Origin of the sequence: Pseudonocardia yunnanensis (genome assembly GCF_039534065.1) — a bacterium.
Taxonomy (GTDB): domain Bacteria; phylum Actinomycetota; class Actinomycetes; order Mycobacteriales; family Pseudonocardiaceae; genus Pseudonocardia; species Pseudonocardia yunnanensis.
Genome location: NZ_BAAAUS010000011.1, coordinates 1 through 56,339, shown reverse-complemented (window position 1 = coordinate 56,339; position 56,339 = coordinate 1). Strand labels below are relative to the sequence as shown.

Below are 56,339 nucleotides of genomic sequence, written 5' to 3'. Positions count from 1 at the left end.
TCGCGCTGCCCGCGATGGTCGAGCGGATGGACTTCGCCCCAGCGGCCCGCTGGCTCGACACGTTCGACGTTGCGAGGCGTGCGACTACGCCTGAGGTAGACGCGGTAGTCCTGCGCGTCGCGTTCGCATTGGAGGAGTGCCGGCGCGGGGTGGAGCTGTTCGCTCGCCGCGACGACACCTGGCTCGACGCCCTCGGCCGCATCGACGACGGCGAGCCGCTCACCCTGCTGACGTGGTGCCTGTGGCATGCAGGCCGGCTGGCCGAGGCCGCCGAGGTGGTCACGCGGCTGCCCGAGGGCCGCTCACGGGACGTCGCGCTGACCATGCTGGCGCTGAGCCACGATGACTCGCCGCTGCCCTTCCCGGGGTACTCGTCCGCTCCTTCCGGGCTGCTGGACGGCCTCCTGATGCGGATCGCCTACATGCGGGGCCGGCTGGAGGGGTTGGACGAGCCCGGGTCGTACGGCCCGTGGCGGACGGTGATGGGTGCGCCCTGGGTGGTCGCTGCGCAGCGGGCGGTCGGCCGGATCGAGCAGGCGGTCTCGCTGTACGAGGAGCGGCGCGGCGCGGAGCGCCCGCTATGGCTGCACACATTCGACGCCGTGGACCTCATGGTGGACCTCGGGCGCGCGGACGACGCGTGGAAGTGCCTGGAGCGCGGGCGCATGCTCACCGACCGCAGCGGCTCGCAGATCTACCAGGTCCTCATACGGATCACCGAGGCCAAGCTCTGCCTGCAGCTGCACCAGGATCCGGAGGCTGCGGATCGGGCGCTGCACGAGGCCGATCTTCGCGGCGCCCTGCAGCATGCCTTCCTGCGCGACCTCGGTCGCATGTGGAAGGGGTTGACCCTGCTCAGCCAGGACCGCAACGACGAGGCCCGCACGACGCTGGCAGCGGCGGTGGCGGGCATGAGGACCGGCGACCGCCGGCTCGAGCTCGCGACCACCTTGGCCTACCTGGCAGAAGCGGAATGGAGGCTCGGCGACGAGGACGCCTCGGCCCGCAGCACCGATCTCGCGCTGACGGTGGCCACGGACGTCGGGGCGCGGCACGTGCTGCTCGCCGCGCTGGCCGACGTGCCCGGAGTGGCCGTTCGGGCCGCCGACTGCGAGCCGGTGCGGATGGCCCGCTGGCACGAGATGACCTCACTGCTCGCACGCGAGGGCCCTGTGCGGGTCTCCGGGGGCGCGCCGCGGCTGGTTCTGGAGCAGTTCGGCGAGCCGGTGCTCACCGTCGACGATCGACGGGTGCAGCCCCGGCTGTCCAAGAGCATGGAGCTGCTCTCGTATCTGATCGCGCAGACCGGGCGGACGGCCACTCGACAGGAGCTGCTCGACGTGCTGTTCGGTGGGCGCAACGACTCCGCGGGCCGCAGCTACCTGAGGCAGGCCCTTTACCGGCTACGCGAGGTCCTACCGCCCGAGCTCGGGCCGGTGCAGGAGGACGACCGGTACAGCATCGCCGGCTCGAACGTCGTGGTCGGCAGCGCGGAGGCCGTCCTGAACTCGCTCGCGCAGGCTGACCGGCAGGACGGCGAGACCCGGATGCGCACGCTGAACCGCGCGCTCGCGCAGGCCGAACGTGGTCCCTTCCTCGCCACCCTGTCCAGCCCCTGGATCGACGCGCGACGCGCGGAGATCGATGATCGGATCACCGGCGCGCGCCTCGACGCCGCACGGCTGGCTTTCCGGCTCGACCGGTACAGGGAGGCCCGAGGTCACGTCAACGACGTCCTGCGCCGCGACCCCTACCGTGAGCAAGCCTGGCAACTCGTCCTGTCGCTGGCTCAGGCCAGTGGCAACGACGACGCCGTGCTCGCTCTCTACCAGCAGTACGTCGCGACGATGCGCGAGCTGGGGATGCCCCCGTCGGCCGAGGTGCATCGGCTGGTCACGCGCCTGCGGCAGTAGGGCTGTTTCCCCTCCGCTAACGGTCCGGGCGGACGCTGGGCACTACGTCCCGACATCCTCGGAGGTCAGCATGCGTCCGGAGCGACCGTCCACGCACCCCACCCAGACCTACCGGTCGGCCATCTCCCGCTTCACCACCGGCGTCGCCATCATCACCACGGCCACCCCGAGTGGGTACGCCGGCATGACCGCGAGCGCGGTGACCTCGCTGTCGCTCGATCCGCTCCAGCTGATCGTCTGCGTCGGGAACCGGCTGCCCACCCGCTCGGCGATCGTCGAGTCCGGGCGGTTCGTGGTCAACGTCCTCGGCGCCGGCCACGAGGACGTGGCCCTGCGGTTTGCGAGCCCCCTGCCCGACAAGTTCGCAGGGGTTGCGCTGCGCGAGGACCACGACATGCCGGTGCTCAGCGAGGCGATCGCACATTTCGTGTGCCGGGTCGATGCCGCGCTCCCCGGCGGGGACCACACGATCCTCATCGGCGACGTCGAGGCCTGCGACTTCGTCGAGGACGCCGCGCCGCTGGTCTACTTCGGGAGTCGGTTCGGGCAGCTGTGCGACCCGGAGCGGCACGCGCAGCTGCACTACGACTGGCAGCTCGCCCTCGCGATGTGACACCCGACGGTCTGCGGCGTGTCGTCGTCCGGACTCGGCTGCGGCCACCGGTCCTCCAACCCGACCACGTGCGCCGCCACCGGCTGCTCGCCCGGCTCACGGCGGCCCGGGAGCCGATCGTGCTGCTCCGCGCCCCCACCGGTGCCGGCAAGACCGTACTGCTCGCCCAGTGGGTGGGGGGCCTGCCCGACCGGAGCTGGTGCTGGGTGAGCCTGAGCCGCTACGACAACCACCCGGCCGGGGTGTGGTCGGCCCTCCTCGAGGCGTTGCGGCCGCACTACACGGCCACGGGGCCGTATCCACCGTCTCGGCTGGAGGACCGGGCCACCCTGCTCGGCGAGGTCGTTCCGGACCTGGTCAACGGCCTGATCGGGGCCGGGCCACTGACCGTGATCGTCGACGACCTCGGCGGCGTCGACGATCCGCTGGCGCTGGAGGCCCTGGACAGTCTCGCCCGCGAGTTGCCCGACGAAGTCCGGCTGGCGCTCGCCACCGCGAGGCCGCTGACCTTGCCATCGCTGCCCGCGCTGCAGGCGGCAGGGCGGGTCGCCGAGCTCGACGAGGCCGAGCTGCGGTTCACCCTCGCCGAGGCGGGCACGCTGCTTACTGCACTGGCGGACCGCTCGCTCGGCGAGAAGACCGTCCGGACAGTGCACGAGGCCACCGACGGGCTCGCCGTCGCACTGCGGCTGACGGGCGTGGCCGTCCGCGAGGCGCCGCAGGAGCCCGTCGGGCCGGCGCCGGTGCCGGCCGTGGTCGAGTACCTCCGGGCGGGGTTCCTCGAGCGGGTCACTTCCCGGCAGCGCCGGTTCCTGCTGCACACCTCCGTCCTCGACGTGCTGACCCCCGACGCGTGCGCCGCTGTGAACGGCGGCCGCGACGGGCACGTGCTGGAGGAGTTGGCTCGGGTCTCGTTCCTGGTGCGGCGGTCCCCGACGCAGGTGGCGACCTATCGCTACCACCCGGTGCTGCGGGCCGCGCTCGCCACGGTGCTCGATGTCGAGGAACCGGGGGCCGCGGTGCTCCTGCACGCTCGCGCCGCCGCCTGGTTCACCGCGCAGGGCCGACTCGAGCCGGTGCTTCGACATGCTGCTGCGGCGCACGACCCGGGACTCGCCGGGCACGCGGTGCTGGCCCGCTGGGCGGCCGCCGCGAGCGGCGAGGTGCTGGGCTGGCTGGATGGTCTCGTCCGGGACCCGCGGACAGCCGGTCCGGCGCTGCGCCGCGTGGGGGCCGCAGCGGCGCTGGCTCGCGGCGCCGGCTCGGGCGCGGCGCGCTGGCGGATGGGGCCCTGCCCGGACGGCACGGAAATGGGGGGCGCTGACGCCGCGCTCGGTGCGATGGAGGCCCTGCATGGGGGGCGGCTGGCGGAGGCCTACCGGCTCGGGTCGATCGCGACGGCCACCGGGGACGCTGACGGGCCGTGGTGGCCCGGGCTCGGCTCGCTGGCCCGCGGTACGGCTCTGATGTGGAGCGGCCGGCTCGACGAGGCCAGGGCCGCATTGCGGGCCGCGGCCGACATCGCGAGCGCGACGGGATACCGGTACGTGCTGGGCCGGGTGCAGGAGGCGCTCGCTGCCTGCGCCTTCCTCGCCGGGGCCGATGACGACGAGATCCGGCGAGCGGTCGGCGAGGCGCTGAGCGGCGCGCGAGGGGACGCCCTGGCGCCCCTCGCACGCTGCCTGCTCGCACTGACCGGTGCATACCGGGGCGACGTCGATGGGCTCGACGACGCGATCACCGCGGCGCGTGCGCTCGACGACGGCGAGCCGCACGCCGCCGCCGCGGCCTGGTGCATCGTGGCCAACCTGGCGCTGCTGAGCGGCGACGGGGCCAGGGCGGCCCACGCAGGGGATCTGGCACGGGCTGCCCTGGCCGACTGCGAGCCGGGCTCGCTGCTCGAAGCGCTGCTTCCCGCAGCCCCGAGGCCCGCTGTAGACGTGCGGGACCGGGGTATGTCCACCCGCGAGCGCGCGGTCCTGCGCGCACTGGGCGGCTCACTCAGCCTCCGGCAGATCGCCGCCGAGCTGAACCTGTCGCACAACACGATCAAGACGCATGTCCGGACGATCTTCCGCAAACTCGGTGTCCACGACCGGGGAGCGGCGGTCGCCGCCGCGCGGGAGCTGGGGCTGCTTCCTCCGAGGGGATTCCGGCGGGGGTGCTCCCGGCCTCGTCGCTGAGAGCACCCCCGACCCGTTCGGTCAGGCGGGAGTGGCCGCGTCCTGCCGTCGTGCGTAGCCGGCCTGCCCGGTGTAGCCAGTCTCGGCCCCGACCGACTGTGGTGGCTCGATTCCGCAGACCTGCCGGGCCAGGTCCGCGGCCGGGCCCGACGGCGACAGCTCTGCCCGCTTCATGGTCAGCATCCGGATCGCGAGCAGCGGGGTGCCGTTGAAGTTCTCGAAGGTGCTGATCCGGTCGCCCCAGTCCGAGAGGAAGAGGTCACGGATCACGCGGCTGATCTTGAGCCGGTCGTGCGGCCGGCCGACTGGGCCGGTCTGCAGCGGCTCCAGCCACCGGCGCAGCTCGGGGCGCCCCCACTGGCCCTCGGTCGGGAAGATCAGCGACGCCCGGCCGGCGAGGTCGATGACCTCCGAAACCATCCGCGGCACATTCTCCAGGTAGTAGGCGCGCCCGAAGTCGAAGAGCAAGACGTTTGGCTTGTACAGCCCGCCCGGCGTCATGAAGCCCTCGTCCTCGCTGGCGATCAGGTGCGCGCGGATGGTCTGGTGGAAGCCGACGAGCTGAGCGAGGCGGGTCTGCACCGGCGGGAGCTGGTACGTCCCGATGTGCTCGGTGATCAGCATGGCCAGGCCCATCATCAGCTCCGCGCGCACGGACTGGCGGATCAGCGCCTGGTAGTGCAGCCAGTCGAAGACCCGCTGCGGGTACAGCGCGGCGTGCTCCGGGTTTCCCACGTGGAAGATCCGGTGCCACGCGATGAACACGTCGTCGAAGAGGATGACGTTATCCAGTTCGTCTCCGGACGCGGCCAGCGGGTGGTTCTCCTCCTCACCGTCTCGGACGGTGCTCTCCCGACAGACCAGGGTGACGCCGGGCGTGTTCACCGGCACCGCGCCGAAGATGACCTGCTCACCCGGAATGCCCGGGCGGTAGAAGACACCGATGTGGATGAAGTCCGCAAACGCGGTACCGGTGCCGATCGCCTTCACGCCCCGCACGACGATGCCCTCGTCGTTGGTCTCCACGACGTGCAGCGCGGGCGACTCGGCGTGAGCGGACTCGCGCGAGCGGTCCGTCTGCGGGTCGACGAACGCGGGAGCCGCGTTGTAGTCGTTGTCCTGCGCCAACTCCCAGAACTCCCGGATGCCCACGGTGAGGTCCCTGCCTCCGGTCCCGCGCGACTGGTCGCTCCATGGCTGCGGGTCGTCGATATAGGTGACCAGTACGTAGTTGTTGACGTCAGGGGTGCGGGGCGCCGAGCCCGCATCGAGCTCCCGCAGCACGGTCTCCATGTACCGGCGCTTGCGGATCAGCTCCTCCTTCGTCCGGTGCCGAAACCACATCATGGAGCGCCGCTCGCCGTCGCCATCGACGAAGGTCATGACGTCCTGCAGGTCGGGCCGGTGGTGCAGGTCGTAGAACTGGGCGACGCGCTGCGCGTACGCCCGGGTCTTGGGGTGAGTCGCGACGTTGTCGATCCGCTCGTCCCCCACCCACACCACACGTCCGTCATCCAAGGCCGCCAGGTACTGCTCTCCGGTGCGCAGCATGATCGCCACTCCTCATAGCCGGGTTCGCTGACCCGACCGAGCGTGTAGCCGGGCGGGGTGAGACGGGTCCCCCGTCGCAGGGTGAAAACCACTAACACCCGCATTCCCCCTGCTTTCACAGCGGCCTTCCTAGCGTTGGGCGCAGTTCAGAAGCGAGGAGGTTCGCCCATGCTCGATCTCGACGACACCACCATCACGGATGCCGTACTGAGCTCCATCTCGGAATCGGCCGACGCACGATCACGGGAGGTCGTCTCCGCACTTGTACGTCACATCCACGACTTCGTCCGCGAGGTCGGCCTCCGCGAGCACGAGTGGGCCGCGGCGGTCGACTTCCTGACCCGGACCGGCCGGCTGTGCACCCCGGAACGGCAGGAGTTCATCCTGCTCTCCGACGTCCTGGGCGTCACCATGCTCGTCGATGCGATCAACAACCGGCGCACCCGTGGTGGTTCGGAGAACAGCGTGCTCGGGCCCTTCTTCCGCGAGGATCGGCCGCGCCTCGACGCCGGCGCGGACCTCTCCGCCGGCCAGGCCGGCACGCGGATGCAAGTGCGGGCCCGGGTCGTCGATGACGCGGGCCGGCCCGTGCCCGACGCCCAGGTCGATGTCTGGCACAGCGACTCCGTGGGCCATTACGACTCCGATGTACCCGGGCTGGATGGCCCGGCGATGCGCGGGCTGCTGCGGACCGATGCTGACGGCCGATTCTCCTTCTGGTCCATCGCCCCGGGCCCGTACCCGATCCCCGGAGATGGAACCGTCGGCGAGCTGATGCGGGTACTCGATCGACCGCTGATGCGCCCAGCCCACGTGCATGTGCGGATCGCCGCACCCGGCTTCGGCACCGTCACGACTATGCTCTTCCGTGACGACGATCCACACCTCGAGGCCGATCCGGTGTTCGGAACCAAGCGGTCGCTTCTCGCCCGGTTCGAAAAGCACGAGGACCGCGACGGCCCGTTCGAGCTCGTGGAACACATCTTCGTGCTGGAACCCGCGGGCGCCGGGGAGCACTAGAGCCTGTCCCGGAGGACCGTCTATAACCGGTTCTCGCGCTGATCACGCAACGGCACCCTCACCGTGCTGGTGGCGGGGCAGGGGTGATCGCCGAGGCAACCAAGATCAGCCGACCGACAACAGGCAGCCGGCCGGATTGCTCATGTCCACCGTCGCCCTTGACCCGGGCAGCGAAGCCAGCGGAAGTGCAGGAGTGGCAGGTCGCCCGTGTCGTGGCCGCGTCCAACGCGCTCGGCATACCCACCGAGGAGTTCGCACGGCACCCGGCCCTGCTCGGCATGGCGTCGGCCCGCAGCGTCATCCCGTCGCTCGACGATGCGCCGCAGATGCGGGTGGACGGCCGCCGTCGGCTCCGCAGCCTGTCCGCGTAGAGATCTCTCCCGGCGCGGGGTCTGCGTCGTGTAGACCACGTTCGCCCATCGTGGCGTCCGCGTCCATGTCGACCGTCACCGAAGACCCCCTCCTCGGTGGCCGTGGCGACATCCCCGGTGTGCAGGTAGCCCTCCTCGTCCAGGGCGATCGCAGTGGCCTCCGGGTTGTTGAGGCCGACTAGCGCCGCGTTTTGTCACGTCCGCGCAGAGGTTCCCCGGGACTCAGATGTCGTCCTGCGGTTCCTCGTAGGGGATGCGGCTCAGGTGCACGATCTCGCCCAGCGTCCCCCACTGGTCGCCGCCGAGCTTGGTCAGCGGACGCAGCCGCTCGGCGTCGGGGCGGCCGCCGACGAGGTACTCCTCGTGCACCGCGGCCAGGAAGACCCGGCCGAACACCAGGGTGGAGTTGCCCATGCGCAGCGTGGTGTGCGAACGGCACTCCAGCACGACGGGAGAGGCGGCCACCCGCGGCGGCCGCACATGACGGCTGGCCTCGCGTTCGATTCCCGCGGTGCCGAACTCGCTCACGGCCCGGGGGAAGTCGATGGCGGTGTCACGGATTTGGCGCAGCAGCGGCTCGGGAGAGAAGTTGACGACGAACTCCCCGGTGTCCTCGACGTTGCGCAAGGAGTCCTTGCGGCCGATCGAGGTGAACTGCACGATCGGCGGATCGGTGCTGGCGATGCTGAAGAACGAGTGCGGGGCGAGGTTCTCCACCGCCCCGTCGGGCGTGACGCTGGAGACCCACGCGATCGGACGCGGAACGACGACCGAGGTCAGGAACCGGTAGAAAGCGTCCCCGCCCATGGACTCGGGGTCGAAGTCGACACGCATGCCGTCCAGTATTCAGTGGGAGGACCGAGTGGCGCCCGAGCTCGTCGACCGAGCTGGCGGGGCTGGCCCCATTCCGCACGACCTGCTCATCGACGGCTGCGTACGCCGCTTCTTGCGGGGCGGCACACCCGTCGACCCGCGGTTACGCCCGATCGACCGCCATCGGGGTGGACGGGTCGCTCGGCCAGCAGCAGCAACGCACCGCCGGTCGCCAGCCGAATCCGACCCTGGACCCGAAACGATCACCGGTGCGAACCGCGCTCGCCCGTAGTACCCGCACGACCATCGCCCAACCGCCAACCGCGTCGGCGCAGGTTGCGGTGAAGGAAGCCAGCGGCGCCAAGGTGTCGTGTTCGGCGCCAGTGATCCACTGCTCGAGGTCCTCGCCGCAAAGCCCGGTCATCATCGTGGCGAACCGGCGGACGTGGTTGGTGAGTCGGCCCAGCTCGGCGTCTCGCTCCCGGATCAAGCGGAGCTGGTCGGTCTGGTCGTGTCCGAGCCGATCGGGGTGGGAGAGTGGAGGAGGGCGATCTGCGCCGATCTACTCCCCACCCATCGAGCACGCCGCCGTAACGCGGTTCGAGGAGCTCGGTTCGATCCCAGTATCGCCGACCAGTTCACGCCGTTCCTGGCGTTCCCATCGGAGATCAGGAAGATCATCAACATCACGAACGCGGTCGAGAGCCTGAACTCGAGATTCCGCCAGGCCACCCGCCGGCGCGGGCACTTCCCCAACGAACAGGCCGCACTGCCGCGCCGGCGTGATCGCCGGCCTTGCCGCGGAAGCCGACGAGCAGAAGCCGCGTGGCGAGGGTCTCGTGGTGGTCGGGGCCCAGCAGCCGCACACGGTGATTCACGGCCGCAACCCCGAACGTGGCAGCGGCACTGTCAGCGCCATCGAGGTCGACGGAGGCAATGCCCACTTCGTCCCAGCGAACCTCGCCGATCCCGCTGACGTGCGCCGACTGTCGGCGGCCGCCCGGGAAGTCGCCAGCCACGTCAACCACGCGGGCATATACGACTTCGGGCAGACAGGGTCGCCCAGGTCGTTGGTAACGCGTGACGCCGCAGTCGGCTGCCCACCAGCGGGACCCCACGAAACGAGGTGAAGCGCAGAGGCCCAGCGCCGCCCATGGGCAACCGAGCGATCACGGGCAAGCTGATCTGGCGCGAGCACGGCGGCGCGTCCCTACGGGCCGGGAGGCGCGTGAGTGCTAGCTGACATTGCAGACGACGCGCGGACATTTAATCGAAAGGCCCGAATCGTAAGCCTCGGCGCGGCGGGTGTCGCTCCCGACAGGCACAGCTGCGGCTGCTCGCCAGAACCAGTGCGCGGTGTGCGCCACCGAGGTGACCGGGGATGGTGGGCGAGCACGGCCCACCGAAAGCCACGAGCTGGTGAAGAAGATGAGCCGGCCACGTGCTCCCCGGGCTCGGCAGCACTACATCAGATCAGGCAAACCGCTGGGCAAGTAGGTCCGCGGTGGATTCGCCTCGCTGCCGAAATAACGCCCAGAGCGCACCGACCTGCCAGCAATCGTCTTCAGAGGGCTCGGTTTCGACCGCGGGCGAGGGGTAGCTTCGAGCCCCGATGCCCGCGCAGGGCGAATTGAGGTGGTGGACGTGACAGCGCAGGATCCGGTGCGACCCTCGGTAGCCGAGATGGCGAGGAAACGTCCCCGCGGCAACATCGACAGGCCGTCGCTGCCCATCGCGCCTGCCCAGCGGTCAGCTGCGATCTTTGGCCCTCTAGCCATGAACCGGCGGCGACTTCAACGACCGCACACTTGGCTACCTCCGCAACCTTGGTCTGGCCGCCCGAATCTGGCCGATGCCGGCGGGGGATCCAGAGCGCCCTCGCCTCCCGACGAGGACGCCTCCTATGGCGGTGGGCGCGCATGCTCCTGGCTCTTGCACCGCGAGACCAAGACCGTGCCTCGACCGAGCTTGCGCGGCGCCGACTTCAAGAAAATCAGTTTGAACAGATCTTCTCAGATTTGGATCCTGAACGGAGATCGCAGGACCTACCGCAGAGGACGATCATGACGGAACCAGATAAAAAGCCAGACAATGAGAGATCGAGTCACAGGAAGCGTAAGCAACCGGCCGCCGCAGATTCGGAAGAGGACACGAGCCTCTCCTTGCGGGCACGACGCATGATCGACGTCTTGGCGAAAGCCTATCCGGACGCGCGCTGGGAGCTCAACTTCACCACCCCACTCGAGCTGACTGTCGCCACCATCCTGTCCGCGCGGGCAACGGACAGCCGAGTGAATGAAGTGACCCCGGCGCTGTTCTCCCGATACCACACCGCTGCCGATTATGCTCACGCCGACCGCGCGGAATTGGAAGGTCTGATCCACCCTACGGGCTTCTTCCACAACAAGGCCAGCTCGTTGATGGGCCTGGGCGCCGCGATCGAAGAGAGGTTCGACGGGAAGGTACCGAACACGCTGGACGCGCTGGTCACGCTGCCTGGGGTCGGACGCAAGACGGCGAATGTCATCCTCGGAAACGCCTTCGGCGTCCCGGGGATCACGGTGGACACCCACTTCGGCCGAGTCGTGCGCCGCTGGAGGTGGACCGCCGAAGAGGATCCAGCCAAGGTCGAGCAGGCCATCGGCCACCTGGTTCCAAGCGAACAATGGACCACGCTATCCAACAGAGCGATTGTGCACGGCCGACGTATCTGCCATTCCCGCAAGCCCGCATGCGGGGTGTGCCCACTGCGTGACGACTGCCCATCCTTCGGAGCAGGACCGACCGACGCCGATCGTGCCGCCCGGTTGGTGACAGGCTCCGAGAGGGCGCACTTGTTGGCCTTGAGCGGGATCGTCGCTGATCCGCTTGAAGGCTGAGCGGGTGTGCATCCCCGGCGGGGCGTCACAACGCCACGTCCAGCGAATTGGAGCGCCTGCCGCAAGAGCCAAGCCCACAGCTCCGGCACGCCGTCCGGAACGATCTTGTTGATCGTCTCGACCCTCAACACGCCCAGCGTGCTTCTGCGCCCGGGGCCTGCCAGATCGGGGCGAGACTGCGATCCGCAAAACTAGGACTGCCGAGTGCAGCGCCTGAGCACCGCCAACTCCGCGTTGGTCGCAAGCTACACAAAACCGTCACCTCTTGATGGGCCGTCAACGACCAGTAATCAACGAATCGGATGATCGGCGCTCAAGCTGGCTAGCGGATATCAGACTTCAAGTCCAGCTATTACTGGACTAAGAAGTCCGGGCTGGTTAGCCTCTTGTGGACTGCGGCGTCCCGCTGCGCTCCAGACCGGACCGCGAGCCGGCGGGGACTGAGCCGACGCATACCAACGTGAATACGCCGTGGCCGAACGACAGGCGTCGCGGCGGGCCTCGCCACCGGTGTGCCCTATCGGCGTCGATAGCCCATCAGGACTCCGTGGCGAGTCCACTGCAGTGCCGCGACTTCCGGGGGACCGGAGCCGGATCCACCTCCACAGGAAGGAAGGAACACATGACCGAGGCGACCCTTGACCTGATTGTCCAGCAGGAGCGGGCGGAACGGTTCCGTGCACTGCACGAGCATCCGCCGCTGGTGCTGGCCAATGTGTGGGACGCGCGCACATGATCGCCACTGCCGGGGCCACTGCGATTGCCACGTCGAGTGGTGCCTTGTCCTGGTCGGCCGGCGTTCCGGACGGAAACCGCCTGAGTGTCGAGGACGTACTTGCGGCGGTACGCAGGATCGTGGCCGCGGTGGATCTGCCGGTCTCGGGCGATGTGGAGGGCGGTTACGCCGCTACGCCTGACGGGGTGCGGGCGAAAATCACCCGGTTCCTGCAGGCCGGCATCGTCGGGGTGAACATCGAGCACTCCAGCTCTCCCGACGGCGTGCTGTTCGACATTCCGGCTCAGACCGCCCGAATCGCGGCAGCACGCGCCGCGGCCGATGACTTCAGTGTCCGTTGTTCATCAACGAGCGTACCGACGTGTTCCTGCTCGCGATCGGCGCTGGATCCGGTCGCCTTGACGAAACGATCTCTCGCGCTCGGGCTTACCGGGATGCCGGCGCCGACGGGATCTTCGCCCCAGGCCCGCTCGACACCGACGCGCTCCAGCGGGTGGGCACTATGACCGGGCTAGCGGTTAGGGCGATGTGGCTCCCAGGGCCCCGAGCATCACCGACCTGACCGAGGTCGGCGTCACCCGCTTCTCCGTCAGAACCGCCCTCGCCCAGATCGCCTAGACCCAGACGCACTGTCGGCGAAATGCTGCCGCGTTGATCGTGCCGTGCCAGCGGGTTCCGCTGGGGTCTCCCGGTCAAGCGCTCGCTCTGGCTCGAGAATCCTCCGTCCGTCATGGACAACATGAACAAAGTGCCATACGCGGTCATAGTATTCGGCATCACGGGCGAGGTTCAGATCGACATCCGGAACCATCACCTCAGCTCGAGTGTCGATACCCTACGGACACTCAACACTGAATACCCGTCAACCGGTAGAGCAGATGCCCACAGGCCATGACGACATGAGCGACCCTGACGCCCACCGTGGCAAGTGTGAACAGCGCCACAGCGAAGTGCATGACCATCGCCCAGCACTATTGTGGCCGATTTCGGCCCGCCAGGTGTCTTCCCTGGTCAGACAGCGTTTGTAGCCACCCGCGGAAGCTGGCCGTCGTTTGACTGCAGCGTTCATCGCTAATACTTCGACGGCCGTCGAAGCTGGGCGAACCTAGAGTCAGTGGCGACCGATTAAACGTGCCTCTGTGTCTGGCTCTTCTCAAGCCAGGATGCCTATCGAGCCGCGGCGACCGGGGGCGGGCACGTGGCTGTAAGGCGGCTATACGGCCCGATTGGCGAGAGGCGTGAGCGGGGAACACGCTCGATATCAAATCAGCAGAATCCGCCACATCACGTGAAAGCGGACTCGACCTGACCCACCACGAGGAGACCGAAATGTTTTCCGTACTATTCGAAGTGCATCCCAAGCCCGATCAGTGGGATGCCTACCTCGGCTACGCCAAGATGTTGCGACCCGAATTAGAGCAGATCGACGGATTCGTGGACAACATCCGGTATCGCAGCCTAACCCGCGAGGGCTGGATCCTCTCGCTGTCGAATTGGCGGGACGAGAAGGCCGTCGTTCGCTGGCGCAGGCTCGAGAGCCACCATCGAATCCAGGAGAAGGGGCGCACCGAAGTTCTGCTCGACTACCACTTGAGGGTGGGCCAGATCACCCAGGACACTCGGCTACCCGCCGGTCTGGAACTGCGCGAACAGCGCTTGGACGAGACCGAGGTCGGCGAGGGCACCGCGGTGACACTCATCGATGCTCCGGCGGGCTACACCCCAGAATCCGAACCCGACCGGCTCGCTCGCGCGTTGGGACTCGACCTCGCTACCCATCTGCCACTGTCGTGGGACGTCTTTGACGCCGTGCTGAGTCCGGGCGATCTCATCCTGCTGGCGTCGTGGCCTGACGATTCCGCCGCGGAGACCTTCGAGAAAAGCCTCACGTCATCCGAACAGCTGCGCCTTCGTCGGGTGCGGATCATTCGCGACTACGGCATGTATGACCGACGGGAAGCACCTCAATACTACCCCGACGTTCCTCGAGTTGAGTCCACCGATAGCTGATGTCCCGGTGCGGTCTGTCGGCGATGCCGACCACTGTGGCCCCGCGGTGCGAATCTCACGAGTAGCGCCGGGCTGCCGGGAGAGCCCTCGAATACTTCCCCTACAACATAAGAGGAGGCGGATCACGCCATGCAGCGCAATCGAAGCACGCCGGACGGCACCCAGTGGATCAACGGCACCCCGGAAGTACTCGTTTTCGACGTCAACGAGACATTGATCGACTTCGAGTCGATCTCACCCCTGTTCGAGAAGGTTTTCGGCGACCGACGGGTGCTTCGCGAATGGCTGGCCAACCTCATCATGTACTCGATGACGGTCACCCTGTCAGGTCTCTACAAGGACTACTTCTCCCTCGGCCAGGGGCTGCTCCGCATGGCTGGAGAGATCCATGGCGTTGAGGTCACAGCATCCGACATCGACGAGATCAAGCAGGGCATGCTCACCATGCCAGCGCATCCTGACGTCGAACCGGGACTCCGGCTGCTGCAGAACGCCGGCTTTCGCATGGTTACGTTGACGAACTCTCCGCCGAATCCCAACGGAAAGAGCCCACTCGAGCAGGCCGGTCTCGCTCCGTACTTCGAGCGTCAGTTCCACATCGAGAGCACCCGCTCCTACAAGCCGGCCCCGCTGGTGTACAACCTTGTCGCCCAGGAGCTGGAGGTAGCGCCGTCGAATTGCATGATGATCGCCACCCACGTGTGGGACACCGTGGGAGCACAGTCCACCGGATTCACCGGCGGCCTCCTCACCCGGCCGGGTAATGCCCCTCTGCCCCTTGGTGGCCTTCCGCAACCCCACATCGTGGCGCCGGACCTTCCAGGACTGGCCTCGGAGCTCATCACGCGGTGCCGGTCGTGAGGCAGGACGAGAGTGGGCACAGCCGATTTCAAGCTACGACGAAACCGACGGACGGTAACGGCGCGGCTCGAACACGGATATCTGACCCCATAAGATAAATGAGACAGGGCAACCTTTGCCTTGTGTAGCCAAGAATGAGTATCGTTATGGCTCGTTTGAACATCCCCACCCGCGACGAAGCCCCGGAGGCCACCCATGGTGTCCTTGACGCCATCGGCAAGCGCGGCGGCAGCATAGTTTGCCAAACGAGTGACCGAGACACGAGGGAAGGTCACCGACGCCGATCTTGCTGCCGTGTGCGACGCCGGCTACGCCGAGCCTCAGATTGCCGAGATCATAGCCCTTTCGGTCCAGTTTCTGTTGACCAACTTCATCAACAACGTCGCCGAGACCGAAATCGACTTTCCCGAGCCCGAGACCACGGTCGCCTGATGACCAACCGACTGATTCACAATCCCCGAAAAACCATGAATGGGCACGTCAAGGTATAAGTGACCGTATCTATGAAGGGAAAACCAATGAGCGAGGTTCAACTCATCGCGCGCCACACGATGTCGGTCGGCAAGGAGAACGAGGTGCTCCCGCTACTACCTAAGCTTGCCGCCGCCGCTCTCACCGAGCCCGGATGCCTAGCTTTCGAGATATACCGCCGCCTCGACGACGAACGCAGTTACGTCCTTCTCGAGCGCTACGCCTCACGGGAAGCGCTCGACGCCCATCGTGAGACCGAGCACTTCAAGGAACTCGTACTCGGAGAGATCGTCCCGCGGCTAGAAGACCGCGTACTGGAGACTTTCGACGTCAACGACTGATCAGGGACGCCGCTGTTACCCAATTTCCCTGCGACCAAAGCTCGACCATGCTGGAGCTACTCGACTCAGGTGTCCATCCGCCCATGTTCAGAAGATCTTTCCGGCACGGACCGGGAGCTGAAATTTCACGAAAGGATGACGTGCATGTCTCACCACTTCGACACCGCTATCGCCAAGGACGACTCGCGTCTAAATATCTTGGACATGTACTTGTTCAAGGGCGCATCGACCGACAGTACGGCTATGATCATGACGACGAACCCCGACGCGCAAATATTTGCCCCGGATACACTTCACCCTGAGGGCTTGTACGCGTTCCGGTTCGATCGCGATGGTGACGCGCGCGAGGATGTCGTCTTCAAATTCATCTATGACGACCCGCGTCATCGTCGCGGAGACAGCGCTGAAAGCACGTATTCCCAGCACTTCAAGGTCATCCGGGCGGAAGGCGACGAGATCGGAGGCGATGCCGGGGATCTACTCGTAGAAGGCGAAGTCGGCGAAGAGGTCTCCTCTGACGGGATTCGTGCGTACGTCGGCGTGGCCGCAGAACTCTGGGCAGCAGATGCATTTGGCTTCTTCACGCTGGTGAACGGTCTCTTCAACGAGAATCGCTTCGCCGATGAGGCATTCCGGCACAAGCAGAATCTCTTCAAGAACCGCAACGTGATGGCGACCGTGCTCGAAGTCCCAAACTCGCTTTTGGGGAACGGTATTATCCGCAGCTGGGCGACCGTGTCACTCTACGGGCACGCTCCGGAGACGCAGGTCTACCGTTGGGGCCTGCCATTATTCACCCACCTCTTCCTGTCGAATCCCGAGCTTCCGGATCTTGCCGATCGTTACCACACGTCCGTCCCCTCGCAGGACGTGGAGAACTTTGGCGCGGCGGTTACTGAGCTCGTGTCGAAACTGACCGCCAGCGCTGGGGCGTCCGAAGGTTCTGGCGAATACGCTAGGCAGATTTCCTCTCGCATCTGTCCGGCGTTGTTGCCGTACGAGATTGGAACAGTAGCGGAATTTGGTGGTGCGGTTTTCAATGGCCGTCCTCTGCACGTGGATGCCTTCGACGTCATGCTGACCTTGGCGGCCAATACTCCGATCGCTGATGGGGTGGCACCCGATGTCGACAGGGTGCGTAGCAACTTTCCTTACTGCGGTAGTCCCTACGCCAAGGCTGAACAGGCCGGTCTCAGGCCAGTCCGTGAGCTCATCGGTCTCACCTATTAGGCGCGGTCTTGCGTACCGCACCGGGCACGCCATCTTTCGCGACGGCGGAATCACCGCGGCGTGACAGTCCTGACATCGGGAGAGCGACAGGTGAACGTTCCGGACACGCTCAGCGCGTCCTACATTGCCGTCCGTTGGCCGCGGCTGTATCACATGACTGAGGCAGGCTCGTGGTCATCGGTCAAGCGTCATGGTCTGCTCTCGACCACCGCACTCCTCGACCTGTTCGAGGTGAGCGGGCCTGACCGCGACCGGATCGAGGCGTCGCGTCGTGGCCACCCTGTCGTCATCGAGCATCCCGAACACGGGCGTGCCGTCATCCACGACAACAGGCCGATAAACGTCAATGTGCTGCGACGGGCCCTGGTCGGGATGTCAGAGCCGGAGTGGTACCGCACACTCAACCGCCGTGTCTTCTTCTGGCTCACCGAGAAGCGCCTCGACACCCTGTGCGCGGCCCCGTCCAACCGGGGACGGCTACACGACATCCTGATCTTCGACACGTCGGCGGTGCTCGAGGCGTACGCCTCGGACGTCGAGCTCACGCACCTGAACGCCGGCGCCGTGCGGACGACGCTTCACCCGCGCGGCGCCGAGACGTTCCGGTCGATCGCGGACTACCCCTGGTCGCAGCGAAGCCGGATCGCCCGCTCGGAGCCGATAGTTGAGCTCACCCTTCCGCGCTCGCTCCCCGACCCAGCCGATTTCGTCGTCGAGGTGCAGACGCGTTGACTGTGGAACCGAGTCCCCTGGAGAGTTCGCCGGACCAGTTCGGCAGCGCCGTGCACCCCGTGAGGATGCGGGCTCGGTTACATCGATTGGTACAAGTTCAGGTGCAAGGGGGCTGCGATGTGTGAGCTGCCGTTAGGATTGACCGCACTCGTCACGGGGGCGGCCGGGGGCGGCCGTCTCGTCGGGATGCAGTTGCCCCAGATCCTGGTCAGAGGGCTGGCCCCGCGATTGTGCGAGGACGGGACGCCACCGTGAACGTCAGCGCATTCGGCGCTTCGATGGCCGATCGCGGCGGCGGCATCTCCGGCACTTCAAAGGCCGGCCCCGAGCTGTTGATGTTGATGTGGGCTGACGAGGGCAGGCCATCTTTCGTGCGGCCTGCCGTCGCCGCCCGCAAGACGAGCCAGTTGTTCGCCCGGCCGCGGGCCGGAGCATTACGGTGAGCAGCCAACGCGATGGCAGGGCTCCTACGACCGGGACGTTCGCACATGAGTATGAAAGCCTGGCGGAGCTTGATCCCATCTTCGCAAGCTTGATCGATATCCATGGTCACCCGAACCCGTTCGAATGGCATGATGGCGGCCGCACCGGTTCGAGCCTCTTCGCCGCGTTGGTGCTGCACATTGTGAGCCAGCGCGTCTCGGCCACGGCCGCCTTCAGAGTGTTCGACCGCATCGCTGTGGCAGGCGGTGGCAACCCATCACCTGACAGCCTCCTCGCACTCGGGCTGGACGGCCTGCGCAATGCTGGTCTCTCCTGGGCGAAGGCGTCCTACCTGGAAGACCTGGCAACGCGGCAGAGGGCGGGGCTGCTCGACGTGGAACGCATGGCGGCGCGGAGCGACAGCGACGTGATCACCACGCTCACGGCCGTCCGGGGGATCGGCCTGTGGACGGCCCAGATGTTCCTCATGCGCCAGCTTCACCGACCCGACGTCTTACCTGCCGGCGATACCGGCATCAGACGCGCGGTTCAGCTCTGCTGGGGTCTCGGAACGTTTCCGACCATCGACGATGTCGCGCGGCGAGCAACTGCGTGGACACCGCGGCGCAGCTTCGCCGCGGGCCTGCTGTGGCGGTCCCTCTGCCCGCCAGGCGTGGCGTCGGATCAGAAAGAACGAGCCTTGCTCCGAGAATCCGGCAGAGCGGAAGCCACGGCGGACTGATCCAATCACTCGCAGATGGAAACGATCGGTAGGTTCGGCCGCTTGGGCGGGCGTCGTGCAGCATGGACCTGACCTTGGGTAATGAGCATGTCGGCATTCGCGCCGAGCTGTTTGTGCGATGCGCACGGTGTCGTGTTCACGACAGCCTCCAAGGTACGTCGAGTTCGGTTGGCATGAGTGAATGTCAGGTGGGTTGCTAACGGGGACACATGGCTGGTCACAGGTCGGCAGGGAGCCAGCGCTCGACAGCACGTGGGGCTGCCCGGGTGAGTCCCGATTGGCGGCGTCGCCACCGGGCTCGATCCCACACAGGCCACCCCCGGTGACAGGCCCTGAGGTGTGACGAGCGCAAACAGCGGTCTGGAACACTGGGTTATTGCATCGTGTGGACTATTAGGTCCAGTGCCAGGGCCCGAAATGGACACTATGTCCAAATATGCGCTCGGTCTTGCTGTGCCATGTCGCCCCTGCGCCACGGTTGACGCCTCGGCGGCCAGCGCACTGACCTGCTCGCCCTCCGCGTAGCTACGGCTGAGGAACCGCGACGCAATCGTGAGGGCGCCGTTCAAAGTGCAGGCACTCCTTATGGACTGGTAAGTTCATATTCGTGAGTACGTTCATGGCCCGCGCACAAGATCAGGCTTGGAGTTGGCTCGCCCGGCGACGCCCAGGCGGTCTGGATGAGTGGTGGAGGGGTCGCACAACCAGGGCAAATCCACCTGGACGTGCCCACATCCTCCTCGCCGCCCGAACAAATCATCCTGTTCGCGCGTTCGGTTCGGTTGGGGATGAACCATGACGAATATGCCGCCCACCGACACAAGACGCGTCGTCGGATGCAATTCGGAAGGTGATACTGATATCGCCGCGGTGGGCGCGCTGGTAGCTGATCCCGGACGCTGCCGGATCCTCCTCGCCCTGGATGACGGGCGTGCGTTGCCCGCCAGTCGACTGGCCGCTGAAGCCGGAGTGAGCCCAGCCACGGCCAGCAGTCACCTTGGCAAGTTGACCACCGGAGGGCTTCTGACCGTCGAGGCTCGAGGCCGGCATCGCTACTATCGGCTTAAGGGTCCAGCTGTCGGTGCCCTGATCGAGGCAATGCAGCAGCTCGCCCCGTTTACACCGGTGCGGTCGCTGCGGCAGGCCAATCGTTCGCAAGCACTACGGCGTGCACGCACGTGTTACGACCATCTCGCAGGCCGTCTCGGAGTCGAGCTGATGGCTGCCTTGATTCGACACGGGCATCTGACAGGCGGCGATGGCAAGTTCGACCCTGACGGCGGCGGCCAGGACAAGCACACCGGATACGGGCGCGATGTGGACTACGCCGTCACCGACAGTGGCGCCCGGTTCTTCGGCGAGTTCGGGGCGCGGATTCCTTCGGGCCGGCCGCTTGTGCGCTACTGCGTCGACTGGAGCGAGCAACGACACCACCTGGCGGGTGGATTGGGACGGGGTCTCCTCGATCGGTTCGTCGAATTGAGATGGGTTCGGAGGGCCGAGGCTGACCGAGCCGTCCAGCTCACCGACGCCGGGTATGTCGGACTGCACGAGACGTTCGGCGTGCTCATGGAGCCATGACGTGTGACGAGGTGCCATCCTGATCGCGGTCGACGCGAAGCGCTCACCAACGCCACCATGCACGCTCAAGCTTCGGGCACGGCGGGGTCCTCCGTCGGGAGTGTTCCTAGCCGAATGACTCACGACCATCGATGCGGCAGTCAAGCCGACAACCTTCGCCAACTGCTCAACCTACGCCAACGCCTACGTCATCCCGATCATCGGCCGACGGTCGCTCCAAGACATCGACACCGCGACAGTGAACGCGCTCTACCGCCACCTCCTCACTTCCGGACGCTCCCGCGCTGACACCAACACCGCGATGTATCAGCAGTGGAGACAGGCCAACTCATCCGTGGACATCCGTCGCCGACGATGAACGTGCGCAACGGTTGTCACGCAGTTAGTCACTCACGTGGACGCCACGCCAGGCTGACCGCCTGGCCCACCTGCGCGCCGGTTCGGAAGCGCGAACTGCCGGTGCGGACGACCGACGGCGAGATCGTGGTGACGGTACCCAGCGTGGAAGGCCACGAGGTCCTGGCGACGGGATCGGAGCGCGCTCCGACCGGTGAGCGCAACGGCTCACCGACCGGCGGACCCCAGCGCGCTTCGGCCTACCCGACGTAAGGGAGCGTGTCTGCTGAGATCGGTGCCTTCGGAAAGTACCGCCGCGGAAACCGTTGGAGTCCTCGTTGCTGCCGCGCTGCCAGAGGGCGTGTGCGTCGGCGAAAGATCGCGGGTCCAGTAGCCGTGTTGATTTGCTCATGCCAGAACAGCTCTCGTCCCCGGTCGCATGTAGCGACTTGCGCATCGGCATCGTGCGCAGGGCTGTGGTCAGGGGCATCCCACACTCGATCAGCCCTCGCATATAGAGATAGCACGACTTCGTCCATGCCGGACTGCCACTGCTACCGCATCTTGACGATCTGCGTCGGGTGTACGTCCCTTACGCGGTTCTTTTTCCTGTGGCCGTCATGGCCGCTCTCGTCGGCCCAGATGTCCGATATTCCGAGCCGGGCGTACCTCGGGTCGGACAGCATCGCGCGGGCCGCGAGCAGCGGCTGCGCGCGCAGGTACGCACCCGGCGCGGTTCCCGACACGTGGTGCCGCCGGGCCAGCTGCTCGACCCGCAGTCGGACAGGTGGTCACGCACGTGCGTCCGCATGATCTCGAGCGACACATCCGCGGAGCCGTCCCCGCCCGGCACGGAGGGGGTGTCGTCCCGCAGCGCCACGGCGAGCAGATCGAACGCGGCACGTCCGGCGTCGAGCCGCCTCAGTGGGCGGTCCAACCGCCGTCCATGGCCAGGACGGCACCGGTGATGAATCCCGCATCGTCGCCCGCGAGGTAGGTGACCAACGATGCCGGCTCGTCAGGAGTCGCGGTCCGCCTGAGCGCGTGGGAGGCACGGAACTTCTCGTCGAGCTCCGGGGCGAACTCCCGACCCGCCCACACCATCGGGGTCTCGACGGTGCCGAGGGCGATCGCGTTGACCCGGATATTCTGCGCCGCCAGCTCCAACGCGGCGGCCCGGGTCAACCCGACCACCCCATGCTTTGCGGCTACGTACGAACTCATGCCTTCGCCGGAGCCCACCATGCCCAGGACCGAGGCGTTGTTGATGATCGCTCCACCGCCTCGGCGGAGCATCGCCGGCGCCTCACGGCGGATGGAGACGAAGACGCTGGTCAGAGTGTCCTCGATGGCCGCGCGCCACGCATCCGTTGCCTGCTCCACGATCGGCGCGGCGAAACCGAAGCTCCCCGCATTGTTGAAGGCGATGTCCAGGCCACCGAACTGCTCTTCCGCTACGCGGACTACCTTGGCAACGTCGTCCTCGACCAAGATGTCGGTGGGGATGCCGAGCGCCGTGCCATCCGCAGCCTCGATCTCCCCGACAACGCGCTGCAGCTCCTTTTCCCGCCGCGCGGCGAGCACGACACGCGCACCCTGCCGAGCGAGCGCCTTAGCCGTGGCCTCGCCGATCCCCGAGCTCGCGCCTGTGACCAGTGCGACCTTTCCATCCAGCCGCAAGGTCACATGCCCACCGCGACGCCCACGACGACCACACACCATGCCAGATTCCTCACCGAGCCTCGGCTATCCAGAACGCTTGCGGATCCGGTTGGGCCAGCCCCACCATCGAGGCCTCCAGGACCTATCAATCCCATAACCCGGGGACGTCGTCTCCCTCCCTAGAATCGACCCACGCCGCCTCGTCTGCACGCAGATGAACCGACCGTGGTCGTCATCGTGATACGTCGCGTCGCCGTGAACAAGACCAGTGTCCTGCTCTGCAGGACACCAGCCGAGGCGTCCAGGACCTCTTTGAAACACCGTAGAACATGACCAGCGCGTTGACCGCTTCCTTCCATCCGGTGGTCCGCCCGGTCACGTTGGTGCGGGTGGCGATCGGGCGACTAAGTGCGGGCCCGGCTGCAGCGCTTCGACGCGCTCGTCGCGGCTGCGTTATGTTTGGCGGTATGAGTGCTACCGATATCATCCCCGCCAATCTCATCCATCTCCTCGAGGCGCCTAACTACGCGTTTCTCGGCACGATTCGCCCGGACGACACCGTCCAGGTGAACCCGATGTGGTTCGACTTCGACGGCGAGACACTGCGCTTCACGCACACCACGTACCGTGCCAAGTACCGCAACCTGCAGCACAACCCGTCGATGAGCCTTGCAATCCTCAACGACGAGAACGTGTTCAACTACATCGAGGTTCGCGGGAAGCTGATCGAGGTGATCCCTGACCCGGCCGGCGACTTCTACGTCCACCTGGGCAAGCGGTACGGCAACGCCGAGCAGCAGGCGCCGAAGGACAGCGCCGACCGCGTGGTCCTGGTGATGAGCATCGAGCATTACACCACGCAGTAGGCACCAGACGAGGCGCGTGCTCGCCCACCGGCGCGAGACGATGAGTTTCCGGCGCGTGATTAAGCACCACTGGCACGGCTCACCCACAACCGAAAGAGAGATCGAGCCGAGCCCCATGGTGGAAGTCATCATCTCGCTCGACGGCTACGCGGCCGCGCACGGCTGGCACGGCCTCTGGGGCATGGTGGAACCAGAGTCCTGGCCTCGCTCGGCGAGGACGCCGACGACTTCGACATCGCCGTCGACTAGGAAGGTGTCTGAGCGATCATGGAGGCCAGGTGACATTCCTGCCACCCGCGCGCGGCGCACTCACGACTCCTACATCACGGCGCGACCAGGCTGATTGCCGCGTTCAACGTCGCCAATGGCACCGTCATCGGACAACTGCCCCGCAGCCACCGCGCCATCGAGTTCCACAAGTTCCTGACCACCATCGACAAGCCGTCCCCACCGACCTCGACATCAACAGTGGTCTGCGACAACTACGCCTCCCACAACAACGCGCAAATCAAAATCTGGCTCGCCCGCGCTTCCGACATCCAGACCTGGATCGGCACCTGGAACACCAATACGCTGCCCTGCACCTGGACCAATACCGCCGAAAAGATCCTCGCCACCCTCGCCGACTACCTCCACAGGATCAGGAACGCAGACACGAATCAGAGCAGCGATTAACCATCGAACTTCCGGCGCAGGACACCGGCGCCGCGGCACAAAACGTTGGCGCGGTGATCGTGTCGCGCTGATGGTGCCCGTCGCGGTTGGGAGGCTGCCGGTGGAGGTGGTGCTGGTGGTGCGTCGGCCTGATGTGTTCGTGCAGCCGTTGGAGCCCGAGCAGGCCCAGCGACTGGTCAAGATCGCGAGGACGGCGCGTGACCGGTCCGGCTCCGCCAGGCGGGGATCGTGCTGGCCTCGATGCAAGGCCGCACCGCGGCCCAGATCGCGCAGATGTTCGATCCACCGTGATGATCACGCAGACACGCCGGCCCACCTCAAACACGCTCTAAGGCGTGACTGTGCCCGACATGGCGACCAGCACCGTTGGACGCTCTGCTTGCCGGCGGCAATATGGCCGGTCACACTCAGTGACTGTGATCCGGATCTACCACGAGGAGGCTGGCAGCCTTGTTGGACTCTAGCTGGGAGATGAAGCCTCAGGTTTTGCGCTGCTTACCGGGGGTGCTCGGCCGTTTCGAACCGATCCGCATGCGTTCCGACAACCCGCGCTCAGCGAGGATCCGCCCGAAGTGCACGTCCGTCGACGACCTCGCAGCACGCCCCATAGATTCGCAGAGCTGATTTCATCGATAAGTCCGGCGAATGGGGGTGAAGTGCACGGTGATCCGCGGGTTTCGGGCCAGCCAGGCTTTCACTGCGGGGTGTTTGAGGGTCGCGTAGTTGTCCCGACGACGAGGTGCAGCTCGCCCCGAAGGACCTACAGGTCGTCGGCTTGTAGGTCGTGGCGGACTCGGCGGAAGGTGGCTGGGTGCCGCCAGACGGGCCGACCGCGCACGATGTCAGGTGCTGCGTCGACGGCGAGTTCCACGACGACTGTTGGTTCACCCGCGTGTATTCGACGGGGGCGGCGTCTCTGAACCTCGCCGGGGGCAGCATGGAGGGCCAGGGGTGCTGCTCGTCCGCGGTGCGCAGCAGGGCGCCGATGGCTGGTCGGGCGGCGCGTGGGAGCGGGCCGGTGCGCCCGGCCACCCGCAGGCGTCCGGCGTTGTCGCGGCGGCCGAGGACCAGCGCGACTGGTGTGGTGAGCGGGCCCAGTACGCCGCCGACGACGGCCTCTGCGCTGGTCCTGGTCTTGACCTTTCGCCAGGCGCGCCGGGCCGGTAGGTAGCCGTGGTCGAGGCGCTTCGCGACAACACCTTCGATCCCGGCGTCGAGGTGCCCGGTGAGCCATGCGCGGGCGGCCTGGCCGTCGGTGGTCATGGGGACGACGGCGAGCGGCGGGGCGGCGTCATCGAGCAGCTGCAGGAGTAGCGCGCGGCGGATCCGGTAGGGGTGGGTGCGCAGGTCGGTGCCGCCTGCGGCGAGGACGTCGAACATGACGAACGTGGCGGGCATCTCGGTGGCGGCGTGGCGTGTGGCGGTGAGGCGGCGCTGCAGCGCCATGAAGTCCAGTCCAGCAGTCCGGCACACGACGAGTTCGCCGTCGAGCACGACGTGGCCGGCGAACTGGTCGGCGATGGCGGAGACGATCTCAGGGAAGTACCGGGTGAGGGGTCGGTTCTGGCGGGAATGCAGCCGCACGCGCCGCCGGTCCGCGGTGGCGATCGCCCGGAACCCGTCGAACTTGGGCTCGAACGCCCACGGGCCTGCTGTGGGCAGGTCCGGCGCGCGTACGAGGTACTTGCGTGTGCCGCGACGGCATACCGTCTGCTGCTCCGGAGCGGGCCGATCACGGCCTGAATCGGGCAGGGGTTCGAATGGGCAGCTACGCAGTGACGGGTTCGGCGTCGGGGATCGGCGGCGCGGTGACCGAGCGGCTCCGTGCCGCCGGGCACTCCGTGATCGAGGTGGATCTGCGCGACGCCGACGTCGTCGCCGACCTCGGGACACCGGAAGGCCGCGCGGCCGCGGCCACCGGCGTGCTGAAGCGCTCCGGTGGCGTGCTCGACGGCGCCGTCCTCGCCGCCGGGATCGGCCCCTCCCCCGGACCCGACCGCCCGCGGAAGATCGCGCAGGTCAACCAGCTGGGCACGGTCGAGCTGCTGACCGCCCTGCGACCGGCGCTGGCGGCGAGTGGCGATGCCCGGGCCGTGGTGTTCGGCAGCAACTCGGCGACCGTCACCCCTGGAGTGCCGCGGCGGGTGCTCCGCGCCCTGCGCGCGGGTGAGATCGACCGCGCGGTGCGGACGCTGCGCCTGTTCGGGCCGGTCGCCCCGAACATCGCCTACGCGGCGTCGAAGATCGCGGTGACCGACTGGGCGCGCCGAGCGGCCGTGACCCCGGCGTGGGCCGGCGCCGGGATCCGGCTCAACGTGCTCGCCCCGGGACCGGTGCAGACCCCGCTGCTCGACGGGGACCTCGCGAACCCGGTCGCGGCGAGGGCGTTCCGCGCGTTCCCCGTCCCGGTCGGTGGCGTGGGCGATCCCGGGCACCTCGCCGACTGGGTGATGATGATGCTCTCGCCTGCGGCGGCGTTCCTGTGTGGCAGCGTCATCGTCGTCGACGGCGGCTCCGAAGCGTGGCTCCGCCCCGGCGAGTGGCCCCGGCCCGTCGCCCTCCGGCAGGTGCCCCGCTACCTGTCGCGCTACCGCGCCTTCACCCGGTCCTCCCGGTAGCCCGCTGTCACAAGCCCTGCTGACGCTGCTGCGGCGCCGCACCCCCGCAGCGCGACCTAGCGACTTCTGTACCGATCGGAACAGAAGTCGCGGCCCGAGGTTCTCCCCGATCGACGGTGGCCGCCACGACGAGAGCGTGGAAGGGCATCGCCAGTCATAAACACACGAGTACAGCCCCGACACGGGGCGACAAGGAGGTCATCATGTCCGACTCCGACGTGCGCGAGGTCTTCGAGCGCTACATCGACGCGCTCAACGATCATGATTTCGACCGCATGACCGAGTTCATCCACGACGAGCTCGTCGAGAACGGCCGACCGGTCACGCGGGACGACGTCATCGCCGAGCTCAAGGGGCACGGCGCTGCGGTGCCGGACTTCACCTGGCGGGTCCAGGACATCGCCATCGACGGTGACCGCGTGGCAGCCCGCCTGTTCAACAAGGGCACGCACACGAAGGAGTGGCTCGGCGTCGCCCCCACCGGCGCCACGCTGGAGTTCGCCGAGTACGCCTTCCACAAGGTCCGCGACGGACGCTTCTACGAGATGAACTACCTGATCGACGCCCAGGCAGTGCAGCGACAGCTGGGCGCCTGACGTCCGGGGTCGGCCCTCGTCGGCATCTCAGGACATCAACTCGAGGAGGACATCTTGGAGAACACGACATCTCTGCAGGGCCGCGTCGCTCTCGTCACCGGCGCCGGTCGGGAACGAGGTATCGGCGCTGCGGCTGCGGAGCACCTGGCCCGTGCCGGCGCCTCGGTGGTGGTGAGCGATCTCGTACCGGCCGGGGCGACCGTCGAGGACGCCACCCGGTCGGTCGTGGAGAGCATCCCGGTCCGACGGCTCGGCACGCCGGACGACGTCGCCACCGCGATCGCCTGGCTCGCGCAGCCGGGCTCCTACGTGTCCGGCGCGGTCGTGCCGGTCACCGGAGCCATGGTCGCCGGACTCAACTGAGCCGGGCCTGGTCCTGCTGTCCGACTACGGAGGAGATATGGCGAAGATCGTCCCGGGCCGGGTCGCGCACCAGTACGACGGGGAGCTGGTGGTGTTCCACATCGGCATGACGTTCAACCGGTGGTGGCGTCCAGACCTCTGGATCCCGGTCCTGTTGGCCATGCGGCCGATGCTGCGCGAGCTCTCCGAAGATCCGGACTCCGGGCTGCTCGGCTACGAGCTGCTGTTCAACAGCCGCGGGCCGTACGTCGCGCAGTACTGGTCCTCGATCGACAAGCTCTACGACTACGCATCCGCTGGCTCGCTGAGTCACCGGCCGGCCTGGACGAGGTTCAACGCGATGGCGAGGAAGAACCCCGGCGCGGTCGGGATCTGGCACGAGACCTTCATGGTCGAGCGGGCCGAGAGCATGTACGTCGGGACGCCGGCCATGGGACTGCCCGGGGCAACGAAGATCATGCCCGTTGAGAAGCGACACCACCGCGCCCGCGCGCGCATGGCGGATGGCGCCACCAGCCTGCCCGCGAGCCCGGCGGATCGGAGCCATCCGACCGCCGGGAGGACGGACTGATCACGGGCTCCTCTGCTCGCGCGACGGTGGCCGCCGAACTGCTCATGATCAGCGAAAACGGGACCTGACCGTGCACATGTGCACGGTCAGGTCCCGATCCTGGCGATCACGTGAGGACCCCCCGAGCGGCGGGCGCTCACCGCACGGACAGGGAACGGAACCACAGCAGGGCGCGCGCGTTCTGCCGACCCGGCCACCCGTATCCGTGGCACGTCACTGGAGCCGTCGCGCTCGTAGGACGGTGTCGTGGGTGTGGTGGGTGCCCGCGGGGGTGGAGGTCGTGCGCGGGCGGGTTCCGTTGACCTGGATCGCCCAGGTGTTGTCGAGGAGCCTGGCGATGTCGTCCGGCTGGTAGTAGTCGCCCGGGTCGAAGCCGGGGCGTGGGGACAGGTCGGCGAGATCGTGCGTGGCGAAGAGCAGGGTGCCACCGGGCGCGACGGCGGCCAGCAGGCCGCGCAGCGCGGCGTGCTCCGGCTGGCGTGGGAGGGGGAAGTAGTGGACGGAGACCAGGTCGAACGCTCCGCTCGGTGCTGTGCTGATCACGTCGGCAGGTGTCCACGTCACGCGGTCGGCGAGGTCCGCGCTGGTGCTGGCGGCCCGGGTCAGGGCGGTGGGTGAGATGTCCACCGCCGTGACCTGCCAGCCGCGGCGGGCCAGCCAGCGCGCGTCGGCGCCTTCGCCGCATCCGACGTCGAGTGCCCGTCCTGCCGGCAGGCCGGAGACCTCGGTGACCAGCACTGCGTTGGGGTTGCTGCTGAAGACCTGGTCGCGGCTGCGGTACATCTCGTCCCAGATCGGGGTGTCCATGGCGTCCTCCTTCTCGGCGGTGGTGTGTCAGGCGGCCAGGCCCGGGGCGTTGTCGTTGTTCGTGGTTGTCAGGTCACCGCCCGGCCGGATGATCAGGCCGCACAGGACGGCGCCGGCGGCGAAGACACCTGCGGTGACCCAGGAGGAGACGCGGTTGCCGTGGATGGTCGCCTGCGTGGCCAGGTCCGGAGTTCCGGCTCGGCCGGCGAGGTAGCCGGCTGCGCCGCTGACGGCGATGGTGTTGAGCAGGGCGGTGCCGATGGCCGCTCCGAGTTGCTGACCGGCGTTGACCATGGCCGAGGCCGACCCGAGCTGGCTCGGGGCCGCCCCGTAGGTCGGGGCGCGGCAGCCTCGTGACGACTTCCGCGTCCCGAACCCGTCGGCCCGGTCAGCGGCCGTGGCGGCGGTCGCCCATCACCTGTTCGCACAGGCGGGCTTCGGACTCGGCGGAGAACGGATCACGTCCGGCCTGGACCGCGGCGTCGGTCTCCTCGATGATCAGGGCCACGTTGATCGCGCCGGCGGCGAGCGCGCCGGCGTTCGCCCGACCACCACCACGTCGTACCGGCCATCGGCGCCGGGGGCATCTCCACCACTCATCGTGACCACCTCCGCGACCAACCTGCGCCCGACCAGCGCGCAATGACACGGATCTTTGCGAAAACTGCAAAGACGGGTTCACCATGGGTGCATGAGCGACGAGCTCGACGCCGTGTTGGCCGCGGTCGGGCCACGGCTGCGCGAGTGGCGCCGCCGCAGCGGAGCCACCCTCACCGCCCTGTCGGAGACCACCGGCATCCCGATCAGCACCCTGTCCCGGCTGGAGACCGGGCACCGCAGACCGGGCCTGGAACTGCTGCTCCCCCTGGCCCGGGCCTACAAGGTGCCGATCGATGAGCTCGTCGGCGCCCCCGCCAGCGGTGACCCTCGCGTGTACCCACGCCCGTTCAGCCACAAGGGCATGACCGTCATCCCGCTGACCCGCAACCCCGGCGGGCTGCAGGTGAACAAGCAGATCCTCCCAGCCGGCTCGACCGACCAGCTCGAACCCGATCCACGCTCGCACGAGGGCTACCACTGGCTCTACGTCCTCGACGGACGGCTGCGGGTGGTGCTCGGCGACCAGGACTTCGTCCTGACCGCCGGCGAGGTCGTCGAGTTCGACACCCACCTCCCCCACTGGTACGGCAACGCCGACGCACGCTCCGTGGAGTTCCTGAGCATCCTCGGCCCCCAGGGCGAACGCTTCCACATCAGAGCGCGCTACCGGCGCGACTGACGCTGACGCGATCCGACACCGACGGCCAGGAATGGTCGAATCCGAGACCACGCGCGTGGTGCGGATCGCCCAGCACGGAGGGCCGGAAGTCCTGGAGCTGGCGGAGGTGCCCGTGCCCACCCCCCAGGCAGGGGAGCTGCTGATCCGCGTCAGCGCTGAACAACACCGACCTGTGGACCCGCGAGGGCGCCTACGGCCGCCCGGACGACCCGGAGGCGCTGTCGGGCCGGCGAGGCCCGATCGACTTCCCGCGCATCCGCGTACCGGCCCAGGCCGAGCTTGGCGAGCAGCCCGGAGGTGAGGCCGGCAATAGCGTCGAAGGTGTAGGCGAACTCGTCGACGAGGGTGGGGCGGAGTGACCGAAGCCGACATGGTCCGGCGCGATGACGTGGTGTTCGTCGGCGAGCAGCGGAATGAGGTGGCGGAACATGAACGAGCTGGTCGGGGAGCCGTGCAGGAGGACGATGGCCGGGGCCTCAGCCGGTCCCGCCTCGCGGTAGAAGATCTCGTGGCCGTCGACGGTGGCCGTTCGGTGGTGCGTCGGGCTCATGTGGTGTCCCTTCGGGAGTCCATCGGTCGCGCTTCGGCTCGCAGGAGTTGCTGGACCCGGCGGAAGACGTCGACCTGGGCGGGGTTGTAGAGCTCCCGCATCGCAGCCGCCGCGATTCGGGTGGCCGAACGGACCCCGCGCGGGGCGTCGGCGGGCGGGTCCACCAGCTCCGGGTGCTCGGCGCGGATCCGGCCGATGTGCGGCGCCATGCGCTCGGCGAGGTCTTGGCGCGCGCCCTCGCCGGCGTCGGCGGGGAGGGTGTCGAACTCACCGTCGGTCGGGTCCGGGGGCTCGTTGCGCAGCATCTCGGCGTAGGCGTCGAGGTGCCCTGGCCCCAGGACCCGGGTCATGATGAGGATGAGCGACCGGTCGGCCTCCGACAGCTCCGCCGCGCCCGCCGTCGCGAGGGCGGTGGGCAAATCGGCCGGCGCGTGGTGCCGCAGGATCAGGCCGAGTTCCACGCGCGCCCGCGTCAACCGCTCGATGGTGGCGCCCAGCTCGGCATCCAGGGTGCGCAGGGCCTCGGCGGGGTGGTCGTCCTCGCCCAGCTCGGCGATCCGGGCCAGCGAGAACCCGAGGTCGACCAAACGCTTGATGCGCAGCAGCCGCAGGAGGTGGGTGACGCCGTACTGCTTGTAGCCGTTGGAGTGCCGATCCGGCTCCGCCAGCAGGCCGACCTCGTGGTAGTGCCGGACCGCCCGCAGGCTGGTCCCGGCGAGGTCGGCGATCTCCCGCGTGCTCCAGGCCATGGCTCCAGCCCACACCGTGCCCCCGCGGCATGGTCAAGCGCGCGATCCCGGCGGCCTCCTACGCACCCGGGTCCACCGTCCGGAAACGCTGGCCCTGGGGCCGACGATGCTCAGGAACTCGACCAGGCCGTGGTCGGCCCGGCCGAACCGGTGCGGCACGCGGGTGTCGAACTCGATGACCTCACCTGGGCCGAGGACCAGTTCCTCCGCGCCGAGGACGATCCGCATCCGCCCGGCCAGCATGCGTCCCAGCAGATCGGCGCAGCGCTCGGCACCGCGTCGCTCAGCGCCGTGGCGATCGGCCGGACACCGTCAGGCCGACGGCAGCAGGCGCTTGCTGCTGCGCCGCCAGGCCCAGACGACGACCAGCGCGGCCAGGATGGTCAGCGGCCAGCCCATCGCGACGCGGGCGACGCCCAGCCAGCCGGTCTCGTCGCTGACGTAGAGCCACTGCTGCACGCCGAACCGGGCGCCGGACACCGCTGCCGCGGCGAGCGTGGCGACGTCGTGGGCGCGCAACACGCGGCGGTCGGCCCGCCAGTCGTGCGTGCCGCCGTGCACGAGGTTCCACACGACGCCGCTCAGCGGGCGGCGGGCCAGCACCGAGCCGAGCGCGACGACGAACGCCACCAGGTACGCCCAGATGCCGACGACGAAGAAGTCCCGCGCCGACCCGGTCAGGGCGACGATGCCGATGGCAAGGGCGAGCCCGAGCAGCCCGCCGGCCGCGAGGCTGAACCGCTCCCCGCGCAGGAGCCGGTAGCCGGTGATCGCCAGCCCGACGGCGACCGACGCGGTGATCGTCGCGGTCAGGGGCAGGAAGGCGTTGGCCGCCACGAAGACGACGACGGGGACGGCGGAGTAGACGAACCCCATCGGGCCACCCGTCTGCTCCAGCAGCGTCGGCTGCGGTGCGGGGGCGGGTGCCGGGCCGCCGGGCTCCTCCCCGGCCGGGCCGCGGCGGGGGTCGGTGGCAGTCATGTGTCCTCCTGGGTCGCGTGGTGTGCGCTCCCAGGGAAGGCCGTGCCGTCGCGGCACACTCAAGCCGCTGTGGTCTGAACCACGTGGGTTGACCCTGCCGCGACGGCACGGTGTCCCCTTCCGGACGACGACCACCGAAGGAGTGCCTGTGTTCCCCGTCCGCTCGACGGTCGCCGCCGCCCGGGTGGCGGCGTCGCTGGTCCTCGTCGGCGCGTGCGCCGCACCCGCGGCGCAGATCGGGAGTCCGCCGCCGTCCGGGCTGGCCGAGTTCTACGGCCAGCAGGTCGTCTTCGAGCCGTGCGCGCCCTACGCGACGTCGGCGATCGACGAGCGGCTCTACGCGAACAGCCGCTTCGACTGCGCCCGCGTGCACGTGCCGCTCGACTACGCCGACCCGGATGGCCCGCGCGGGGAGGTCGCCCTGCTGCGGGCCGAGGCGCGCGGGGAGAAGATCGGGTCGCTGCTGGTCAACCCGGGCGGTCCCGGCGGCTCGGGGATGAACTTCGTCGCCACGCTCGGGCCGGTGTGGGACAACGGCCCGGTCGGCGAGCGGTTCGATGTGATCGGGTTCGACCCGCGCGGCGTCGGCGCGTCCACCCCGCGCGTCGAGTGCTTCACCGACGCCGAGACCGACGCGGGCGAGCCCCCCGCGGCCTACCTCTTCGACGTCCCGGACGAGCAGGCCGCCGCCGAGGTGGCCCGGCGGTGCACCGAGCGCACCGGCGGGGTGGACGCGCTCACCAGCGTCGGCAGCGCCGATGTCGTGCGGGACATGGACGTGCTGCGCGGCGTGCTGGGCGACGAGAAGCTGTCCTACCTCGGCTACAGCTACGGCAGCGAACTGGGTGGCATGTACGCCGACGTGTTCGGCCGGAACCTGCGGGCGATGGTGATCGACGGCGCGGTCGACCCCGAGAGGAGCGAGGCCGACTTCCGGCTGACCCAGTTCGTGGCCTTCCAGAGGGCGTTCGACGAGCTCGCCGTCTCGTGCGCGGCCGACGCGGCCTGCCCGTTGGGCACCGACCCGGCCCGCGCGACCGCGGCGTTCCAGGACCTCGTCCGCCCCCTGCAGGACCGGCCCGCACCGACGGCCGGCGGCCGCGCGCTGACCTACCCGGACGCGATCCAGGCCGTGCAGACGGCGCTCTTCGCCGAAAACCAGCGGCCGATGATCCTCCACGGGCTCGCAGAGCTGTCCGCCGGACGGGGCGACATCCTGCTCGGGATGCGGGACGCCGCCCTCGGGCGCGGCCCGGACGGCCGGTACGGGGGCGGGCTGAACATCGACGCGAACCTCGCGATCCGGTGCATGGACAACCCACGACGCAGCCCCGAGGTGAACACCGAACTGGCCCGCCAGGCGCGCGCCGCCGCCCCGTTCCTCGACCCCGGCCGCTCGCCCGCGCCGGCGCACTACGAGTGCGCGGCCTGGCCGGAGCCGCCGAGCCGGGACCTGCCCTGGCTCGACGGCGACGTCGACGTGCCCCCCACCCTGACGGTCTCGGTCACCGGCGACCCGGGCACCCCGCACCAGGGCGGCATCACCCTGGCCCGCCTGCTCGGCGGGAGCCTGCTCACCGTCGAGGGCGCCCAGCACGGCGTCGCGCTGTTCGGCCAGAGCACCTGCGTCGACCAGACCGTCACCGAGTACCTGATCGACCTGCGCACCCCGCCCGCCGGCGCCCGCTGCACCCTGTAGAGGAGATCATGTTCAAGAAGTACCGGCGGCGCTGGCAGCTGTCGAAGGCCAAGCCCGGCGACGGCAGCCGGCTACAACGGTTCCGCTTCTGGCACCTGCTGTCCCGCTCCCTGTTCGCCCTGGAGCTGCCCGACGAGTCCGGACGTCCGCGCCGCTACGAGGTCGATGTCCACCACCTCCGGGACAGCTCGTCGGCCAAGCGCCCCGCCGCGCTCTACCGCGACGGCGTCCAGGTGCTGGCAGCCAACCTGCCGGTGACCTTCCCGGTGCCCGGCGGCGTCATCGAGGTCGCCGTCAGCCAGTACGGCGTCAAGCGCATGCACCACGTCACCGACGACGGCCGCGAGCGGGTGCTGCGTCCGGATCCGCGCTCCCTGGAGGGGCGGCGAGCGCGGTTCGAGCAGCGATTCCCCCGCACCAGCGCGGCCGTCGCCGCGATCGGGTTCGTCGTGCTGCTGGTGGGGCTCGCGGGCACGCTGTCGGCGGTCGCGGAGCAGATCACCCGCATCGAGGCCGTCGCCCAGCACGTCGGCACGTTCACCTCGCCGATCCGCCTGCCCCTCTGGGCGACCACCGCGCTCGCCGTCGCCGGGGCGCTCGCCGCCACCGATCGCGCGCTGCGGCTCAAGAGCACCTGGATGGCGGACTGACCGCCGAACCCGACACCCGCACCCGGAAGGGGCCGTTCCATGCCTTCATCTGATCCCAGCCACCAACACGAGGCGCTGATCTCCGCGACCGTGAGCCTGACAGCGCAGCCCGCTCCGTCCGCGGTCGACACCTCGCGGCCGTTCGGCGCCCACCTGCGGATGAGCTGGTGGAAGCCGCTCGTCCTCGTCCTGACGGTGCCGCTCGTCCTCGTGGTCCTCCAGGTGCTGGCCTACCAGCTCGTCGGCGTCATCGAGGGCAGCGACGACCCGCTGTCCCCCGAGCTGACGCCGCTGAAGTCCCTGGCCGTCAACTTGGCCACCGGCGCGACCGGCCTGGTCGCGGTCCTGCTGCTGGTGTGGATGACCCGGGTGCCGTGGCGCGCGCTGTTCAGCTCGCGGCGGGCGTTCGACCGGCGGCGCCTGGCCCACTACTCGATCGGCGCAGCGCTGATGGTGGGGGCCGGAGCGGGAGTGGTGGGCGCCGTCGCACCGGCGTCCACCGGCTGGGAGACCTTCGCGATCAGCGGTACGACGATCGCCTTCCTGACGATCACCCTGCTCACCACCCCCATCCAGGCCGCCGGCGAGGAACTGATCTACCGCAGCGTCATGCTGCCCGCGGCCGCGAGCTGGGTGCGCCCGGTCCGGCCGGCGCTGGCCGTCGGGCTCGTGGTCTCCGCCCTGGGCTTCGCCGTGGTCCACGGCTCGACCGACCCCTGGCTGGCCGGCTACTTCACGGTGGTCGCCGTCAGCACCGGGCTGATGGCGATCCTCAGCGGCGGCATGGAGGCGCCGATCGCCTTCCACGTCGTCAACAACGTCCTTTTCGGCGTGATCAGCAACGTCATGTCCGGTGGGGGGACCACCACCATCGACCGCGCCACCGACACCGGCGACGCGTCCCTGCTGATCCTCGTCGCCGTCAACGTCGGCATGGTCGCCCTCGTCGCGACGTACGAACGACGCCGCCGACGCCACACCAGCGAGGTTCCCGCCCACCGACCGGACGGGACCTCATAAGACCCCGCCGACGCTGATCGCCGTCGAGACCTCTTCGGCGCGCCCGCCCGGAGTCGCGCCCTGCTGTCCTCGGACGGCACGACCCTCGCCTACCTCGCACCATCGCGGGGCCGCTCAACGTGTTCCTCCGTGACCTGGCACGCTCGAGCGCTTCCTCGCCCGGCACCTGGGCGGACGGGGCATTCACGACTCCCTGATCAGCCGCCCGATGCTGAGCGGCAGGACACGGGTCGGGGTTGAGCATGCCGCAGCGGCACGGTGTCGACTGGGGACATGACCAAGGTTGTCGAGCACAAGATCGTCAAGTTCTCGCTCGGCTGGAAGGGGTTCGACCACGACGAGATGGAGCGCCAGCTCAACGACCTGGGCCGCCAGGGGTGGGAGGCCGTGAGCAGCCTGCAGCCCAGCGTCGGCACGGCGACCACCGACATCCTGGTGCTCCTCAAGCGAGCCCGGTGACGGGCGCCATCACCCGCCCGATCCGACGGCGGCGAGCCAATGGCCACCATCACCTGTGCCAGGAGGCATGCCGTGTCCACTCCCATCCGAAACACCCGCCGGAAGGCCGCGATCCAGCACTCACCGCAGCGCCGACGCCGGTGGCCGAGCGGGCCCTGGCCGTACCGGTTCGACGTGGTCGTCAACAAGCGTGGTCGGCCGGGCGACGGGACATGAAGTGTGCCGTCAGGGCAGGGATGCAGGCAGATGCCGAACTCGGGGTCGGCGAACGGGCATCCGACGGCGCATCCGCAGTACCGCGGCATGACACGCCCGCTGTCGGCCGGTCAGGGAAGCCGCAGTTCCCGCAGCTGTCGACGGGAGGTGATGCTCAGCTTGCGGAAGATGCTGCGCAGGTGGGCCTCAATGGTGCGCGGACTCAGGAACAGCTGCGCGCCGACCTCCCGGGAGGTCGCCCCGGTGGCCACCAGCCGCGCGATCGTCAGCTCCTGCGCGGTGAGTGCATCCGACGGCTGGGCGGACCGGCTGCGTGGGTGCTCGCCGGTGGCGCGTAGTTCCCGGGCGGCGCGCGCGGCGAACGCTTCCGCGCCGATGTCCGACAGCAGCTGATGGGCGGTGCGGAGCTGCTGGCGGGCGCCCTGGCGGCGGCCCTCGCGGCGTAGCCACTCGCCATAGACGAGATGAGCGCGGGCCAGATGGGTAGTCATGCGGCAATCTCGGAGCCGCTCGATCGCCTCGCGGTAGTGCGCCTCGGCGGCCGGGCCGGTGCTGACCAGCGCCCGTGAGCGCGCTGCCAGCCCGAGCCCCCACGGGGTGCCGCTGGCGAGGGCCCGTGAGCTGAGCTGGTTCAGCGCATCGGTCGCGCGCTCCGGCTGGCCGGTACGGCATGCCGCTTCAATGAGTTCGGAGTGGGCCAAGTTGCTGTGGGTCAGCTCGTCGGACTCGAAAGCCCGCGTCGCAGCGGCCTGAGCCGCTGGGTAGTCGCCCAGACCGTTGTGCAGCACCGCCATGGCGTACTGCGCCAGGAAGTCCTCGGTGCCGCGCCCACGTCCGACTGCTTCCCGGACGATGGTCGCGTGGATCTCGGTGGTCTCGTCCGAGCGGCCGCGCCAGGCAGCCAGGATGAGCTGGGCGTGGAGCAAGGGCACAGTTCTGGTCGCGGCCGCGATCGCGGTCTGCTCAGCGGCCCGGGAGAACTCACCGGAGAGCACCAGCATGACGGACTGGACGAGGAGTGCTGCTGGGAGCGTGGCCAGCGCGCCGGCCTCACGGGCCAGCCGGACATGACAGGCGGCCAGCGCGTGACCCATCTCGTCGTCGAAGACCGACATCGCGGTTCGGCTGGCCAGCCACAGCCAGCGGCGGTTGTCGCTGTCGTTCACGGCATGAGCGTCTCGCTCGTGGCGGGCGAAGGCTTCCAACGCCCGCCGCAACCCGGGCACGCCTGCCGCGTAGCCCTGCGTGAACGTCGTCACCAGCCCGTCGAGCAACAGATCCGCCGGCCTCGGCGACTCCGGTGGTGCGGGCGCGGCCCGGGCGGCTTCGGCCACGGCTCGCACGCCGCCGCCGGGGCCGAGGCCGCCGGTGACGATCGCCGCATCGAGCGCGTCCAGGTAGGTCTCGCGGGACAGCGCCGGGTCCAGCGAGGCGAGGCTCCTGGCGGCGTCCAGCAGCATCCGCGGCCCCTCGCCGCCTCTCGCCAGGTGGAACGCGATCTGGGCGCGCAGCAGGTCGAGGCGGGCCTGCTGCAGGGCGTCCAGCGGCCCGGTCGCCGCGATCGTCAGCAGCTCGCCGGCGGCCTCGGACGCACCGGCCTCGTGCTTGGCGTGCGCAGCCTCCAGAGCCCGTCCCGCCCGGACGGCTGGCTCGGGGGTCAGCTCGGCCGCGCGCTGGAGGAACGCCGCCGCGGCGGCCAACCCGCCGCGGGCGCGGGCCCGTCCGGCCGAACGCTCCAGCTCCGCGGCGGCCTCCTCGTCGGTGCCCACCACCGCCTGCGCGCGGTGCCAGGCGCGCCGGTCAGGGTCGACCTGCGGGTCGGTGACGGTGGCCAGCGCGCCGTGCGCTCGGCGCTGGTCGGGCGGTGTGGCCGCCCGGTAGACCGCCGAGCGCACCAGCGGGTGCCGGAACCGCACCCGGGTGTCGAGCTCCAACAGCCCGGCGGCCTCCGCGGGCGCGGCCGCCTCGCGGGCGATCCCCAGCTCCGCGGCCGCGCGCCACAGCAGCGCCGCATCGCCGGTCGGCTCGGCCGCGGCGACCACCAGCAGCAGCTGCGTATCGGGCGGCAGGCTGCCCGCGCGGCGCCGGAAACCGTCCTCGACCCGGCGCGGAACGCTCACCACGTCGGGCAGCTCGAACCCGCCCGCCAGCTGCACCGCCTGCGCACCCCGGGGTAGCTCCAGCAGCGCCAGCGGATTGCCGCGCGCCTCGGCCACGATCCGGTCGCGCACCACGTCGTCCAGCGGTGCCCGGACCGCGGTGGCCAGCAGCGTCCGGGCGTCGGACTCCCCCAGCCCCGCCAGGCGCAGCTCCGGCAACCCGCTGAACGCCTCGATGGCGGTCACACCGGGGTCGCGCAGCGCGAACACCATCACCACTCGCTCGGCCGCCAGCCGCCGGGCCACGAACGCCAGGACCTGCGCAGACGCCTGGTCGAGCCATTGCGCATCATCCACCACACACAGCAACGGCCCGTCCTCGGCCACCTCGGCCAGCAGGCTCAGCACGGCCAGCCCCACCAGGAACCGGTCCGGCGCAGCACCCTCGCGCATCCCGAACGCCACCCCGAGAGCGGCCTGCTGCGGCTCGGGCAGCTCCGCCGCCCGGCGCAGCAACGGGGCGCACAACTGGTGCAGGCCCGCGAAGGCGAACTCCGCCTCGGCCTCCACTCCGGCCGCGTCCTCGACCCCGAACCCGGCCGCCACAGCGGTCTCACGCACGTGCTGTAACAGGGCGGTCTTGCCGATGCCGGCCTCCCCGCGCACCACCAGCACGCCGCTGTCGCCGCCCTGGGCCCGGGCCAGCAGCTGCTCGAGCGCCGCGTGCTCAGCGCGCCGTCCCACGAGCATCGCCTGGTCCTCCCCTGGCGCCGGCACGGGGGCGATCACGGTGATTGTCACCGACGCGAAGCTCGCGGGCGACACCGGGTCGTCGAGATGCCGGCCTCCCCGTGCCGGGGTCGGCGACGGGATAAGGGACTTCCACCGACGCGGACAGGGCGCCGTCCTCGCGAGTCTGACACCCGACAGCAGAGCGACCGGGGAGCGAGCAACCGCCATGATCAGCATCGAGCCCGTCACCGTCGTCGTGCGAACCGGCGGGGCCGGTCGGTACGCCGACTGGCCGATCGCCCCCGAGCTGCTGCGACGAGGAGTGCCACCCGCAACGGCAGCACCGCGAGCGGGTCGCGAAGGCGATCTGCGCCGCCTGCCCGGTCCGCCCTGCACCGTCCACGCCCTGGCCCACCGGGAGCTCCACGGCGTGTGGGGCGGGCTGTCGGAGGCCGACCGCCGGCCCCGGCTCGCGCACCCCTGACGGCCGACGACACATGGAGGGAACAGCTGTGGCCTGGAGTACCCGCGAACTCGCCGACCTCGCCGGCACCACCGTGCGAGCGGTGCGGCACTACCACGACGTCGGTCTACTGGAGGTGCCACGGCGCCGCGCCAACGGCTACAAGCAGTACGGCGTCGCGCACCTCGTCCGGGTCCTGCGGATCAAGCGCCTCGCCGACCTCGGATTCACCCTGCCGCAGATCGCCGAACTGGGCGACGCGGACCAGCACCCGCGGGAAGCACTCCGCGGGCTCGACGCCCACCTCGCCCGAACCCTCGACCGGCTGCAGGACGTGCGCACCGAGGTCCGACACATCCTCCAGCAGGCCGCTCCCACCGACCTCCCGCCCGCGCTGGCCGCGAGGATCCGGGACGCCGACCTGTCCGACGCCGACCGCACCCTGCTGATCGTGATGACCAGGGTGCTGGACCTCTCGGTGGTCATCGACTTCGTCGACACGTTGCTCGCTCTCCCACCGAGCGCGGCGGCGACCGCGTTCGACCAGCTCCCCGCCGACGCCGACGACGCGACCCGCCACGAGCTCGCGATCAGGCTGCTCCCCCGGAGCCGGACCCTGCGCGTGATGCTCCCCCGCCTGCGGAGTGCGACCACCGGGCTGAGCGTCGCCGCCGCCCGGACCGTCGACGAGGCCGTACGCGACCTCTACAACCCCGCGCAGTTCGATGTCCTGCGCCGGGTCGGGCTCCTGCTCCGCTCGCGTCCCGACCTGATCCCGACTCCACAGGTCGGTGTCACGCCGAGCCGAGATCGGGTCACGCCCGCCACGCCGCTCGGGTTGACCGTGCCGCAACGGCACGGTGTGCACTCCAGCGTGATCACCGCAGTGCCCCCGTCGAGCACCCCCGGAAGGCCATGAACCAGCACCGCATCACCCGTCGCAGCGTGCTCACCGCGACCCTGGGCGCGGCCCTGACAGGTTGCGGGATCGGCGCGACGCCCACGACCTCGCCCGCTCCCGCGCGGACCGCGTGGGTCGACGGCGTGCTGGTGGCCGCGACCGTTACGGCGTGGGTGCTGTGCCGCGGCTGGCTCACCTGGCGCCGATCACCCGCGGCCACCCGGTGATCGGGCGGCGTGGCGGCGGCGTCGGTCGACGACCCGCGCAGGACGCCACGCGGCCCGTCGAAAACATCAACAGCAGAGAAAGAGGAGCAAGAAATGACCGTCACGCTGGTGCATCCCGAGCGGGTCAACCGGGTCGACGTCCACCATCAGGTCGCCGTCGCGCAGGGCTCGCGCATCGTGTACCTGGCCGGGCAGGTGTCCTGGGACACCGAGGGCAACCTGGTGGGCCGGGACGACGTCGCCGCGCAGGCCGAGAAGTGCTACCTCAACATCGCCGCCGCGCTCGACGCGGTCGGGGCGAAGGCGGCCGACCTGGCCAAGGTCACCATCTACATCGTCGATCTCGACGACGTGAAGGCCGAGCAGTTCGTCGTCGGGCGCGAGCGGGCGGCCGCGACGCTGGGCGTGGAGTTCCAGCAGCCGAGCACTTGGATCGGGGTCACCTCGCTGGCCGCGCCAGGCTATCTGGTCGAGGTCGACGCGGTGGCCGTGCTGACCTGACAGGCGCAGCACGGCCCCGCAGGCTTCGGCTCCCGCCGTCGGCCAGGACGCTCAGTCCTGGCGACGGCGGCCGTCTCGCCGACTGCTAGGCCGACCACATCACCGATCAGAATGTGCCGGGTGTCGGCGTCCATGATCACCTCGACGGCGAACCCGAGGACGCCCACGGCGGACAGGAACGCCGCGGCCTTCAGGAGCTGCCGTGTCACGACCAGGGGCGGAGCGCCGACGCCAGGCGCCGTCACGACGTCGGCGTCGCTGCCCGACCACTCGGCCACCAGGTCGGCACCGAGCGACACCAGCCCGATGACGACGAACGTCATGAACAGCAGTGCGCCGAACGCGACGACCTCGACCGCGATCCGGACGGTGGCGCGCCGGACGTCGACGGGTCGAGCGTGCGCCGCAGCCGCAATCCGACGACGAGCACCGCCGCGTTGCAGGTGGCAAGGGCGAGCAGGATCACCCGGGCGCCGTCGAGCCGCCCGACGTAGCGCCAGGTCTCCGAGGTGACGCGGACGGTCGCGTTCCTGCGCGACCAGCCAACGGACCACCTCCTGCACGCCGTCGAGGCGTTCCCACACCTCGAGAGGTACGGGCTGCTCAGTTCGTTCGCGTCAACACGCCACGGCGAAGCCGTCTCCGCAGTCCACGCACTGATCGACGTATGGTTCGCCTCCGCCGACGGCGACAGCGACCGGCTGATCCACACCTACGATCGGTGCCTCGGCGTCGCCCGGTGGGCCTTCGCCCCAGACAACTGGCAGGACCGCGAGCAGTTCCTCCGGCTGCTGCTGCGCCAGGCCACAGCCGACCGACACAACCTGCCAGACGCCCTACTCGACCGGATGGCCATGTGGTACGCCGAACTCATTCAGATCGGCGAGCTCCCCGAGGACGTCGCAGGACGGCTACAGATCTGGGCCTAGCACGTCATTCGCAGACTCGACGGAGCATGACATCTTCGCGGGTCGCAGATGGAAACCGACGCATGTACAGCCGGAGAAATGCGCTGAACGCCTGGCGGTCGGCGACGACGACCGAGGAGAAGTTTGTCCGCGACTTCGTAAGGCTTGGGACAAGGTCATAGGAATGGACCGCTACGACCTGCGGTAGCCGTTCGGTCTGACGTCATCCGACTAAATCGGATCCAAGATCCGCCGGAGAAACTGCCGGGTGCGGGCCTCGGCCGGGTCGCCCAGCACCTGGGCGGGTGGTCCGGACTCCAGCACCACCCCGCCGTCGATGAACAGCACCTGATCGGCCACCTGCTGGGCGAAGCGGATCTCGTGGGTGACGATCACCATCGTCCAGCCATCGGCGGCCAGGTCCTTGATGACCCGGAGCACATCGCCGACGAGCTCCGGGTCCAGCGCCGAGGTCGGCTCGTCGAAGAGCATCAAAGTGGGCTTGAGCGCCAAGGCGCGGGCGATCCCGACGCGCTGCTGCTGGCCGCCGGAGAGCTGATACGGGTACTCGTCGGCCTTCTCCCCGAGCCCGACCTGCTCCAGCAGGGCCATCGCGTCCCGGATCGCCTCGGCCTTCGGCCACTTCTGCACGACCACCGGACCCTCGATGACGTTCTGCAGCACCGTCCGGTGCGGGAACAGGTTGTGCGCCTGGAACACCATCCCGCTCTGGGCGCGGAAGCGGGTCAGCGTCGCGCGGTCGACGGGCCGGGCGAAATCGACCGAGACTCCACCGATGCCGATCACGCCGGCGTCGGCCCGGTCCAGGGCGTTGAGTGTGCGCAACACCGTGGTCTTGCCCGACCCCGACGGCCCGATCACCGCGGTGACGGTGCCGGCCGGGACGGTGAACGTGATGTCACGTAGTACCTGCAGGTCGCCGAACGACTTGCGCAGACCCCGCACGGTCAGCAGATCGGTCATCTAGCCACGTACCTCTCCAGTCGTGCCTCCACCCGGTTCTGCGCGAACGACAGGACGACGCAGATGACCCAGTAATAGACCGCGGCGACCCCGTAGAGCGCGAAGAAGTCGAACGTGGGCGCCGCCGCAAGCTGGGCGACCCGCAGCAGCTCGGTCACCAGGATGGTGGAGGCCAGTGAGGTGTCCTTGACCAGCGAGATGAGGGTGTTGGACAGCGGTGGCACGGCGGTGCGCGCCGCCTGCGGCAGGATCACTCGCCGCAGCGTTGTCACGTACCCCATGCCGATGGTCTGCCCCGCCTCCCACTGCCCCTTCGGAATGCTCAGGATCGCCGCCCGGATCACCTCGGCCGCGTAGCCGCCGACGTTCAGGCTGAACGCGACCACCGCCGCCGGGAACGGGTCGATCACCACCCCGAACTGCGGCAGCGCGTAGAACACGATGAAGAGCTGCACCAGCAGCGGCGTGCCGCGGATGACGGAGATGTAGCCGCGCGCGAGCGCCGAGAGCGGCCCTGTCTTCGAGATGCGGGCCAGCGCCACGAACAGCGCGACGACCAGGCCGAGCGCGAAGCTGATCACCGTCAGCGGGATGGTCTGGGTGACGGTGGCGACCAGCATCGGCCACAGGTTGCGCCAGATCAGCTCCCAGGTCGAGGAGTCCACCTAGTTGCCGCTCACGTCCGAACCGAAGTACTTCTCCGAGATCCGCCTGAGCGTGCCGTCCGCCCGCAGCTCGGCCAGCGCCCGGTTGACCTCCTCGATGAGTCCGCTGCCCTGGCGCGCCGCGAACGCCTGCTCGCTGGTGTCGCCGGTGGTCCCGGCGACCTTCACGCCGGTGTCGCCAGTGGTCTGCTGGTACTCCCCCACCGCGAGGGTGTCGTTCACGGTGGCGTCGACGCGACCGTCCTTGAGCAGCTGGACGGCCTGCACGAAGCCCTCGACGGCCTCCACGTCCGCCCCGGCCCCGCGCGCGACGTCGGCCCAGTTGCTGGTGGCGGACTGCGCGGTGGTCCGGCCCCGCAGGTCGGCGAGGCCGGTGATGTCGGTGTTGTCGGCGCGGGTGACGATCACCCCCTCGGACACGGTGTAGGGCTCGGACAGGTCGTACCGGGCCCGGCGTTCGTCGTTGATCGTCACCTGGTTCGCGACCAGGTCGAAGCGCTGCGCCTCCAGCCCGGCGAAGATCGCGTCCCACGGGGTCGGCACGAACTCGACGGTGCGCCCGAGCCGGGCGCCGACGGCTTGGACGACCTCGATGTCGTAGCCGGTGAGCTGACCATCGGGACCCTGGTAGCTGAACGGGCTGTAGGTGCCCTCGGTCCCGACCCGCAGCGTGGTGGTGCTGCCGGAACCCCCGCTGCATCCGGCGAGCACGACGGCGGACAGCAGCGCGGCCGCTGCGACGAGGAACGTGCGACGCACGGACTTCTCCTTCGGATGACGGACGGCAGCGCGCTGCCGAGGCACGTGCGCAGCGCACAACCCGACCGGTCGGGGCAAGTGGTGTGGCTATCGAGGTGAGCGGTGTGGCTATCCGGACACCGGGCGCCAGGGGCAGCGACAGAGCGCGGCGTCGGTACGGCACAGGTCGACGTGCCGACGGGACCACGCCGGCCACGGCACCGCGACCTGCCAGCCCCGTCCAGCCCGCACGATCACTCCCATCCGCTGCAAAGATCCACACAATAGGTGCCGATGGGGCAGCCTTGTCAAGACTGTGAAACGACATTTACCTGCCAGTGCCGCGGCACAGAACGTTGGCGCGGTGATCGTGTCGCGCTGGCGGTGCCAGTCGCGGCTGGGAGGCTGCCGGTGGAGGAGGTGGTGCTGGTGGCGCGTCAGCCTGAGGTGTTCGTGCAGCCGTTGGAGCCCGAGCAGGCCCAGCGACTGGTCAAGGTCGCGAGGACGGCGCGCGACCGGGTCCGGCTCCGCCGGGCGGGGATCGTGCTGGCCTCGATGCAGGGCCGCACCGCGGCCCAGATCGCGCAGATGTTCGCCGCGACCGAGTGGTATGTGCGGGAGGTGATCCACGCGTTCAACGACACCCGGTTCGCGGCTTTGGACCCAAAATGGAGCGGCGGCCGGCCCCGTAAGTTCGGGCCGGCCGCCCGCGAACTGAACTGCCAGACCGCCCGCAGCACCCCCGTCGGCGCTGGGCCGACCGTTCACCACGTGGAGCCTGACCAAGCTGGCGGACTACCTGGCCGAGCACTACCGCCTCCCGGTGTCCACCGAGACGATCCGGCGAGTCCTGCGCGAGGCAGGCATCACCTGGCAGGCCACCAAGACCTGGAAGGCCAGCCGCGACCCGGACTTCGCCGCGAAGATGGCCCGCATCCTCGACCTCTACGACGCCCCGCCCGCGGATAGGCGAGTGATCTGCGTCGATGAATTCGGCCCGCTGAACCTGCAACCCCGACCCGGCCGAGGCTGGTTCCGCAAAGGGCAGCCAACCCGGCGGCCACCTACACCCGCACCGCTGGGGTGCGGCAGATGTTCAGCCGCGCTCGACCTGGCCTCGGGGCAGTTGTTTTACCGGTTCCGGGACCGCAAACGCTGGCGGGAGTTCCTCGACTTCTGTCGCCAACTGCACCGTCGCTTCCCGACCGGGCGGCTCTACCTGGTCTGTGACAACTACGGCGCACACCAGAAGGCGGAAGTCCTCACCTGGCGCGCTGACCACGGCATTGAGTTGGTGTTCACCCCGTCCAACGCGTCCTGGCTGAACTGGATCGAGTGCGAGTTCACCGCGCTGCGCTACTTCACCCTCGACGGCAGCGACTACCCCTCCCACGCCGCTCAAGAGACCGCGATCGCCCGCTACATCCGCTGGGCCAACCGCCACGCCACTCCCAAGCGGCGCTTCGCCGTCAACTCCAAGATCCGCCGACCCGATTACCTACCCAACGTTGCATGACGCGGCACTAGTAGGGATGGGTCGTTCACGCGCCCGCCCGCCTTGCCGCAGCGGGCCCGGTTGGTTTGCTGGTCACAGCGCTCGGGGACGGTCGCCCGGATCCCCGCGTCGTCGCAGGTATGCGCGGTTGGCGCGTTGGAGTAACCCTTGTCTGCCAGCACCCGAACGAGACGCGTGGCCGGGCGACCTGGGTCGGGGCGGCGGAACTCGACGCCGCCCGGGACCTGCTTGAACATCGCGGTGTCGTTGACGTTGCCGCCGGTCAACACCACCGACAACGGGCGGCCGTGACCGTCCCAGGCGAGATGGATCTTCGTGGAGGGCCTGCCTCGAGACCGCCCGATAGCATGATCATCTGGCTCGCCGTGTCCGCCGCAGGATTCGTCCACTCCCTGGGGACGACTGCGCGGTGCCGGCGTTTCGGGCGCCAGCGGCATGCTGGTGGGCACGCACGATGCTCGAGTCCACCGAGACCTCGCGGTCAAGCTCGTCGATCGCCTCGGCGATCACTTGCACTCACGCCACCAGCGGGGTGAGCGTGCCGTTGCGTGACCAGCGCCATAACCGGTTGTAGACGGTCTTCCACGGCCCGTACCGCTCGGGCAGGTCCCGCCACGCCACCCCGGTCTTGGCTTTGAACAACATCCGATTGATCACCCGACGGTCATCTACCCGCGGCCGCCCCCTCGCCCCGAGACCGTAAGCAACGGCTCGATCACCTGCCACTGTTCATCGGTGAGTTCGTGCCTACGCACCACAAAACGAAGATCAAAGCAGGTCAGCACGCCCACTTCGCGGACAGGCCCTGGGCCGAGTACGAGACCGGGTCTCACCGATGCGCCCCGAAGACCGTCGCGGCACATCGTGGCCCGAGCTGTCCACAATGGCTCAGCCAATTTCGTCGGGTTTCGGGGCGACGTGTGGTGCTCGACATGAGCGCCGTGACCTACTTGGGCTCCGAGCCCTCGCGCTGCTCGAAGACGAATCGGACCGGTTGGCGGTGGTGATCGGGGATCCCCACGGGGCCGTCCTGGACGCCATCGAGGCAGCCGCCTCGCCGTCCCGCCGCCGCTGTTCGACACCCTCGCCCATGCCCTCGGCCGCGCCCAGTTGGGCCAGCGTGATAATCCCCGTTCCCCGGCCTCGACCACTCGGACGGCGGGACCCGAAACGCCCTCCCGGCCGGGACAACAGCCGTGGCTGATCGCGCGGCTTCGGCCGCCAGGGCTCCAGCGCCCCCAGGTGATCACGGGCGGTTGCGGCCGACTGTCAGCGTCAAGGCCGAGGCTTAACCACGGAGTCGAGCCGGAACACCCGCTCAGCGTTGCGGTGCGAGATTCGGGCCAGGTCGGTCTCGCTAAACGGTGCTGAGCGAAGGAACCGGACAGCGTCGGCCGTCGACTCGTACGGGTAGTCGATGGCGAACATCACGTGATCAACACCGATCTCCAGCACAGCGCCCAGCAGCGCCGCGTGCGAGCACACGCCGCTCGTCGCGATCACCACGTTCTCCCGCACGTACTGCGAGGGCGACTTGGCGAGCGTGCGGAGAGGCTCGGTGATGGCGTACGAGGCGTCCAGCCGGGCCAGCTGGAACGGCAGGAACTCGCCCATGTGGCCCAGGACGAGGGTGGCGCCGGGGTGATCATCGAACACACCGCCGTAGATGATCCGCAGGGCGTGCCCACCGGTCTCGGCGGCCCAGCTGAACGAGGGCCCGGCCAGCTCTGGCCGTCCACCGAGAACATGCCACTCCCCGGCCGGCACCGACGTCGGGTGCAGGTAGAGCGGGGCATCAAGCTCCTCGAGTGCCGCCCACACCACCTGGAACCGCGGTTCGTCCAAGTAGTGCCCCAGCGTCGGGCCGTTCACCAAAGCACCGCACAGCCCGAGCGTCCGTACTGACCGCACCAGCTCTGCAGCGGCGGCATCTGGGTCCTGCAGCGGCAACGCGGCCAGACCCGCGTACCGGTCAGGGCGCTTCGCCACAATCTCAGCCAGCGCGTCGTTGGCGATCCGGGCGTCGTCCACGGCCACGGCGGCGTCCGGTTGGACCTGGATCCCGGGCGCCGTCAGCGACAGCACCGCGAGGTCGACGCCGTGCTCGTCCATCTCGGCCAGCCGGAGCTCGTCGAACTCCGGCAGCCGCCGGGCCCACTCCCTGGCCCGGTCGGCCCGCAGCACGCTATTGCTCCACGAGGTCACCTGCGTGGCCAGCTGCGGGAGTCTGAACGCCTCCTCAACCGCGATCGTCCTCATGTAGGGTCGCCATCTCCTCTCGTCCTCACTTGTCGATACGTAGCCGGAGCCGGTGCTCTCCCGAGGCTATGTCCCTGGATAGGGGTCGAGCGCCGCACTGCGCACATCGGCCGTCGACCGTGCGGGTCCCGGACATTCGCCAAGGCATGATGCCGCCCTGAGCGGCGGAAGAATGCAGTGTTGGAGTGCCAGAATTTCAAGGCGAACGCAACAAATTCACGTTTCATAGCCGGAACCCGCCGAGTCATCTGCTTTTGCGCCAGAATGGTCAAATAGCGCGCAAACCGGCCGGTAACCGACACATAGGTTCTCAGAGGGTATTGATACAAGGCCACAGGCCCAGTAGGGCCGGTAGAGCTGGTCACGGAGGGGCACCGCTCCGCGATCTCAGACGATCTCGGGCTTGCCACCCGAGTAGTACAGCCGTGCGGAAAGGTGCCCTCGTTGAGCAGCCAGGACCGGATCCGGAAGCTGCGGGCTCCGTTGCTGTGCATCGGGTCGGACTCGGCGATCTTGCGCCTCGTTGAGCGAGCTACCCCGGTAGATGAACATGCCCTCTCCGTTCCAATGCCTCTCGTCGCCGCTGGCGAACGGTCCGGCGCCGAACATGATTCCGTTCTTCTCGAGCTCGGTCTGGTGCGCGACGTGTGGATCGAGGTTCTCCAGTACCGGGCCCAGGCCGTTAGTGGGCTCGGAGAACACGACGAAGAGGCGCTTGGCGAGCAGGTCGTGCGTCTCGGAGTAGGTGACGAGGTCCTGCCAGGGCATGGACGGGGATGCTTCGGACATCGAGGGCTTCCTTTCAGGGCATTGGGGTGGCGGACCGGGATCAGACGAGGGGGCTGACGCCGCTGGTGAATCCGAGCAGAGCCCGTCCGTAGACCTCCGCGCTGATCTCCGGGTTGCCGACGGCGTGCCGGCTGGCCACCTCGCTGTCGCGCCAGATCCGCTGCATGGGGCTGGCGTCGGCGAAGCTCGAGGCACCGTGCGCGGAGACCAGCTCGCGGATCGCCTCCCTGGCCAAGCTGATGGCCCTTGCCGCGTCCATCCGGACCCGGGCGCGAGCGGCGTAGTCGGGAAACACCCCATGCTGCGCGGCCTCATCGATGTCCGCGGCCGCCCGGTAGGCATGCAGGTGTGCCGAGTCGACGAGCGACGCCGCCTTGGCCACCGCCAGCTGAAACGTGGGCGCGTCGGACTGCTTGTCGTAGAACGTGTGCGCGATGCACCGCTTAGGTGCCTTCTCCAGCACGAGGTCCAACGCCGCCCGGGCGAGGCCTAACTGCGGACCGACGAGGGTGATCACCGCACTGGGGACGAAGGCCCCGCGGTAGAGGGCCTCGTCGGGGAAGGGGTTGTCCACCTGCCCCGCGATCATCCCAAGGAACGAGATGTAGCGATGGGCCGGCACGAACACATCGTTCGCAACCAGCGTGTTGCTGCCGGTGCCCTTCATGCCCGTGACGAACCAGGTGTCCTCGATCGTCAGCTCGGACATCGGGATGAGGACCAGTCCCTGGTCCCGCACCGTTCCGTCCTCGGCCGTGACAGGGATCCCGACCTGTGCCCACTGCGAGTGCAGGCAGCCGCTGGCCCATCCCCACTTCCCAGAGACCCGGTAGCCACCGTCCACCACCTCCGCGCTCCCGGTGGGCGCGAGCACCCCGGCGACGCGATGCGCCGGGTTCGCCCAGACGTCCCGCTGGGCCTTCTCGTTCCACAGCCCGGTGAACCAGGCGCAGATGTTCATCAGGCTCGTCGCCCACGCGGTGGATCCGCAGCCCTTGGCGAGCTCGCGCGTCACCTCCAGCTTGGTGCGGAAGTCGACCTGCAGGCCGCCGAACCGCCTCGGCTGCATGATCGAGAACAACCCCGCTTCCTCGATAGCGGCGATGTTCTCGTCCACGACGCGCCGGTCGTCCTCGGTGCGCCGAGCATTCGCCGCCAGCAGCGGGACGAGCTTCGACGCCCGCTCGACGAGATCGGCCCGCTGCTCGCGCTCCTCACGGGTGACCGAGGTCCGGTCAAGAACGTAATCCATCATCAACTCCTTCATGGACGCAAGATGCACCGATCCCACTCAAATCCTTTGATCAGGCGATACGTGGCCACAGTCGGTGCCCGACAGACGCTAGGCGCCGGGCAGGGGCCACGGTGCGCGATGCGTACTCCGGCCGTCGTCGGTGCGTATCCCGGACATTCCATATAAATTCCAGCGTCGAAAATTGCTGTCGACGGTGCGTATCTCGGACATTGCACAACAAAGTCCAGTGTCAAAAGTTGTTAACAGTATCGTCGGAGTCGAAGGGGTATGCGCGAATGGCGAGGAGACGGTCATGTCCGGAGCAGCATTACCTGCGCCGACGTACGAGCAGTCGGCGGTCGGGCGGCTCCTGGTGAGCACACGTTCGGTGGAGGAGGCCGAGACCTGTGGATCACGGCTGCTCTCACCGCACCGCCTGAAGGTGAGCCGGGGCGGGATCAACGCCCGCATCCGCGGCGTCTCACTCGGGACTGTTGCGCTCTACCACCTCAACTACGCCGCGGGCCTCACCGTCACCGCCCCGCCAATGGTCGGCTACGTCGACACGCTCCTGCCCCTGCGCGGCGTGGTCCGCGTCGACCACGACGGCACGCGGTTCGACGCCATCGCAGCACGGAGCGCCGCGGTGATCAGCCCACGCGCCTCGATGACGCTCGGCTGGAGCCCCGACTTGTCGCTGACGATGCTGCGCATTGAAACCCGCGCACTGCGGTCGTTCGCCCGGCTCCTCACCGGCCGCGACGACACCGACCCGCGGCTGGCGGCGCGCGTTCACCCGCCCGACGGCGTCGCCGGCCTGCACGGCCTGGCCCAGCTCATCCGGCTCACCGCCACCCAGTTCGCCGGCGCTGACGCCTGGCCGGCGGCGATCACCACACGGCTTCGCGAGCACGCGATGCTGACCCTGTTATTGAGCCAACCCGACTTCCGGTCCCTCATGACACAGGAGGTCCGGGGCCCCGTGGCTCGCGCCGCGGTACAGGCAGCCGTCGCACTGGTGGACTCCCGCCCCACCGAGCACTTCACCACCGCACAGCTCGCCCGCGAGGTCGGCGTCAGCGTCCGTACCCTGCAGCTCGGGTTCCGCGCGGAGCAGGACACCACACCGCAGGCCTACCTGCTCCGCACGCGCCTGAGCGGCGCCCGTGCCGACCTGCTCGCGGCCCGAACGCTCGACGGCGTCACCGTCGCGGGCATCGCCCACCGCTGGGGCTTCAGCAACGTCGGCCGGTTCGCCGAGCAGTACCGCCGCGCCCACGGCGAACGGCCCGCGCAGACCCTCCGCCGCACCTGACCACGCGCCTCTAGCACGCTCGCAGTCGCCTCAGCCGCACAGCCCAGCCCGATGGACCGCTGGAACCATGCGGGGAACCCAGCCCTTGACCTCGTCGAGGCGTATCCGACCACACGGGTCGCCGATGCGTTTCTGACCTCTGCCGGCTGTGTAGGTGACGACGGCACGCGGAGTGTGCTCGAGCGGGTCGTCCAGGTGTTCGCACTGCAACGCTCGCCCCGCACGCGAGCCTGCTGCTGGCGGACGGACACCTCACCGTCGAAGGGGTCGCGATCTGGCCTTCGCGGTCGACCGGGTCAGCGCCGGACTTGCCCCACGCGCTCACCCTTGTGGAGGCGTTCGCCGTTCCGGACGCCATCCTGCAGGATCCCATCGCATGGACGGATACGCCGTCTGCCATGGCGTGGCCCGTTCAACCTCGCCGGGGACCCCCTGATCGACGCAGGCTGGCCCGGTCCGGTTCACCATCGCGGCCGGCGCGCTGTCCAGGGTCCGGGTCAACTGCGTGGTCTCGGGCTGGATCGGCCGTGATCGCCGCGGTCAACCCACCCAGCAACGCCGTCGCCGCCGCCTCGGACAGGGCGAGCTCCACCGCAGTGGGTCCGCCGTGACCGAGTGAGCCGAGTGCTTAGACCCCACCACGGTCACCCCGGCACCTAGGACGGGCAAACCAGACCCAGCCCCCGAAGCTGCCGACGCCGAATACCGAGATGCCCAGGGCCCAGCGAACACGGCACCGAAGTTAACCCCGAATACCTCGGGGCCCGCGAGGCCGTTGCGGGTCAGGCCGTGCAGGAGCCCTCTGGCCACACCGAGAGCCGCGTTGGATCATCTCCGATCGTAGCCGGGCTCTCCGGTTGGCAGAGCAGAACCAAGCGCCGACACCGGAGCACTCAGGGGCTACCGCTGTCGACGTTCCCGGGGTGCTGAGATCGGTTGTCAGCAAACATCCATAGTTCAGCGCATCAGCGGTCCGCTGCTGTCACAGACGCCCATCGCGCTCCGTCTGCATGTGAGAGGTACACACGTCGGCCCGCCCTCGTCGTCCCGGAGGTACTCATGGTTATTGCTCCCTCGCCGTTCGAACCGTTCGCACGGCAGAAGACGATCCTGCTCACCACGTTCAAGCGAGACGGCACGCCCGTCGGCACCGCTGTGAGCATCGCGGTCGAGGGGGACCGCGCCTTCGTGCGGACCTATGACGCAGCCTGGAAAGCCAAGCGGATGCGGAACAACCCGGAGGTCGAGATCGCTCCGTGCACTATGAAGGGCAAGCCCATCGGTCCGGCCATGCACGCCCGGGCGAGGCTCCTCACCGGAGAGGACGCGGTCCGTGCCGCCCGCGCGCTGGCCGGCAAGTACCGCTTCCTGCACGGAGTTCTCGTACCGTTCATGCACCGCGTGAGGCACTATCAGACGCTGCACTATGAGCTCAGGACATCCGGCGGGTGAATCCGATAAATCCGAACGTCGGCGCCGCAAGAGTGACGCTCGCGGAGCTCGCCGACGTCGCCGTGGTGAGCGTGCCCGCTCTGCTCCAATGTTGCCGCCGCCACCGGGGTCTCTCACTCGCCGAAGAGCTGCGCTCGGTTCGGCTGGCACGCGCACGCCGTGAGTTCGAGCAGGCGGACGCCGGGTGGACCAGCGTGGCATCGAACTGGGGGTTCATGAACGGGGAGCGCTTCGCCGACGACTTCGAGAACCGCTACCGGGAGCCGTCGTGGCTGACGCTGCGCGGGCCCGCCTATGGGTGAACCGCGTCCCGTCGCCTCCGGTCCTCAACGCTTCCGCGTGCGGGCCGCCCACAACAGGTGCCGCACGCGGTCACCGGGCCCGCCACGCGGTGCCCGGAGCTTCGGCCCGAACCGCCGCGCAGCCCGTTCTGGCGAACGCCTCGAAAACGTGAAGATGTGGAAGTCTTGCTGGTTCAGCCAGTCGGTTCGGCGCGGTGGTCCTCCAGCGATGCGATGTCTTGATCTGGCAGTCGGTGTTGTCCACAGTACCGGCGCTCTCCAGAGGCCAGTACTCGCAGGCCATAAGCAGGTCTTATGCCCGTCCCACGGAAATCCGACTAGCCCGAGGCAATAGGACACCGAGGGGACCGGTTCAATCAGGAGTAAGTCTCGATAAGATCAGCTCTGGAGGCTCAGCGCGTGGAACTGCAAGGTCAGACCGCACTCGTCACCGGCGGCACCGCCGGAATCGGTCTCGAATCCGCCCGCCTGCTCGCACAAGAAGGCGCCGACGTCGTTATCACCGGCCGCGACGTCAAACGCGGCAAGAAAGCGATTGATGCTATCCACGAGCCGGGCTCGGTGAGGTTCGTCGCTGCTGACCTGTCCAACCTCGACTCCGTCGGCGAACTCGTCCGTCAGGCTGGCCCGGTGGACATCATCGTCAACAACGCCGGCTCGTTCCCCGTCGCTGCCACAGTCGAGCAGCAGGTCGACTCGTTCGAGCGGATCTTCGACACCAATGTCCGGGGGGCCTATTTTCTCGTCGCTCAGCTCGCACCGCATATGCTCGACCGGGGCCGCGGCAGCATCATCAACATCACCTCCATCGCCGCGTCGAAGGGTATCCCCGGCGCTTCTGCCTACAGCGCGTCCAAGGCGGCGCTCACGTCGCTCACGCGCACCTGGGCCGCCGAGTTCGGTCCCAGCGGCGTGCGAGTGAACGCAGTCAGCCCTGGTCCAACGCGCACCGACGGGGTGTTGCTGGAGTGGGGTGAGAGCATCGAGGACATCGCCAAAACACTTCCCTTGGGCCGTACGGCGCGAGCCCACGAGATCGCGGAGGCGGTGTTGTTTCTTGCCTCGCCCCGTACCAGCTACGTGACCGGCACGACGATTCACGTCGACGCCGGGAGCACGGCAATCTAAGGGCGCCGTTGGACGGCAGCGAGCCATGACCCGCGTCCGCCCGCCCAGCAATGTCCGACACCTCGCGACGGCCTCGCGGCTCGACACCAACCCGCCGCCTTCAATCAGTCGGTTCGGGCGCGGGGATTCACGCGCGAGGTCGTCATCGAAGGCCATCGCCACTACGGGGTGCGGGACCCACGGTTCCAGGGTGGTGGCCGGGCAGCCGGCGTCTGCGACCCTTCGCCGCGACCAGGTCCAGTACATCAGCACCTGATCATCGCCGCCCACCTGTCCAAGTCGCGCGCGCAGTCCAGTTTCCCTACCAGGCAAGGAGAATGCATGTCCACATCAGAGGTTGTCGTCATCGCCGCCCTGTTGCCGGCCGAGGGGCGGTGGCACGAGGTTCAGGCGGCGCTCAGCAACGCGATCGAACAAATTCATGCACAAGAGCCGAGCGTGCTGACGTACGCAATGTATGCGGGGTCCGACCGTTTCATCATGATCGAGAAATACACCGACGCGGCGGCCTTCGCGGCGCACGCGAAGAGCGCATCGCTGCTGGAGTTGATGGCCGAACTGGACGGTGCATTGAGCACCCCGCTGGACGTCCAGGTGCTGACTTCGGTACCGGCCGGCGACCCGGCGAAGGGGGCTATCTGATCAGTGCATACGGCCAGACAGTCCACCTAGCTGTCCCCGCCAGAGGTTGTTGACGCGGTGTCCTCCGAGTGCGGTGTGCACGACTTCGGACCTAACGGAGAAGATGACCGAGGATTATTTCGACTCGGTGTCCTCCCAACGTCGAGGCAGCGTACTTCCTCGTAGCCCGGCTCACGCCTGAAACGGCCAAGCACGGCCACTGGGCGATCCTCAACGTACGCGCGCATGGTCGCCGAGTTCCGCGCGGCCGGAATAGTCCTGGGCCGCCGAGTACGATCGGCACGGCCTGCGGGTGAACGCGGTCAGGCCTGGCCCGCGCCAAGGCAAGGCACGGTGAGGACCCCGACCATCCGGCTGCGGCCGGTCTGGCAGGACGCCCCGGATTCTCCGACGAGGTAGTCGACGCCATCGTTTCCTGGCCACCGACCGCTCTAGCTCGTCCATGGTGCGTTGCTGCCGGTCGGCGGTGGGCGTATTGCGGTCTGAGCGGCGGTCGAGGCTGAGCCCCCAGAAAGACCCGGCCCTTCTCGCGGCGGCCAGTGCTGCGCGCCGCGTCAGCGGCAGCAAGCCCAACGGCCGCCAGCTCAACCGTCATCACGGTAGCGTCACGCGCAGCCGCGGCATCGCGGTGCGAATAGGCACGACCGAAGCTGCACCTGCTCGGTAGCGAGCTTGTACGCGGCTCCCCGGATCTGGGTCCTGTTGGATTTCGGTCATGCTGCCTCTGTGGCGTCCGTTGGGTTGTGGTAGCTCGCCCGGTCCCTTCTGGTAGCAGGGCCATGTCCCCCGCAGGGGCGGGACACGCAACACTTATTTCCCCGCCAGTAGGAACGCGCTTCCACATTTGGTCCAAGTGTGTCGACGGCTCCTCAAGACTGACCCTGTAGCGGCTCGGGAAAGTTGACCCCCCTCCGTGC

Annotated in this window: 57 protein-coding genes and 4 pseudogenes (1 of these 61 running past the window's edge); 41 read left to right on the top strand and 20 right to left on the bottom strand. The window is 68.7% G+C overall.

Going from position 1 to position 56,339, the window contains the following annotated elements:
* From ABD743_RS13560 to ABD743_RS13550, 3 genes are all read left to right on the top strand, one after another.
* A protein-coding gene (locus tag ABD743_RS13560) for an AfsR/SARP family transcriptional regulator (RefSeq protein WP_344722345.1) crosses the window boundary here: on the top strand, positions 1-1,913 show its 3' portion. The gene continues 1,135 nt to the left of window position 1, outside the view; the window shows 1,913 of its 3,048 coding nt (coding positions 1,136-3,048); its start codon lies off the left edge, out of view; the stop codon is at positions 1,911-1,913.
* A 70-nt stretch (positions 1,914-1,983) separates the two neighbouring features.
* Positions 1,984-2,526 carry a flavin reductase family protein gene (locus ABD743_RS13555; RefSeq protein WP_344722343.1) on the top strand — a complete coding sequence of 181 codons (543 nt, stop codon included), beginning with the start codon at positions 1,984-1,986 and terminating at the stop codon, positions 2,524-2,526.
* Positions 2,523-4,709, top strand: coding sequence for a helix-turn-helix transcriptional regulator (locus ABD743_RS13550; protein WP_344722342.1), 2,187 nt, complete (start codon positions 2,523-2,525; stop codon positions 4,707-4,709). Before ABD743_RS13555 ends, ABD743_RS13550 begins: the two co-directional genes overlap by 4 nt.
* Before the next feature lie 21 nt (positions 4,710-4,730).
* Here ABD743_RS13550 and ABD743_RS13545 read toward each other — a convergent pair whose 3' ends face one another.
* A complete protein-coding gene (locus ABD743_RS13545; RefSeq protein WP_344722341.1) occupies positions 4,731-6,260 on the bottom strand; it encodes a 4-hydroxyphenylacetate 3-hydroxylase family protein in 1,530 nt (509 codons plus the stop codon).
* 168 nt (positions 6,261-6,428) lie between these two features.
* On the opposite strand from ABD743_RS13545, the gene ABD743_RS13540 reads away from it, so the two are divergent.
* Positions 6,429-7,280: a dioxygenase family protein gene (locus tag ABD743_RS13540; protein WP_344722339.1), complete on the top strand. Its 852-nt coding sequence runs from the start codon at positions 6,429-6,431 to the stop codon at positions 7,278-7,280.
* A 185-nt stretch (positions 7,281-7,465) separates the two neighbouring features.
* A complete protein-coding gene (locus ABD743_RS13535) occupies positions 7,466-7,651 on the top strand; it encodes a hypothetical protein (protein ID WP_344722337.1) in 186 nt (61 codons plus the stop codon).
* 222 nt (positions 7,652-7,873) lie between these two features.
* On the opposite strand, the gene ABD743_RS13530 is transcribed toward ABD743_RS13535, so the two are convergent.
* Positions 7,874-8,485 carry a flavin reductase family protein gene (locus ABD743_RS13530; RefSeq protein ID WP_344722334.1) on the bottom strand — a complete coding sequence of 204 codons (612 nt, stop codon included), beginning with the start codon at positions 8,483-8,485 and terminating at the stop codon, positions 7,874-7,876.
* A 622-nt stretch (positions 8,486-9,107) separates the two neighbouring features.
* Here ABD743_RS13530 and ABD743_RS13525 point away from each other — a divergent pair.
* The 13 genes and pseudogenes from ABD743_RS13525 to ABD743_RS13470 all read left to right on the top strand — a co-directional run.
* A pseudogene (locus ABD743_RS13525) lies at positions 9,108-9,236 on the top strand (transposase); the annotation flags it as partial.
* A gap of 1,405 nt (positions 9,237-10,641) precedes the next feature.
* Positions 10,642-11,343: an endonuclease III gene (nth, locus tag ABD743_RS13520; RefSeq protein WP_344722332.1), complete on the top strand. Its 702-nt coding sequence runs from the start codon at positions 10,642-10,644 to the stop codon at positions 11,341-11,343.
* A gap of 732 nt (positions 11,344-12,075) precedes the next feature.
* Positions 12,076-12,345, top strand: a pseudogene (locus ABD743_RS44475) (isocitrate lyase/phosphoenolpyruvate mutase family protein); the annotation flags it as partial.
* A 95-nt stretch (positions 12,346-12,440) separates the two neighbouring features.
* Entirely contained in the window at positions 12,441-12,641 is a 201-nt protein-coding gene (locus ABD743_RS44470) for an isocitrate lyase/phosphoenolpyruvate mutase family protein (RefSeq protein WP_379659276.1), read from the top strand.
* 767 nt (positions 12,642-13,408) lie between these two features.
* Positions 13,409-14,089, top strand: coding sequence for an antibiotic biosynthesis monooxygenase family protein (locus ABD743_RS13510; protein ID WP_344722329.1), 681 nt, complete (start codon positions 13,409-13,411; stop codon positions 14,087-14,089).
* A gap of 129 nt (positions 14,090-14,218) precedes the next feature.
* The gene (locus ABD743_RS13505; RefSeq protein ID WP_344722327.1) at positions 14,219-14,950 is read left to right on the top strand and encodes a haloacid dehalogenase type II; all 732 of its coding nucleotides are present in this window, start codon (positions 14,219-14,221) and stop codon (positions 14,948-14,950) included.
* 249 nt (positions 14,951-15,199) lie between these two features.
* The gene (locus ABD743_RS13500) at positions 15,200-15,382 is read left to right on the top strand and encodes a carboxymuconolactone decarboxylase family protein (RefSeq protein WP_344722325.1); all 183 of its coding nucleotides are present in this window, start codon (positions 15,200-15,202) and stop codon (positions 15,380-15,382) included.
* Positions 15,383-15,468: 86 nt separating this feature from the next.
* Positions 15,469-15,762, top strand: coding sequence for a putative quinol monooxygenase (locus ABD743_RS13495; RefSeq protein WP_344722323.1), 294 nt, complete (start codon positions 15,469-15,471; stop codon positions 15,760-15,762).
* A 144-nt stretch (positions 15,763-15,906) separates the two neighbouring features.
* Positions 15,907-16,992: a DUF4331 family protein gene (locus ABD743_RS13490; protein WP_344722321.1), complete on the top strand. Its 1,086-nt coding sequence runs from the start codon at positions 15,907-15,909 to the stop codon at positions 16,990-16,992.
* A gap of 60 nt (positions 16,993-17,052) precedes the next feature.
* Positions 17,053-17,724 (top strand): DUF7002 family protein, encoded by a 672-nt coding sequence (locus ABD743_RS13485; protein WP_425566919.1) that lies wholly within the window; start codon positions 17,053-17,055, stop codon positions 17,722-17,724.
* 251 nt (positions 17,725-17,975) lie between these two features.
* Entirely contained in the window at positions 17,976-18,167 is a 192-nt protein-coding gene (locus tag ABD743_RS13480; protein WP_344722318.1) for a hypothetical protein, read from the top strand.
* A complete protein-coding gene (locus ABD743_RS13475) occupies positions 18,164-18,889 on the top strand; it encodes a DNA-3-methyladenine glycosylase family protein (RefSeq protein ID WP_344722316.1) in 726 nt (241 codons plus the stop codon). Before ABD743_RS13480 ends, ABD743_RS13475 begins: the two co-directional genes overlap by 4 nt.
* Positions 18,890-19,684: 795 nt before the next feature.
* A complete protein-coding gene (locus ABD743_RS13470; protein ID WP_344722314.1) occupies positions 19,685-20,470 on the top strand; it encodes an ArsR/SmtB family transcription factor in 786 nt (261 codons plus the stop codon).
* 1,257 nt (positions 20,471-21,727) lie between these two features.
* Here the strand turns inward: ABD743_RS13470 and ABD743_RS13465 are convergent.
* Positions 21,728-22,528: an SDR family NAD(P)-dependent oxidoreductase gene (locus tag ABD743_RS13465; RefSeq protein WP_344722312.1), complete on the bottom strand. Its 801-nt coding sequence runs from the start codon at positions 22,526-22,528 to the stop codon at positions 21,728-21,730.
* Between the two features lie 407 nt (positions 22,529-22,935).
* On the opposite strand from ABD743_RS13465, the gene ABD743_RS13460 reads away from it, so the two are divergent.
* Together ABD743_RS13460 and ABD743_RS13455 are read left to right on the top strand one after the other, a co-directional pair.
* Positions 22,936-23,334: a PPOX class F420-dependent oxidoreductase gene (locus ABD743_RS13460; protein ID WP_344722310.1), complete on the top strand. Its 399-nt coding sequence runs from the start codon at positions 22,936-22,938 to the stop codon at positions 23,332-23,334.
* Between the two features lie 468 nt (positions 23,335-23,802).
* Complete coding sequence (locus ABD743_RS13455; protein WP_344722308.1) at positions 23,803-24,009, top strand: hypothetical protein; 207 nt, start codon at positions 23,803-23,805, stop codon at positions 24,007-24,009.
* A 552-nt stretch (positions 24,010-24,561) separates the two neighbouring features.
* Here the strand turns inward: ABD743_RS13455 and ABD743_RS44465 are convergent.
* Positions 24,562-25,671: an ATP-dependent DNA ligase gene (locus tag ABD743_RS44465; protein ID WP_425566922.1), complete on the bottom strand. Its 1,110-nt coding sequence runs from the start codon at positions 25,669-25,671 to the stop codon at positions 24,562-24,564.
* A 98-nt stretch (positions 25,672-25,769) separates the two neighbouring features.
* Between ABD743_RS44465 and ABD743_RS13445 the strand changes: the two genes are divergently transcribed.
* The 4 genes from ABD743_RS13445 (at position 25,770) to ABD743_RS13430 (ending at position 28,157) form a co-directional block, all read left to right on the top strand.
* A complete protein-coding gene (locus ABD743_RS13445; protein WP_344722307.1) occupies positions 25,770-26,627 on the top strand; it encodes an SDR family oxidoreductase in 858 nt (285 codons plus the stop codon).
* A gap of 203 nt (positions 26,628-26,830) precedes the next feature.
* Positions 26,831-27,223 carry an ester cyclase gene (locus tag ABD743_RS13440; protein ID WP_344722306.1) on the top strand — a complete coding sequence of 131 codons (393 nt, stop codon included), beginning with the start codon at positions 26,831-26,833 and terminating at the stop codon, positions 27,221-27,223.
* 54 nt (positions 27,224-27,277) lie between these two features.
* On the top strand, positions 27,278-27,586 hold the full coding sequence (locus tag ABD743_RS13435) for an SDR family oxidoreductase (protein ID WP_344722304.1): 309 nt from the start codon (positions 27,278-27,280) through the stop codon (positions 27,584-27,586).
* Between the two features lie 37 nt (positions 27,587-27,623).
* Positions 27,624-28,157 (top strand): DUF4188 domain-containing protein, encoded by a 534-nt coding sequence (locus tag ABD743_RS13430; protein ID WP_344722302.1) that lies wholly within the window; start codon positions 27,624-27,626, stop codon positions 28,155-28,157.
* A 213-nt stretch (positions 28,158-28,370) separates the two neighbouring features.
* Here the strand turns inward: ABD743_RS13430 and ABD743_RS13425 are convergent, their stop codons facing one another.
* Together ABD743_RS13425 and ABD743_RS13420 are read right to left on the bottom strand one after the other, a co-directional pair.
* Positions 28,371-28,964 (bottom strand): class I SAM-dependent methyltransferase, encoded by a 594-nt coding sequence (locus tag ABD743_RS13425; RefSeq protein WP_344722300.1) that lies wholly within the window; start codon positions 28,962-28,964, stop codon positions 28,371-28,373.
* A gap of 27 nt (positions 28,965-28,991) precedes the next feature.
* Positions 28,992-29,258: a hypothetical protein gene (locus tag ABD743_RS13420; protein ID WP_344722298.1), complete on the bottom strand. Its 267-nt coding sequence runs from the start codon at positions 29,256-29,258 to the stop codon at positions 28,992-28,994.
* 397 nt (positions 29,259-29,655) lie between these two features.
* On the opposite strand from ABD743_RS13420, the gene ABD743_RS13415 reads away from it, so the two are divergent.
* Entirely contained in the window at positions 29,656-30,243 is a 588-nt protein-coding gene (locus ABD743_RS13415; RefSeq protein ID WP_344722296.1) for a helix-turn-helix domain-containing protein, read from the top strand.
* Between the two features lie 257 nt (positions 30,244-30,500).
* Here the strand turns inward: ABD743_RS13415 and ABD743_RS13410 are convergent.
* The 4 genes and pseudogenes from ABD743_RS13410 to ABD743_RS13395 all read right to left on the bottom strand — a co-directional run.
* Positions 30,501-30,793, bottom strand: a pseudogene (locus ABD743_RS13410) (alpha/beta fold hydrolase); the annotation flags it as partial.
* Entirely contained in the window at positions 30,790-31,542 is a 753-nt protein-coding gene (locus ABD743_RS13405; RefSeq protein ID WP_344722294.1) for a MerR family transcriptional regulator, read from the bottom strand. The pseudogene ABD743_RS13410 and the gene ABD743_RS13405, both read right to left, overlap by 4 nt.
* Before the next feature lie 33 nt (positions 31,543-31,575).
* Positions 31,576-31,785 (bottom strand): cupin domain-containing protein, encoded by a 210-nt coding sequence (locus ABD743_RS13400; RefSeq protein WP_344722292.1) that lies wholly within the window; start codon positions 31,783-31,785, stop codon positions 31,576-31,578.
* Positions 31,786-31,854: 69 nt separating this feature from the next.
* Entirely contained in the window at positions 31,855-32,523 is a 669-nt protein-coding gene (locus ABD743_RS13395; RefSeq protein ID WP_344722290.1) for a DUF3159 domain-containing protein, read from the bottom strand.
* 148 nt (positions 32,524-32,671) lie between these two features.
* On the opposite strand from ABD743_RS13395, the gene ABD743_RS13390 reads away from it, so the two are divergent.
* The 4 genes from ABD743_RS13390 (at position 32,672) to ABD743_RS13375 (ending at position 36,351) form a co-directional block, all read left to right on the top strand.
* A complete protein-coding gene (locus ABD743_RS13390; RefSeq protein WP_344722288.1) occupies positions 32,672-34,222 on the top strand; it encodes an alpha/beta hydrolase in 1,551 nt (516 codons plus the stop codon).
* 8 nt (positions 34,223-34,230) lie between these two features.
* The gene (locus ABD743_RS13385; protein ID WP_344722286.1) at positions 34,231-34,872 is read left to right on the top strand and encodes a hypothetical protein; all 642 of its coding nucleotides are present in this window, start codon (positions 34,231-34,233) and stop codon (positions 34,870-34,872) included.
* Positions 34,873-34,911: 39 nt separating this feature from the next.
* Positions 34,912-35,892: a CPBP family intramembrane glutamic endopeptidase gene (locus ABD743_RS13380; protein ID WP_344722285.1), complete on the top strand. Its 981-nt coding sequence runs from the start codon at positions 34,912-34,914 to the stop codon at positions 35,890-35,892.
* Positions 35,893-36,165: 273 nt separating this feature from the next.
* Positions 36,166-36,351, top strand: coding sequence for a DUF4177 domain-containing protein (locus tag ABD743_RS13375; protein ID WP_344722283.1), 186 nt, complete (start codon positions 36,166-36,168; stop codon positions 36,349-36,351).
* A 326-nt stretch (positions 36,352-36,677) separates the two neighbouring features.
* Here the strand turns inward: ABD743_RS13375 and ABD743_RS13370 are convergent, their stop codons facing one another.
* Entirely contained in the window at positions 36,678-39,467 is a 2,790-nt protein-coding gene (locus ABD743_RS13370) for an ATP-binding protein (protein ID WP_344722281.1), read from the bottom strand.
* 157 nt (positions 39,468-39,624) lie between these two features.
* Here ABD743_RS13370 and ABD743_RS13365 point away from each other — a divergent pair, with 157 nt between their 5' ends.
* The 4 genes from ABD743_RS13365 to ABD743_RS13350 all read left to right on the top strand — a co-directional run bounded on the left by ABD743_RS13365 (position 39,625) and on the right by ABD743_RS13350 (position 41,490).
* Positions 39,625-39,882 (top strand): WhiB family transcriptional regulator, encoded by a 258-nt coding sequence (locus tag ABD743_RS13365; RefSeq protein ID WP_344722279.1) that lies wholly within the window; start codon positions 39,625-39,627, stop codon positions 39,880-39,882.
* Between the two features lie 28 nt (positions 39,883-39,910).
* Positions 39,911-40,780, top strand: a complete 870-nt coding sequence (locus tag ABD743_RS13360) for a helix-turn-helix domain-containing protein (protein ID WP_344722277.1) — start codon at positions 39,911-39,913, stop codon at positions 40,778-40,780.
* Complete coding sequence (locus tag ABD743_RS13355) at positions 40,777-40,989, top strand: twin-arginine translocation signal domain-containing protein (protein WP_344722275.1); 213 nt, start codon at positions 40,777-40,779, stop codon at positions 40,987-40,989. Before ABD743_RS13360 ends, ABD743_RS13355 begins: the two co-directional genes overlap by 4 nt.
* A gap of 93 nt (positions 40,990-41,082) precedes the next feature.
* Complete coding sequence (locus ABD743_RS13350) at positions 41,083-41,490, top strand: RidA family protein (protein WP_344722273.1); 408 nt, start codon at positions 41,083-41,085, stop codon at positions 41,488-41,490.
* On the opposite strand, the gene ABD743_RS13345 is transcribed toward ABD743_RS13350, so the two are convergent.
* Positions 41,451-41,813: a hypothetical protein gene (locus tag ABD743_RS13345; RefSeq protein WP_344722272.1), complete on the bottom strand. Its 363-nt coding sequence runs from the start codon at positions 41,811-41,813 to the stop codon at positions 41,451-41,453. The two genes, ABD743_RS13350 and ABD743_RS13345, sit on opposite strands and share 40 nt — an antisense overlap.
* Positions 41,814-41,999: 186 nt before the next feature.
* On the opposite strand from ABD743_RS13345, the gene ABD743_RS13340 reads away from it, so the two are divergent.
* The gene (locus tag ABD743_RS13340; protein WP_344722270.1) at positions 42,000-42,419 is read left to right on the top strand and encodes a hypothetical protein; all 420 of its coding nucleotides are present in this window, start codon (positions 42,000-42,002) and stop codon (positions 42,417-42,419) included.
* 210 nt (positions 42,420-42,629) lie between these two features.
* Here the strand turns inward: ABD743_RS13340 and ABD743_RS13335 are convergent, their stop codons facing one another.
* From ABD743_RS13335 to ABD743_RS13325, 3 genes are read right to left on the bottom strand one after another with little or no spacing between them, the layout of a single operon-like run.
* Positions 42,630-43,382, bottom strand: a complete 753-nt coding sequence (locus ABD743_RS13335) for an amino acid ABC transporter ATP-binding protein (protein WP_344722268.1) — start codon at positions 43,380-43,382, stop codon at positions 42,630-42,632.
* On the bottom strand, positions 43,379-44,047 hold the full coding sequence (locus ABD743_RS13330; RefSeq protein ID WP_344722266.1) for an amino acid ABC transporter permease: 669 nt from the start codon (positions 44,045-44,047) through the stop codon (positions 43,379-43,381). The genes ABD743_RS13335 and ABD743_RS13330 overlap by 4 nt, the downstream gene beginning before the upstream one ends.
* Positions 44,048-44,806 carry an amino acid ABC transporter substrate-binding protein gene (locus ABD743_RS13325; RefSeq protein ID WP_344722264.1) on the bottom strand — a complete coding sequence of 253 codons (759 nt, stop codon included), beginning with the start codon at positions 44,804-44,806 and terminating at the stop codon, positions 44,048-44,050. It lies immediately after the preceding gene.
* A gap of 273 nt (positions 44,807-45,079) precedes the next feature.
* Between ABD743_RS13325 and ABD743_RS13320 the strand changes: the two are divergent.
* A pseudogene (locus ABD743_RS13320) lies at positions 45,080-45,421 on the top strand (hypothetical protein); the annotation flags it as partial.
* Positions 45,422-45,536: 115 nt separating this feature from the next.
* A complete protein-coding gene (locus ABD743_RS13315) occupies positions 45,537-46,301 on the top strand; it encodes an IS630 family transposase (RefSeq protein WP_344722367.1) in 765 nt (254 codons plus the stop codon).
* Here the strand turns inward: ABD743_RS13315 and ABD743_RS44460 are convergent.
* From ABD743_RS44460 to ABD743_RS13295, 5 genes are all read right to left on the bottom strand, one after another.
* Entirely contained in the window at positions 46,280-46,738 is a 459-nt protein-coding gene (locus ABD743_RS44460) for a transposase (RefSeq protein ID WP_379659282.1), read from the bottom strand. The genes ABD743_RS13315 and ABD743_RS44460 overlap by 22 nt on opposite strands.
* A 79-nt stretch (positions 46,739-46,817) precedes the next feature.
* Positions 46,818-47,027 carry a transposase gene (locus ABD743_RS13310; RefSeq protein ID WP_344722262.1) on the bottom strand — a complete coding sequence of 70 codons (210 nt, stop codon included), beginning with the start codon at positions 47,025-47,027 and terminating at the stop codon, positions 46,818-46,820.
* Positions 47,028-47,576: 549 nt separating this feature from the next.
* A complete protein-coding gene (locus ABD743_RS13305; RefSeq protein WP_344722261.1) occupies positions 47,577-48,560 on the bottom strand; it encodes an amidohydrolase family protein in 984 nt (327 codons plus the stop codon).
* Positions 48,561-48,947: 387 nt separating this feature from the next.
* A complete protein-coding gene (locus tag ABD743_RS13300) occupies positions 48,948-49,349 on the bottom strand; it encodes a YciI family protein (RefSeq protein ID WP_344722259.1) in 402 nt (133 codons plus the stop codon).
* Between the two features lie 40 nt (positions 49,350-49,389).
* On the bottom strand, positions 49,390-50,601 hold the full coding sequence (locus ABD743_RS13295; RefSeq protein ID WP_344722257.1) for an acyl-CoA dehydrogenase family protein: 1,212 nt from the start codon (positions 50,599-50,601) through the stop codon (positions 49,390-49,392).
* A 295-nt stretch (positions 50,602-50,896) separates the two neighbouring features.
* Between ABD743_RS13295 and ABD743_RS13290 the strand changes: the two genes are divergently transcribed.
* The 5 genes from ABD743_RS13290 to ABD743_RS13270 all read left to right on the top strand — a co-directional run bounded on the left by ABD743_RS13290 (position 50,897) and on the right by ABD743_RS13270 (position 55,422).
* Positions 50,897-51,898, top strand: a complete 1,002-nt coding sequence (locus ABD743_RS13290; protein WP_344722255.1) for an AraC family transcriptional regulator — start codon at positions 50,897-50,899, stop codon at positions 51,896-51,898.
* Between the two features lie 1,059 nt (positions 51,899-52,957).
* On the top strand, positions 52,958-53,350 hold the full coding sequence (locus ABD743_RS13285; RefSeq protein ID WP_344722253.1) for a PPOX class F420-dependent oxidoreductase: 393 nt from the start codon (positions 52,958-52,960) through the stop codon (positions 53,348-53,350).
* 32 nt (positions 53,351-53,382) lie between these two features.
* The gene (locus ABD743_RS13280) at positions 53,383-53,652 is read left to right on the top strand and encodes a helix-turn-helix domain-containing protein (protein ID WP_344722251.1); all 270 of its coding nucleotides are present in this window, start codon (positions 53,383-53,385) and stop codon (positions 53,650-53,652) included.
* A 399-nt stretch (positions 53,653-54,051) separates the two neighbouring features.
* The gene (locus ABD743_RS13275) at positions 54,052-54,780 is read left to right on the top strand and encodes an SDR family NAD(P)-dependent oxidoreductase (RefSeq protein ID WP_344722249.1); all 729 of its coding nucleotides are present in this window, start codon (positions 54,052-54,054) and stop codon (positions 54,778-54,780) included.
* A gap of 321 nt (positions 54,781-55,101) precedes the next feature.
* On the top strand, positions 55,102-55,422 hold the full coding sequence (locus tag ABD743_RS13270) for a putative quinol monooxygenase (RefSeq protein WP_344722247.1): 321 nt from the start codon (positions 55,102-55,104) through the stop codon (positions 55,420-55,422).
* Positions 55,423-56,339 lie beyond the last annotated feature (917 nt).

Coding starts and splice junctions, on each gene's coding strand:
- ABD743_RS13555 (WP_344722343.1), top strand. CDS start 1,984: ATGCGTCCGGAGCGACCGTCCACGCACCCCACCCAGACCTACCGGTCG.
- ABD743_RS13545 (WP_344722341.1), bottom strand. CDS start 6,260: ATGCTGCGCACCGGAGAGCAGTACCTGGCGGCCTTGGATGACGGACGT.
- ABD743_RS13540 (WP_344722339.1), top strand. CDS start 6,429: ATGCTCGATCTCGACGACACCACCATCACGGATGCCGTACTGAGCTCC.
- ABD743_RS13530 (WP_344722334.1), bottom strand. CDS start 8,485: ATGCGTGTCGACTTCGACCCCGAGTCCATGGGCGGGGACGCTTTCTAC.
- nth (WP_344722332.1), top strand. CDS start 10,642: ATGATCGACGTCTTGGCGAAAGCCTATCCGGACGCGCGCTGGGAGCTC.
- ABD743_RS13510 (WP_344722329.1), top strand. CDS start 13,409: ATGTTTTCCGTACTATTCGAAGTGCATCCCAAGCCCGATCAGTGGGAT.
- ABD743_RS13505 (WP_344722327.1), top strand. CDS start 14,219: ATGCAGCGCAATCGAAGCACGCCGGACGGCACCCAGTGGATCAACGGC.
- ABD743_RS13495 (WP_344722323.1), top strand. CDS start 15,469: ATGAGCGAGGTTCAACTCATCGCGCGCCACACGATGTCGGTCGGCAAG.
- ABD743_RS13490 (WP_344722321.1), top strand. CDS start 15,907: ATGTCTCACCACTTCGACACCGCTATCGCCAAGGACGACTCGCGTCTA.
- ABD743_RS13470 (WP_344722314.1), top strand. CDS start 19,685: ATGACGAATATGCCGCCCACCGACACAAGACGCGTCGTCGGATGCAAT.
- ABD743_RS13465 (WP_344722312.1), bottom strand. CDS start 22,528: ATGGTGTGTGGTCGTCGTGGGCGTCGCGGTGGGCATGTGACCTTGCGG.
- ABD743_RS13460 (WP_344722310.1), top strand. CDS start 22,936: ATGAGTGCTACCGATATCATCCCCGCCAATCTCATCCATCTCCTCGAG.
- ABD743_RS13445 (WP_344722307.1), top strand. CDS start 25,770: ATGGGCAGCTACGCAGTGACGGGTTCGGCGTCGGGGATCGGCGGCGCG.
- ABD743_RS13440 (WP_344722306.1), top strand. CDS start 26,831: ATGTCCGACTCCGACGTGCGCGAGGTCTTCGAGCGCTACATCGACGCG.
- ABD743_RS13430 (WP_344722302.1), top strand. CDS start 27,624: ATGGCGAAGATCGTCCCGGGCCGGGTCGCGCACCAGTACGACGGGGAG.
- ABD743_RS13425 (WP_344722300.1), bottom strand. CDS start 28,964: ATGGACACCCCGATCTGGGACGAGATGTACCGCAGCCGCGACCAGGTC.
- ABD743_RS13420 (WP_344722298.1), bottom strand. CDS start 29,258: ATGGTCAACGCCGGTCAGCAACTCGGAGCGGCCATCGGCACCGCCCTG.
- ABD743_RS13415 (WP_344722296.1), top strand. CDS start 29,656: ATGAGCGACGAGCTCGACGCCGTGTTGGCCGCGGTCGGGCCACGGCTG.
- ABD743_RS13405 (WP_344722294.1), bottom strand. CDS start 31,542: ATGGCCTGGAGCACGCGGGAGATCGCCGACCTCGCCGGGACCAGCCTG.
- ABD743_RS13400 (WP_344722292.1), bottom strand. CDS start 31,785: ATGCTGGCCGGGCGGATGCGGATCGTCCTCGGCGCGGAGGAACTGGTC.
- ABD743_RS13395 (WP_344722290.1), bottom strand. CDS start 32,523: ATGACTGCCACCGACCCCCGCCGCGGCCCGGCCGGGGAGGAGCCCGGC.
- ABD743_RS13385 (WP_344722286.1), top strand. CDS start 34,231: ATGTTCAAGAAGTACCGGCGGCGCTGGCAGCTGTCGAAGGCCAAGCCC.
- ABD743_RS13380 (WP_344722285.1), top strand. CDS start 34,912: ATGCCTTCATCTGATCCCAGCCACCAACACGAGGCGCTGATCTCCGCG.
- ABD743_RS13375 (WP_344722283.1), top strand. CDS start 36,166: ATGACCAAGGTTGTCGAGCACAAGATCGTCAAGTTCTCGCTCGGCTGG.
- ABD743_RS13365 (WP_344722279.1), top strand. CDS start 39,625: ATGATCAGCATCGAGCCCGTCACCGTCGTCGTGCGAACCGGCGGGGCC.
- ABD743_RS13355 (WP_344722275.1), top strand. CDS start 40,777: ATGAACCAGCACCGCATCACCCGTCGCAGCGTGCTCACCGCGACCCTG.
- ABD743_RS13350 (WP_344722273.1), top strand. CDS start 41,083: ATGACCGTCACGCTGGTGCATCCCGAGCGGGTCAACCGGGTCGACGTC.
- ABD743_RS13345 (WP_344722272.1), bottom strand. CDS start 41,813: ATGACGTTCGTCGTCATCGGGCTGGTGTCGCTCGGTGCCGACCTGGTG.
- ABD743_RS13335 (WP_344722268.1), bottom strand. CDS start 43,382: ATGACCGATCTGCTGACCGTGCGGGGTCTGCGCAAGTCGTTCGGCGAC.
- ABD743_RS44460 (WP_379659282.1), bottom strand. CDS start 46,738: ATGCCGCTGGCGCCCGAAACGCCGGCACCGCGCAGTCGTCCCCAGGGA.
- ABD743_RS13305 (WP_344722261.1), bottom strand. CDS start 48,560: ATGAGGACGATCGCGGTTGAGGAGGCGTTCAGACTCCCGCAGCTGGCC.
- ABD743_RS13300 (WP_344722259.1), bottom strand. CDS start 49,349: ATGTCCGAAGCATCCCCGTCCATGCCCTGGCAGGACCTCGTCACCTAC.
- ABD743_RS13295 (WP_344722257.1), bottom strand. CDS start 50,601: ATGGATTACGTTCTTGACCGGACCTCGGTCACCCGTGAGGAGCGCGAG.
- ABD743_RS13290 (WP_344722255.1), top strand. CDS start 50,897: ATGTCCGGAGCAGCATTACCTGCGCCGACGTACGAGCAGTCGGCGGTC.
- ABD743_RS13285 (WP_344722253.1), top strand. CDS start 52,958: ATGGTTATTGCTCCCTCGCCGTTCGAACCGTTCGCACGGCAGAAGACG.
- ABD743_RS13270 (WP_344722247.1), top strand. CDS start 55,102: ATGTCCACATCAGAGGTTGTCGTCATCGCCGCCCTGTTGCCGGCCGAG.